This is a genomic window from Streptomyces sp. NPDC045899 (assembly GCF_056431485.1).
The window spans coordinates 28164-83836 of record NZ_JBWKKP010000024.1; the positions used below are offsets into that span (position 1 = coordinate 28164).

At 69.4% G+C, this 55673-nt stretch carries 56 protein-coding genes and 2 pseudogenes (1 of these 58 only partly in view); 28 read left to right on the forward strand and 30 right to left on the reverse strand.

Going from position 1 to position 55673, the window contains the following annotated elements; translation table 11 throughout:
- Window positions 1-120: 120 nt before the first annotated feature.
- Window positions 121-771 carry a DUF4232 domain-containing protein gene (locus AC07FT_RS28560; protein ID WP_479178777.1) on the reverse strand — a complete coding sequence of 217 codons (651 nt, stop codon included), beginning with the start codon at window positions 769-771 and terminating at the stop codon, window positions 121-123.
- A gap of 248 nt (window positions 772-1019) precedes the next feature.
- On the opposite strand from AC07FT_RS28560, the gene AC07FT_RS28565 reads away from it, so the two are divergent.
- Window positions 1020-1475 carry a VOC family protein gene (locus AC07FT_RS28565; protein WP_479178779.1) on the forward strand — a complete coding sequence of 152 codons (456 nt, stop codon included), beginning with the start codon at window positions 1020-1022 and terminating at the stop codon, window positions 1473-1475.
- Window positions 1476-1786: 311 nt separating this feature from the next.
- On the opposite strand, the gene AC07FT_RS28570 is transcribed toward AC07FT_RS28565, so the two are convergent.
- Window positions 1787-2353 (reverse strand): rhodanese-like domain-containing protein, encoded by a 567-nt coding sequence (locus tag AC07FT_RS28570; RefSeq protein ID WP_479178781.1) that lies wholly within the window; start codon window positions 2351-2353, stop codon window positions 1787-1789.
- A 77-nt stretch (window positions 2354-2430) separates the two neighbouring features.
- On the opposite strand from AC07FT_RS28570, the gene AC07FT_RS28575 reads away from it, so the two are divergent.
- A complete protein-coding gene (locus tag AC07FT_RS28575) occupies window positions 2431-2709 on the forward strand; it encodes a metal-sensitive transcriptional regulator (protein ID WP_479178782.1) in 279 nt (92 codons plus the stop codon).
- 6 nt (window positions 2710-2715) lie between these two features.
- On the opposite strand, the gene AC07FT_RS28580 is transcribed toward AC07FT_RS28575, so the two are convergent.
- The 3 genes from AC07FT_RS28580 to AC07FT_RS28590 are packed head-to-tail and all read right to left on the reverse strand — an operon-like array spanning window position 2716 to window position 5218.
- Complete coding sequence (locus AC07FT_RS28580; RefSeq protein WP_479178783.1) at window positions 2716-3462, reverse strand: sulfite exporter TauE/SafE family protein; 747 nt, start codon at window positions 3460-3462, stop codon at window positions 2716-2718.
- Complete coding sequence (locus AC07FT_RS28585) at window positions 3459-3818, reverse strand: rhodanese-like domain-containing protein (protein ID WP_479178784.1); 360 nt, start codon at window positions 3816-3818, stop codon at window positions 3459-3461. The genes AC07FT_RS28580 and AC07FT_RS28585 overlap by 4 nt, the downstream gene beginning before the upstream one ends.
- A gap of 35 nt (window positions 3819-3853) precedes the next feature.
- On the reverse strand, window positions 3854-5218 hold the full coding sequence (locus tag AC07FT_RS28590; protein WP_479178785.1) for a rhodanese-like domain-containing protein: 1365 nt from the start codon (window positions 5216-5218) through the stop codon (window positions 3854-3856).
- Here AC07FT_RS28590 and AC07FT_RS28595 point away from each other — a divergent pair.
- Window positions 5208-5696: a DUF302 domain-containing protein gene (locus AC07FT_RS28595; protein ID WP_479178786.1), complete on the forward strand. Its 489-nt coding sequence runs from the start codon at window positions 5208-5210 to the stop codon at window positions 5694-5696. The genes AC07FT_RS28590 and AC07FT_RS28595 overlap by 11 nt on opposite strands.
- 17 nt (window positions 5697-5713) lie before the next feature.
- Here the strand turns inward: AC07FT_RS28595 and AC07FT_RS28600 are convergent, their stop codons facing one another.
- Window positions 5714-6430, reverse strand: coding sequence for an NADPH-dependent F420 reductase (locus AC07FT_RS28600; RefSeq protein ID WP_479178788.1), 717 nt, complete (start codon window positions 6428-6430; stop codon window positions 5714-5716).
- A 64-nt stretch (window positions 6431-6494) separates the two neighbouring features.
- Between AC07FT_RS28600 and AC07FT_RS28605 the strand changes: the two genes are divergently transcribed.
- Together AC07FT_RS28605 and AC07FT_RS28610 are read left to right on the forward strand one after the other, a co-directional pair.
- Window positions 6495-6896: a winged helix-turn-helix transcriptional regulator gene (locus tag AC07FT_RS28605; protein ID WP_479178790.1), complete on the forward strand. Its 402-nt coding sequence runs from the start codon at window positions 6495-6497 to the stop codon at window positions 6894-6896.
- A 262-nt stretch (window positions 6897-7158) separates the two neighbouring features.
- Window positions 7159-8199, forward strand: coding sequence for a vWA domain-containing protein (locus tag AC07FT_RS28610; protein WP_479178792.1), 1041 nt, complete (start codon window positions 7159-7161; stop codon window positions 8197-8199).
- 341 nt (window positions 8200-8540) lie between these two features.
- Here AC07FT_RS28610 and AC07FT_RS28615 read toward each other — a convergent pair whose 3' ends face one another.
- The 3 genes from AC07FT_RS28615 to AC07FT_RS28625 all read right to left on the reverse strand — a co-directional run bounded on the left by AC07FT_RS28615 (window position 8541) and on the right by AC07FT_RS28625 (window position 10679).
- Window positions 8541-8999, reverse strand: a complete 459-nt coding sequence (locus tag AC07FT_RS28615; protein ID WP_479178794.1) for a hypothetical protein — start codon at window positions 8997-8999, stop codon at window positions 8541-8543.
- A gap of 428 nt (window positions 9000-9427) precedes the next feature.
- A complete protein-coding gene (locus tag AC07FT_RS28620; protein WP_479178795.1) occupies window positions 9428-10435 on the reverse strand; it encodes an NAD(P)H-dependent flavin oxidoreductase in 1008 nt (335 codons plus the stop codon).
- 46 nt (window positions 10436-10481) lie between these two features.
- Window positions 10482-10679, reverse strand: coding sequence for a hypothetical protein (locus AC07FT_RS28625; RefSeq protein WP_479178906.1), 198 nt, complete (start codon window positions 10677-10679; stop codon window positions 10482-10484).
- 497 nt (window positions 10680-11176) lie between these two features.
- On the opposite strand from AC07FT_RS28625, the pseudogene AC07FT_RS28630 reads away from it, so the two are divergent.
- Window positions 11177-11389: pseudogene (locus AC07FT_RS28630) on the forward strand (SAM-dependent methyltransferase); the annotation flags it as partial.
- Window positions 11390-11511: 122 nt separating this feature from the next.
- Here the strand turns inward: AC07FT_RS28630 and AC07FT_RS28635 are convergent.
- Window positions 11512-11970, reverse strand: a complete 459-nt coding sequence (locus AC07FT_RS28635; RefSeq protein ID WP_479178796.1) for an SMI1/KNR4 family protein — start codon at window positions 11968-11970, stop codon at window positions 11512-11514.
- Between the two features lie 458 nt (window positions 11971-12428).
- Between AC07FT_RS28635 and AC07FT_RS28640 the strand changes: the two genes are divergently transcribed.
- Together AC07FT_RS28640 and AC07FT_RS28645 are read left to right on the forward strand one after the other, a co-directional pair.
- Window positions 12429-13136 carry a HEAT repeat domain-containing protein gene (locus AC07FT_RS28640; RefSeq protein ID WP_479178798.1) on the forward strand — a complete coding sequence of 236 codons (708 nt, stop codon included), beginning with the start codon at window positions 12429-12431 and terminating at the stop codon, window positions 13134-13136.
- A gap of 7 nt (window positions 13137-13143) precedes the next feature.
- Window positions 13144-14148 carry a MerR family transcriptional regulator gene (locus AC07FT_RS28645; protein WP_479178800.1) on the forward strand — a complete coding sequence of 335 codons (1005 nt, stop codon included), beginning with the start codon at window positions 13144-13146 and terminating at the stop codon, window positions 14146-14148.
- A 173-nt stretch (window positions 14149-14321) separates the two neighbouring features.
- On the opposite strand, the gene AC07FT_RS28650 is transcribed toward AC07FT_RS28645, so the two are convergent.
- Window positions 14322-14984 carry a TetR/AcrR family transcriptional regulator gene (locus tag AC07FT_RS28650; protein WP_479178802.1) on the reverse strand — a complete coding sequence of 221 codons (663 nt, stop codon included), beginning with the start codon at window positions 14982-14984 and terminating at the stop codon, window positions 14322-14324.
- 90 nt (window positions 14985-15074) lie between these two features.
- Here AC07FT_RS28650 and AC07FT_RS28655 point away from each other — a divergent pair, with 90 nt between their 5' ends.
- Both AC07FT_RS28655 and AC07FT_RS28660 read left to right on the forward strand, forming a co-directional pair.
- Window positions 15075-16526 (forward strand): amidase, encoded by a 1452-nt coding sequence (locus AC07FT_RS28655; RefSeq protein ID WP_479178907.1) that lies wholly within the window; start codon window positions 15075-15077, stop codon window positions 16524-16526.
- A gap of 193 nt (window positions 16527-16719) precedes the next feature.
- The gene (locus AC07FT_RS28660) at window positions 16720-17223 is read left to right on the forward strand and encodes a hypothetical protein (protein WP_479178803.1); all 504 of its coding nucleotides are present in this window, start codon (window positions 16720-16722) and stop codon (window positions 17221-17223) included.
- 198 nt (window positions 17224-17421) lie between these two features.
- On the opposite strand, the gene AC07FT_RS28665 is transcribed toward AC07FT_RS28660, so the two are convergent.
- Complete coding sequence (locus AC07FT_RS28665; protein WP_479178805.1) at window positions 17422-17913, reverse strand: MarR family winged helix-turn-helix transcriptional regulator; 492 nt, start codon at window positions 17911-17913, stop codon at window positions 17422-17424.
- Window positions 17914-18025: 112 nt separating this feature from the next.
- Between AC07FT_RS28665 and AC07FT_RS28670 the strand changes: the two genes are divergently transcribed.
- Window positions 18026-19252 (forward strand): amidohydrolase family protein, encoded by a 1227-nt coding sequence (locus tag AC07FT_RS28670; protein WP_479178806.1) that lies wholly within the window; start codon window positions 18026-18028, stop codon window positions 19250-19252.
- Window positions 19253-19373: 121 nt separating this feature from the next.
- A pseudogene (locus AC07FT_RS28675) lies at window positions 19374-20356 on the forward strand (IS481 family transposase).
- Here AC07FT_RS28675 and AC07FT_RS28680 read toward each other — a convergent pair.
- The 5 genes from AC07FT_RS28680 to AC07FT_RS28700 all read right to left on the reverse strand — a co-directional run bounded on the left by AC07FT_RS28680 (window position 20274) and on the right by AC07FT_RS28700 (window position 23845).
- Window positions 20274-20771 carry an N-acetyltransferase family protein gene (locus AC07FT_RS28680; RefSeq protein ID WP_479178808.1) on the reverse strand — a complete coding sequence of 166 codons (498 nt, stop codon included), beginning with the start codon at window positions 20769-20771 and terminating at the stop codon, window positions 20274-20276. The pseudogene AC07FT_RS28675 and the gene AC07FT_RS28680 sit on opposite strands and share 83 nt — an antisense overlap.
- 4 nt (window positions 20772-20775) lie before the next feature.
- Window positions 20776-21588 carry a class I SAM-dependent methyltransferase gene (locus AC07FT_RS28685; RefSeq protein WP_479178810.1) on the reverse strand — a complete coding sequence of 271 codons (813 nt, stop codon included), beginning with the start codon at window positions 21586-21588 and terminating at the stop codon, window positions 20776-20778.
- Between the two features lie 222 nt (window positions 21589-21810).
- A complete protein-coding gene (locus AC07FT_RS28690) occupies window positions 21811-22359 on the reverse strand; it encodes a GNAT family N-acetyltransferase (RefSeq protein ID WP_479178811.1) in 549 nt (182 codons plus the stop codon).
- Between the two features lie 59 nt (window positions 22360-22418).
- Entirely contained in the window at window positions 22419-22940 is a 522-nt protein-coding gene (locus AC07FT_RS28695) for a YbaK/EbsC family protein (protein ID WP_479178813.1), read from the reverse strand.
- Window positions 22910-23845, reverse strand: a complete 936-nt coding sequence (locus AC07FT_RS28700; RefSeq protein ID WP_479178815.1) for a DMT family transporter — start codon at window positions 23843-23845, stop codon at window positions 22910-22912. Before AC07FT_RS28700 ends, AC07FT_RS28695 begins: the two co-directional genes overlap by 31 nt.
- An 80-nt stretch (window positions 23846-23925) precedes the next feature.
- Here AC07FT_RS28700 and AC07FT_RS28705 point away from each other — a divergent pair, with 80 nt between their 5' ends.
- Entirely contained in the window at window positions 23926-24831 is a 906-nt protein-coding gene (locus tag AC07FT_RS28705) for a LysR family transcriptional regulator (RefSeq protein ID WP_479178817.1), read from the forward strand.
- Window positions 24832-24876: 45 nt separating this feature from the next.
- Here AC07FT_RS28705 and AC07FT_RS28710 read toward each other — a convergent pair whose 3' ends face one another.
- The 3 genes from AC07FT_RS28710 to AC07FT_RS28720 all read right to left on the reverse strand — a co-directional run bounded on the left by AC07FT_RS28710 (window position 24877) and on the right by AC07FT_RS28720 (window position 27114).
- Window positions 24877-25419, reverse strand: coding sequence for a GNAT family N-acetyltransferase (locus AC07FT_RS28710; protein ID WP_479178818.1), 543 nt, complete (start codon window positions 25417-25419; stop codon window positions 24877-24879).
- A gap of 203 nt (window positions 25420-25622) precedes the next feature.
- A complete protein-coding gene (locus AC07FT_RS28715) occupies window positions 25623-26885 on the reverse strand; it encodes an MFS transporter (RefSeq protein ID WP_479178820.1) in 1263 nt (420 codons plus the stop codon).
- 40 nt (window positions 26886-26925) lie between these two features.
- Window positions 26926-27114, reverse strand: coding sequence for a hypothetical protein (locus AC07FT_RS28720; RefSeq protein WP_479178821.1), 189 nt, complete (start codon window positions 27112-27114; stop codon window positions 26926-26928).
- 467 nt (window positions 27115-27581) lie between these two features.
- Here AC07FT_RS28720 and AC07FT_RS28725 point away from each other — a divergent pair, with 467 nt between their 5' ends.
- Window positions 27582-28622, forward strand: coding sequence for a hypothetical protein (locus AC07FT_RS28725; protein ID WP_479178823.1), 1041 nt, complete (start codon window positions 27582-27584; stop codon window positions 28620-28622).
- A 152-nt stretch (window positions 28623-28774) separates the two neighbouring features.
- Here AC07FT_RS28725 and AC07FT_RS28730 read toward each other — a convergent pair whose 3' ends face one another.
- The 5 genes from AC07FT_RS28730 to AC07FT_RS28750 form a co-directional block, all read right to left on the reverse strand.
- Window positions 28775-29692, reverse strand: coding sequence for a haloalkane dehalogenase (locus AC07FT_RS28730; RefSeq protein WP_479178824.1), 918 nt, complete (start codon window positions 29690-29692; stop codon window positions 28775-28777).
- Between the two features lie 115 nt (window positions 29693-29807).
- A complete protein-coding gene (locus AC07FT_RS28735) occupies window positions 29808-30968 on the reverse strand; it encodes a glycosyltransferase (protein WP_479178825.1) in 1161 nt (386 codons plus the stop codon).
- Between the two features lie 203 nt (window positions 30969-31171).
- Window positions 31172-33004 (reverse strand): AMP-binding protein, encoded by a 1833-nt coding sequence (locus tag AC07FT_RS28740; protein ID WP_479178826.1) that lies wholly within the window; start codon window positions 33002-33004, stop codon window positions 31172-31174.
- A gap of 141 nt (window positions 33005-33145) precedes the next feature.
- Complete coding sequence (locus tag AC07FT_RS28745) at window positions 33146-33829, reverse strand: DUF4232 domain-containing protein (protein ID WP_479178827.1); 684 nt, start codon at window positions 33827-33829, stop codon at window positions 33146-33148.
- 194 nt (window positions 33830-34023) lie between these two features.
- Window positions 34024-34479 (reverse strand): N-acetyltransferase family protein, encoded by a 456-nt coding sequence (locus tag AC07FT_RS28750; protein WP_479178828.1) that lies wholly within the window; start codon window positions 34477-34479, stop codon window positions 34024-34026.
- Between the two features lie 518 nt (window positions 34480-34997).
- On the opposite strand from AC07FT_RS28750, the gene AC07FT_RS28755 reads away from it, so the two are divergent.
- The 13 genes from AC07FT_RS28755 (at window position 34998) to AC07FT_RS28815 (ending at window position 47696) form a co-directional block, all read left to right on the forward strand.
- A complete protein-coding gene (locus AC07FT_RS28755) occupies window positions 34998-35546 on the forward strand; it encodes a GNAT family N-acetyltransferase (protein ID WP_479178829.1) in 549 nt (182 codons plus the stop codon).
- Between the two features lie 272 nt (window positions 35547-35818).
- Entirely contained in the window at window positions 35819-36379 is a 561-nt protein-coding gene (locus tag AC07FT_RS28760) for a DinB family protein (RefSeq protein WP_479178830.1), read from the forward strand.
- 333 nt (window positions 36380-36712) lie between these two features.
- Entirely contained in the window at window positions 36713-37774 is a 1062-nt protein-coding gene (locus tag AC07FT_RS28765) for an alpha/beta hydrolase family protein (RefSeq protein ID WP_479178831.1), read from the forward strand.
- Between the two features lie 662 nt (window positions 37775-38436).
- Window positions 38437-38562: a hypothetical protein gene (locus AC07FT_RS28770; protein ID WP_302888615.1), complete on the forward strand. Its 126-nt coding sequence runs from the start codon at window positions 38437-38439 to the stop codon at window positions 38560-38562.
- A 276-nt stretch (window positions 38563-38838) separates the two neighbouring features.
- The gene (locus tag AC07FT_RS28775; protein WP_471203886.1) at window positions 38839-39621 is read left to right on the forward strand and encodes a SagB family peptide dehydrogenase; all 783 of its coding nucleotides are present in this window, start codon (window positions 38839-38841) and stop codon (window positions 39619-39621) included.
- 9 nt (window positions 39622-39630) lie between these two features.
- Window positions 39631-40719: a hypothetical protein gene (locus tag AC07FT_RS28780; RefSeq protein ID WP_471203888.1), complete on the forward strand. Its 1089-nt coding sequence runs from the start codon at window positions 39631-39633 to the stop codon at window positions 40717-40719.
- Window positions 40716-42080 (forward strand): YcaO-like family protein, encoded by a 1365-nt coding sequence (locus tag AC07FT_RS28785; RefSeq protein WP_479178832.1) that lies wholly within the window; start codon window positions 40716-40718, stop codon window positions 42078-42080. Before AC07FT_RS28780 ends, AC07FT_RS28785 begins: the two co-directional genes overlap by 4 nt.
- Window positions 42055-42732 (forward strand): lysostaphin resistance A-like protein, encoded by a 678-nt coding sequence (locus AC07FT_RS28790; RefSeq protein ID WP_479178834.1) that lies wholly within the window; start codon window positions 42055-42057, stop codon window positions 42730-42732. Before AC07FT_RS28785 ends, AC07FT_RS28790 begins: the two co-directional genes overlap by 26 nt.
- Window positions 42729-43490 carry a CPBP family glutamic-type intramembrane protease gene (locus AC07FT_RS28795; protein ID WP_479178835.1) on the forward strand — a complete coding sequence of 254 codons (762 nt, stop codon included), beginning with the start codon at window positions 42729-42731 and terminating at the stop codon, window positions 43488-43490. Before AC07FT_RS28790 ends, AC07FT_RS28795 begins: the two co-directional genes overlap by 4 nt.
- A complete protein-coding gene (locus AC07FT_RS28800) occupies window positions 43487-44530 on the forward strand; it encodes an ABC transporter ATP-binding protein (RefSeq protein WP_479178837.1) in 1044 nt (347 codons plus the stop codon). The genes AC07FT_RS28795 and AC07FT_RS28800 overlap by 4 nt, the downstream gene beginning before the upstream one ends.
- Before the next feature lie 3 nt (window positions 44531-44533).
- Entirely contained in the window at window positions 44534-45283 is a 750-nt protein-coding gene (locus AC07FT_RS28805) for an ABC transporter permease (protein WP_479178838.1), read from the forward strand.
- 3 nt (window positions 45284-45286) lie between these two features.
- Window positions 45287-46081 carry a class I SAM-dependent methyltransferase gene (locus tag AC07FT_RS28810; protein WP_479178840.1) on the forward strand — a complete coding sequence of 265 codons (795 nt, stop codon included), beginning with the start codon at window positions 45287-45289 and terminating at the stop codon, window positions 46079-46081.
- Between the two features lie 364 nt (window positions 46082-46445).
- Complete coding sequence (locus tag AC07FT_RS28815) at window positions 46446-47696, forward strand: Ig-like domain-containing protein (protein ID WP_479178841.1); 1251 nt, start codon at window positions 46446-46448, stop codon at window positions 47694-47696.
- 1417 nt (window positions 47697-49113) lie between these two features.
- Here the strand turns inward: AC07FT_RS28815 and AC07FT_RS28820 are convergent.
- Both AC07FT_RS28820 and AC07FT_RS28825 read right to left on the reverse strand, forming a co-directional pair.
- Complete coding sequence (locus AC07FT_RS28820; RefSeq protein WP_479178843.1) at window positions 49114-49524, reverse strand: hypothetical protein; 411 nt, start codon at window positions 49522-49524, stop codon at window positions 49114-49116.
- Window positions 49525-49536: 12 nt separating this feature from the next.
- Window positions 49537-49725, reverse strand: a complete 189-nt coding sequence (locus AC07FT_RS28825; protein WP_479178845.1) for a hypothetical protein — start codon at window positions 49723-49725, stop codon at window positions 49537-49539.
- 585 nt (window positions 49726-50310) lie between these two features.
- Between AC07FT_RS28825 and AC07FT_RS28830 the strand changes: the two genes are divergently transcribed.
- Window positions 50311-51216: a universal stress protein gene (locus tag AC07FT_RS28830; protein WP_479178846.1), complete on the forward strand. Its 906-nt coding sequence runs from the start codon at window positions 50311-50313 to the stop codon at window positions 51214-51216.
- Window positions 51217-51248: 32 nt separating this feature from the next.
- On the opposite strand, the gene AC07FT_RS28835 is transcribed toward AC07FT_RS28830, so the two are convergent.
- The 3 genes in view from AC07FT_RS28835 to AC07FT_RS28845 are tightly spaced (at most 32 nt apart) and all read right to left on the reverse strand, a layout consistent with a single transcriptional unit that may run on beyond the window.
- Window positions 51249-53963, reverse strand: coding sequence for a bifunctional acetate--CoA ligase family protein/GNAT family N-acetyltransferase (locus AC07FT_RS28835; RefSeq protein ID WP_479178848.1), 2715 nt, complete (start codon window positions 53961-53963; stop codon window positions 51249-51251).
- Window positions 53960-54838 (reverse strand): polyphosphate kinase 2, encoded by an 879-nt coding sequence (gene ppk2, locus AC07FT_RS28840; RefSeq protein ID WP_479178849.1) that lies wholly within the window; start codon window positions 54836-54838, stop codon window positions 53960-53962. The genes AC07FT_RS28835 and ppk2 overlap by 4 nt, the downstream gene beginning before the upstream one ends.
- A 32-nt stretch (window positions 54839-54870) precedes the next feature.
- A protein-coding gene (locus AC07FT_RS28845; RefSeq protein ID WP_479178850.1) for a universal stress protein crosses the window boundary here: on the reverse strand, window positions 54871-55673 show its 3' portion. 67 nt of this gene lie beyond the right edge of the window; 803 of the gene's 870 nt are visible here — the last part of the coding sequence; its start codon lies beyond the right edge, outside the window — the gene reads right to left on this strand; its stop codon occupies window positions 54871-54873.

A 55673-nucleotide genomic window follows, 5' to 3' on the forward strand; every position in this document is an offset into this window, starting at 1 on the left:
CCCCAACTGCCCCCCCCCACCCCCCCCCCCCCCACCCCCTCCCCCCCCCCCCCCCCCCCCCCCTCCCCTCCCCCCCCCCCCCCCCCCCCCCCCCCCCCCCCAGGGCCGTTCTCGCGGTGCTCAGTTGGCGATGCCGACGGGGTGGACCTTGATCTTGTCGTCGTACGGGCCGGCCAGCTTCAGCGCATCCGCGGGCCACTTCAGGGACACGCTGTGGGTCTCGTTCGGCGGCGTCACGATGATGTGGGTCGGGGACGCCAGGCTGTCGCCACTGAAGTCGACCTCGTACGAGATGCTGAAGGTGGCGGTGTCACCGGGCTTCAGATCGGTGACACGGGGCTGCTCACCACCGCGGTGGACCGGGGCGGACGTGCCATCGATGTCCTTCAGGTCGACGCCCGCGAATCCCGTAGCCGAGCAGGTCTTCTCACCCTTGTTGGTCATCTGAACGGTGACGTCACCCACCTTCTCGTCGGGCGAGCTGTCCACAGCCTCCATCATCAGATCGTCCGCACGGCAGAACTTGCCCTTCGCTCCGCCCTTCGCCGAACCATCTCCGGAACCCGACTCGTCGGCGCTGTCCGGCTGGGCATCGCTGCCCTGCGCCCCGGCAGAGGAGCCGGCGCTGCTGGCCCCGGCCTTAGGCTTCGAGGCGGTGTCGTCGTCATTGTTGCAGGCGGTCACAGAGAGCGCGGCAGCTGCGGTTAAGGCCGCGGCGGCAACGCGCACGGTGCGGCGACGGGCGGTGCGGATCGTGGTGCTGGAGCTCATATCGGATTCCCCCCAGGGAAAGCGGTGTCGGTCTGTCCTCGGAACAACACCCACTCTGGTCCGGGCCACTATCGCCACACTGCCGCCCCACTAACACCCCGCCAAGACCACTGCGCGTCCCTCTTCACATCAACGCTCGCCCCTGCGTCACACGGCACTACGTCTCCGCCTGACTACCTATTCGGGGCGGGCTCCTGGGGCCTGTTGCGAACGGATCGTCTGTCAGACCTGCCTGAGATGCTCCGAGCATGGAGATGACCGTACAGCTGACGATCGACTGCTCCGATCCGCAGAGGATGGTGACTTTCTGGGCCGAGGCCCTGGGCTACGTGCCTGAGCCTGCGCCGGGCGGACACCCCACGTGGCGTGCTTACTGGGCGGCGATGGGGGTGCCCGAGGCGGAGTTGCCGACCGGTGCCGGGGATATTCCGGAGTCGATCGTCGATCCCGCGGGACGCGGGCCGAGGGTGTGGTTCCAGCAGGTTCCGGAGCCGAAGGTCGCCAAGAACCGGTGGCACTTCGACCTGAAGGTCGGCGGGGGCCGTGACGTCCCACTCGACGTCCGTACCCAGCGGGTCAGGGCTACGGTGGAACGGCTGGTCAAAGCCGGTGCCACCGTGCTGCGGATCAAGGATGAGCCGGACATGGGGTTCTTCGCAGCCGCTATGCAGGATCCCGAGGGCAACGAATTCGACGTCGTCTGAGAGCTGTTGCGACGGTGCTGGTCACAGCCACTGGTTCGCGGTTGATCCCGCACTCGACCGCATGCCGCTGCCTGTGGTCGTCGTTGTCGAACTTCGGCGGACGCCCGCGGCTGGAGCCACGCCCCAGCCGGTTGCGGACCCGGTCGGCGAGCACCGGATGGTGGCTCAGGCCCTTGGCGCCTGCCTCGGCCTGGAGCCGGGTGAGAATCCGGGCCCAGGTGCCGTTCCCGCTGCCGGCCCCGGAACAGGTCAGAGACCCGCTCCCGCGGGCGGAGCTTGTCTGTTCCGGGCGATGGCTTCCGCGGTCCGCGCTACCGGCTGAGCGCGTCGAGGGTGGCGTGGAGGTCGGTGGTGCGGAGCTGGTTGTGGGGCAGTTTGGCGAGCAGGGCGGCCATGCCGCAGGTATCGGTGAGCGCGGAGAAGACCAGACCGCTGCCGATGGCCCCGGACAGCCAGCGGGCGGGGCGGTAGCGGGTGCCCAGGGCGAGGCCGGTGACGACGAGGGATCCGGCGGCGAGACGGACCTGGCGTTCCATGGGCCAGGCGGCCTTGGTGGTGTCGTCGCGGTGGACGGGGTGGCCGTGCTGGATCCAGGCGGTGGTGCCGCCGGCCAGGTTGGCGGAGGGTATGCCGGCGGCGGCGAGTTGTTCGCAGGCGGTGGTGGAGCGGTTGCCGGAGGCGCAGACCATCAGCAGCCGGCCGTGGGCGGCGGCGTTCTTGAGGGCGGGCAGGGCGGTCTCGAGGTGGTCCAGGGGGATGTTGTGAGCGCCGGGGAGGCGGCCGGAGGCGTATTCGCCGGGGGTGCGGACGTCGATGACGGTGTAGTGATGGAGTTCCTCGGCGGCCCGGGCCGGGTGGAGGACGGTGGCGGTGTTCACGGGGCGGAGGTTCCTTTTCTCGGTGGCGGTGTCGAGCGGGCTAGAATACCCATGGGGGTATCGATTCTGGAGGCAGTGTGGAGCTGGAGATGGCGGCCGATGAGCTGAAGAGTGTGCTCAATCGGCTGCGGCGGGCTCAAGGACAGATCGCCGGGATCATCAAGATGATCGAGGACGGCCGGGACTGTGAGGACGTGATCACGCAGCTTGCGGCGGTCTCCCGGGCGCTGGACCGGGCAGGGTTCGCGATCATCGCGACCGGTCTGCAGCACTGCCTGGCCGAGGGCGGGCAGACCCCCGCGGACCGGGAGCAGATGCGGGCGCGGCTGGAGAAGCTGTTCCTCTCCCTTGCGTGAGGGGGGTCATGTCAGGGCGTCGGCGAGCATGAAGGCGGCCACGGCCAGCAGCAGGATCGCGAACACCCGCTGAAGGCGCCGGCCGGAGACCTTGGCGGCGAGGCGTTTGCCGTCCCATGCGCCCAGGATCGCGGCTCCGGTGAACGGGCCGACGACCGCCCAGTCGAGGGTGACGGCGGCGCCGGAGCGGGTGGCCAGGGAGGCCAGGGAGTTCACCGTGATGACGAGCAGGCTGGTGCCGACGGCCACCTGCATCTCGAAGGCGAGGACGGTGACCAGGGCGGGGACGGCGAGGAAGCCGCCGCCCACGCCCAGCAGGCCGGTCAGGGCGCCCAGCCCGGCGCCGGTGCCCGCCGCTTTCCCCGCATGCGCGCGCCGGCCGGTGGTCTCGGCCTGGGCGGCGGGTCGCAGCATGCGGGTCGCGGCCAGGGCGGCGACGGTGGCGAAGGCCGCGGTGAGGACTGCCTGGGGCAGGCGGGCGGCCGCGGCCAGTGCGGCGGGCAGGATCCCCGCAGCGCCGAACGCCGTTCCGGCCCGCCAGCGCACATGGCCGGCGCGGGCGTGCGCGTACAGCGCGGTGGCCGAGGTGGCGGTGACGATGAGCAGGCTCGCGGTGGTGGCTGCCGCGGGGGTGAAGCCGAGCAGGTAGATCAAGGCGGGGACGGCCAGGACGCTGCCGCCTCCGCCGAGGGCGCCCAACGCCAGGCCGACGACGGCCCCGGCGGTCAGGGCCAGGATCAGGGCGACGCTCACGCTATTCGGCCGCCCTGTCCGTCCTCGCCGACGACCGGAAGCCCCGCGGCCGTCCAGGCGTTCATGCCGCCGGTGACGTCCACGGCGTCGATGCCGCGTGCGTCCAAGAGCTTGGCGGCCTGCTGCGAACGGTGTCCGGAACGGCAGACCGCCACCAGGGGCCGGCCCTGCGCGGTCTCGGGCAGGGCGGCTCCGGCCAGCAGGCGCGCCAGGGGCAGGTGCAGCGCACCGGGTGCGTGCCCCGCCCGCCACTCCAGGGGTTCTCGGACGTCCAGCAGGACGGCCGTCCCGTCGGCGGTGCGGGCGTGGGCCTGCTGCGGGGTGAGTCGCGTTCGACTGCGGCGGAAGAGGAACATCACATACCTTCGCGGTCTGCGTGAGGAGGCGGGGGTCAGGGGCGGGTGACGGTCAGGCCCGCGTCGGCGGCGGCGTCGAAGCCGTCGTCGACGGCGACGACCCGGCGTCCGCTCGCGTCCAGGAGGGATGCGGCGATGGCCGCGCGCATGCCGCCGGCGCAGTGCACCCACACGGTGCCGTCCGGGACCTCGCCGAGGCGGCCGCGCAGTTCGTGGACCGGGATGTGCACCGCGCCCGCGATATGGCCCTTGGCATGCTCGGAATCACGGCGCACGTCCAGCACGACCAGTTGCTCGCCCCGTTCGCGGGCGGCGGCCAGAGCGGCGAAGTCGGCACGGGGAAAGGAGGCGAGGGCCTGGCCCGGTTCCACCCAGTCGGCCGGGCCGCCGGTGGCGGCAGCGGCGGGGCGGTCGAGGCCGACCCGGACCAGCTCCCGCTGGGCGGCGGTGATCTGTGCGGGGGTCTCGGCGAGGAGGGTGACGGGCTTGCCCCAGGGGATCAGCCAGGCCAGGTAGGTGGCGAGCTTGCCCTCGCCCTCGAAGTTGAACGAACCGGCCACATGACCGTCGGCGAAGGCGACCCGGCTGCGCAGGTCCACCACCCACTCGCCCTCGGCCAGCCGCCTGGCGATCTGCCCGGCGTCGGCCGGCTCGGGCGGGGTGAGGTTCACGGGTGCGGGCCCGGCGGCGTTGGCCGGACCCATGTGCGCGTAGTAGGCGGGCACATCGTCCAGCCCGGCCAGTGTGCGGGCCACGAAGGTGTCCACGTCCAGCTTGAACGCGTCATTGCTCGCGCGCTCCTTGCCGATCGTGGTGGCGTCCCCCTCGGCCTGCGAGGACGAGCAGAAGCTGCCGAACCCGTGGGTGGGCAACACCGGTACCTCGTCGTCGAGTTCGTCGGCGAGCCGGTGGGCGGAAGCGTGCTGAGCACGCGCCAGCTGCTCGGTCAGCCACGGCTCCACCAGGTCCGGGCGGCCCACCGAGCCGATGAGCAGGGAGCCGCCGGTGAAGACCGCCACGCCACGGCCGTTCTCCTCCAGTACGTAGGAGGTGTGGTGCGGGGTGTGGCCGGGGGTGGCGATCGCGCGCAGCGTCAGGTGGCCGTCCACGTCCACCATGTCGCCGTCCGCGACCGGAGTGCGGGCGCAGGAGACCGCAGCGGCGGCCGGGACCAGGTAGCGGGCGCCGGTCAGGCGGGCCAGGTCCAGGCCGCCGGTGACGTAGTCGTTGTGCACATGCGTCTCGGCCACGTACGCGATCCGCACCCCGCGCAGGGCTGCCGCCGCGAGGACCCGGTCGATGTCGCGGGGCGGGTCGATCACCACCGTGGCGGCGGCGCCACCGGCCAGGTAGCTGCGGTTTCCCAGGCCCTCGGTCTCGATGGTGTCAATGAAGAACACGCGGTTGCTCCTTTCGACTGGCATTTACCCCCGGGGGTATATCTCGAGCCTAGCATGGGTACCCCCGGGGGTATTTTTGGCGCCCTGGAGCAGCCGCCCTCGCCCAGTCGACGCCGCCGGCACCGCGGTCCACCAGGCACCGGCCGCCCAAGCCGAACGCGCCATCGGCCTACTGCTGCCCTGCAACGTCGTCGTCCGACATGACGACCACACCCCGGTCCAGACGGGTGCGGGTGGAGCGCATGGTGACCGCTCCCGTAGCCGGACCGGACCACTCCGTCCGCGGGCCGCCGGACACACGCACAGCGGGGCCCGCACCCAGGCGGGTGCGGGCCCTGCTCACTCAGGCGGCCTGCCCGTCAACGAGAGCCCTTCCTCACACACCCTCATCGGACCGCTCCCGGCGATCAGGCTGCCCAGCGGTACGTCGGCCCCCACCGCTCTCCGCTCGCCGCGCCAGACCGCCGCACCTTCGTGATGGTGGCCGGGTGACGCTCAGGGCTCGTCATCGACGGCGCCGGGAGCCAGCGCCGGGGCGGGGAAGGCGTAACGGGCCTCGGCGCCCGACCACCACACACCGATGGCGAACACCGCGGCCGCCTCCAGCAGCGCGGCACGGTCCAGTCCACCGCAGGGCAGCGGGGTGCAGCCCATCGAGGTGATCAACTCTGTCGTCAGCGCGGTGGCGGACGGAGCATCGGTGCAGAAGGGCACGCTCAGCGGCACGGCCTCGAAGCCCGGTCGCGGCAGGGTCCAGATGCTCTCGTGCGGGATCCCGAAGACCTTGGCGACGTGGGCGTCCGGTGCGGCTGCCGCCAGGCGTACGGCGATGGAATCCGTGCCGCCTGCCGTGGTCAGGGCGGGGCCGTCGGCGCCAAGAGCCATCGGCACCGTGCAGTCCAGCACGGTCCGCCCGGACAGGGCCGGAGCCAGTTCCGCTGCCAGGGACGGCGCGATGTCCGCGGGTACGGCGACCAGTACTGCCTCGCCGTAGCGCGCCGCGTCGGCCAGACTGCCGTGGCCGGCGGCTCCGGCAGCGTCCGCCGCCTTGGCCGCGGCCGCGGTGTCCCGGCCACCGACCATGACCTCGTGCCCGGCCCGTACCCAGGCCCCGCCCAGCGCTCTGGCCATGGCTCCCGTACCGAGGATGCCGATACGCATCGTCCTGACCCCGCTCGCTTCGTTGAGGTCATTCGTGTCGTGGAATGTCATGCCGGGGACACTAGGTAGCCCGATACACACCGCTCGGTGCGCATCAGCACGGCAGGATGTCCCCATGACAGCGCCCGCAGAGCACAGAGAGCCCCATGAGACGCGCGATCTGGGCGGGGATCCCTTCGCGGCGGACTGCCAGGCACGGATCGCCTTCGAAGTGCTGGCCAACCGCTGGGACAGCGTGGTGGTCTACGTCCTCGGCGAACGGGGCCCGATGCGGCCACGCGCACTGCTGACCCGGATCGGCGGGATCAGCCCCAAAGTCCTCAACGAGGCATTGCGGCGACTGGAGTACAACGGCCTGGTGGAACGCCGCCGTTACGCCGAGGCCCCGCCCCGCGTCGACTACACACTCACCCAGGCCGGCACGGCCCTGCTCACCCCGATCCGTGCCCTGGGCGCATGGGCCGCGGACCACGCAGACGCGGTGTTGGCGGCCCAGGACCGTTTCCACCGCGCCTGATCCGTCCGTGTGCCGGAAGGCCATGATGACCAAGGCGGAGTCTTCGCGCGCTTGCGAACGCCGGACCACCAGGTCTCCGCGGCCTGGTGGTCTGTGGCTCTCGCGCACTGGGCGGAGCGGGGAGGCTGATACACATCCGCGCCGAGGGGGCTCAGTCGGACGGGTTCTCCCCCGGTCCGTCCGCTCCGGAAGTCAAGATCGATTGTCAGTGGTGGATGAGACGGTAGGAGCATCACGTTCGGAGATTGAGGGGGAAGCTGTCATGTCCGGAAACCAGAACTACATCAACCACGTTGCTCTTGTGCTGGATGCCAGTTCGTCGATGTCGCACCTGAGCCGCAAGGTCGTAGACGTGGCCGACCAGCAGATCGCCTACCTCGCCCGCCGGTCCAGGGAACTGGACCAGGAAACCCGTGTCACGGTGTACGTCTTCGCGGACAAGGTGGAGTGCGTCATCTACGACAAGGACGTCCTCCGGATGCCCTCGCTCAAGCAGCTGTACCGGGCCGGTGGAATGACAGCTCTGCTGGCGGCCGCGCTGAAGTCACAGCGGGAGCTGGCGCAGACAGCGCAACTGTACGGTGACCACAGCTTCCTGACCTTCGTCCTCACCGACGGGCAGGAGAACGCAAGCCATCGCTGCCCCGACGCTCCGTCCAGGGATCCGCGGGAACTGGTCGAGTCCGTGGCCGGGATGTTCAACGCACAGGAGGACAACTGGACCCTGGCCGTTCTCGTTCCGGACCAGATGGGCAAGCGCGAGGCCATGCAGTGCGGCTTCCCGAAGGACAACATCGCCATCTGGGACGCGACGAGCACACAAGGTCTGGAAGAAGCCGGGCACGTCATCCAGCAGGCCACCGAGAAGTTCATGGTGGGCCGCACCAAGGGCATCCGGGGCTCGCGGGCCGTGTTCTCCACCGGCGCGGAAGCGGTCAACCAGGACACCATCAAGGCAGCCGGCCTCGCCCCGGTGAACCCGTCGACGTACCAGCTGATCCCGGTGACGCGTGACGCGGCGATCCGGGACTGGGTCGTCGAATCCGGACACACCTACCGCACCGGCGGCGCGTACTACCAGCTGAGCAAGTCGGAGAAGGTCCAGGCACGCAAGCAGATCGCAGTGCTGGAGAAGAAGACGGACCGGGTGTACACGGGGCCCGAAGCCCGAGCTCTGCTCGGCCTGCCGGATGTCGAAGTCCGCGTCAAGCCCGACCACAACGACGACTTCACGATCTTCGTGCAGAGCACCAGCGTGAACCGCAAGCTCATACCGAACACACGGCTGCTGCTCATGCTCTGACGCTCTCTGACGCTGCGGAAGCCTCCCGGACCTCGGGGGGTGTCTCCCCGGCACCCGCCACGAGGGCGGGCGTGGGGCTACCTACCAATCCCCCCAGCACAGGCCTGCCCAGCCCGGTCGTGGACGGGCACCGCCACGCGTGGCTCTGTTCACAAGAACGGGCAGCACTTCGACACCGGTTCGGGAGGCGGCAAGCGGTCGCGGGCCGGCCGGAATGTTCACGAGTTCCGACAGCACCGAGGCTTGCTGGAGGGTCCCCGTGACCCTGACGCGGGCCCGGTAGAAGCCCGCGGGCCGGTCCGCCTCAACACCTATGGCGCTGCCGGGTGCGAACCAGCCGGCTACCCGCAGTTGTCCGGCCGGAGCGAGTGGACCTTCGCCTGCGTGAGCGTGGTGCGCCTGAGCACCTGAGCCCGGATGAGCCGGACCGTGGGCGGGATCGGCAGAGTGACGGGGGTGCGGCTCCACCGAAGCCACAGCGCCAGGTGGCCAAGCTCGGCGGCCTGGACGAGCTTCTCGAGGGACCACTCCTTCGTACCCCGATCCACCTCGATGCTGATCAGCCGTCCCTTACCCGAACGGTGCCGCAGTTGCAGGTCGAGGCGCCCGGTCCGGTTCTGCCGAGTGGCGGTGGGCAGCTCTACCTCCCGCTGGACTTCGTATCCCTGGTCGGTCGCCCAGTCGGCCACCGAGTCGGTGAAGAAGGCGGTCACCTCGGAGGTGGACAGGTCACTGAACTGCTGTCGATTGAGCCAGGCCCGCAGGGAGCGGGCGGCGGCGTCGAGCCCGGCTTCTGTCATGAGCGACAGTCTGCCCTGCGGGCCTGACAGCTCGTCACACTCCCCGCCGTCCCTCGCCCTGGCCGTCCGGCGGATGGGTACACGAGGTGCCTCCCGTTCTCCTGAACATCGACCACGGCTCGGATGGTGCGCCTCCCGAAGCGGTGAACATCTGCTGCCAGAACTCGTCAACAAAACTACTACGCGGTATCCGCGGCGGGGGCGGGCTCTGCTGGGCCCGCCCCGCTGCAGAGGCAGGGGGCTCACTCCTTCTGGGATTCCAGCGCCGCCAGCGTCTGCGGTTTCCCGAAGACTGATGCGATGTGATCGGCCACCGTGCCGGCGCCGACGGGCACTGCGAACTGCTGCCGATGGCGGCGTACTTGAGGATGAGACCTCGGGCGTCGGGGCCGGCCCCGGCCACCGTCGTAGCCCTCCCCGGCCGTGGCTCAGAACTCTCTCATCATGGAACGCTTCGCCTCGGCCACTGTCCGGGCGACGATCGTTGATGCCGGCAGCACCTCGTGGATGAGCCCGGCGGACTGCCCCGCGTACAGAGCCATCGAGTCCACATCGCCGGTCATGCCAACCAACGGTACCGCGTCCTGGTAGCGCAGATACTGGGCGCCTTCGGCGTCCGAGGCGACGATGTCCCCCTCACCCGACCGGGTTGAGAGCGGCGAGTCGGCTGCTTCCCAGGAGTTCAGTGTGCTGTTACGCAGGGACCGGTGTGGGGCGTTCGGCCAGCCGCCGTCGAAGCATCCGGTGTAGTACGCCTCTTCGGTAACGGCGTCGACGATACGGCGGTGGTAGGTGTCGTGGGTACGGGCCTCCGTGGCGGCGAGGAACCGTGTACCCATCCACGCGGCCTGAGCTCCAAGCGTCAGAACCGCCGCCAGGCCCCGACCGTCGGCGATCCCGCCTGCGGCAATCACAGGGAGCGGGTACACGGTATCGACCACTGCCGGCACCAGTGGGAGCGTTGCCGTGAGGCCACGCACATGCCCGCCGGCCTCCCACCCCTGCGCCACCACGGCATCGGCTCCCGCGTCGGCGGCGTGACGCGCCTCGTCCGCGGATCCGACGGCGTGCAGATGGACGGCGCCCGCAGCATGAATACGGTCGGTGCAGGTGGCCGGGTCGCCCCAGAAGGTGGAGATGACCGGTGCCCGGCGCTCCAAGCAGACTTCCAGCCTGTCGGCGATGGGGAAGTCGAGCACCAGGTTGACGCCGAAGGGGCGGTCGGTCAGCTCGCGGACCCGTTCGATGGTCGGGGCGATTTCCTCGACGGGAGTCCACGTGAGCGCAAGCATGCCGAGGCCGCCGGCGTTGGAGACGGCGGCGACCAGTTCAGGGGATACCGCGGAACCGATCGGTGCCTGGACGAGGGGTACGTCGATCCCGAGTCGGCGGCACAAGGGGGTGGTAAGCGAGGAACGGTGTGAGTGTGCGGGCATGCGTGGGCTCCTCATCGTTCGGTGCGGGGCGTCGGTGACCAAGCGGTCAAGTGGGTGTCGTCCTGGACAGCTGCATGCTCAGGTCGAGTACTGGGGCGCTGTGGGTCAGGGCTCCTGCGGAGATCTTGTTCGCTCCGGTCTCGGCCACCGGCCGCAGCAGTCCGGGAGTGATGCCTCCGGAGGCTTCCAGAATGGCTCCTCTGCCGGGGGCTTTCTCCTCCCGGGCCTTGATGACCCGTCCGATTTTCGGTGTCCGTCATGTCGTCGGCCGCAGACGTCGCGTACCAGTTCAACGAGCCCCGGCTCCCCAGCTCATGTCGCGGTGTGCTGGTACGACGGTTGAAACGGCGGGTTGACGGGCCGTGGGGCCTTGGATCCGAAGACGCGGGGCCGCATGTGTGCCTTCGATCACGAGGCACCCCGGGGGTGAGTCGGAAGAGGAAAGGTGGTGGGATGGACGAGGCCGGGCCCGTCGAGCCGTTACCCGTAGGGAAGTGGTGGGACGCCGTCCGCGTCGCGTCGCCCGCGGGGGAACGCGCGCTGGGCATGCTGGGCACCGACACCGGCGCCGTTATCCAGGACAGCTACGGCACCCTCTATTGGCTCGTCGCCATCGGCTCTGCCGCCAGCTGGCACCTCCACGGGAGCCGGGCCGTGACAACTGTGCAGCAGACCCAGCCCGTGACAGATCCGGAGTGGCGGGTGCCTGACGACTGCCGTGCGTGCCGGGCGGTACGCGCTCCCGTCCATGGCCCCGTCCGCACCCGCCCTGAGCTCGACGACTACGAGTGGGCATGCTGTGGGTCGATAGCCGCATGGGCCCTGGACCATCCTGATGATCCAGACAGTTCCCAAGTTCTCTCCACAGCCACTACCCGTCGCTCCGAATGGCTGCGTTCCTACCGGGACAGCTTTGGCTTCCTCTGCCTGGTCTTGCGCCAGACCTCCGGCTGATCTGGACCGACCCCACTGCTCCGGCCTGGCCGTGATCCCACGCCTCGGCGGGATCACAGCACCACATGCAACCTAGCGAGCGACCAGAGTCCGTCGTCATGCTGAGGCGTCGGAAACCGTGCCTACAGGAGCCCCGGTTCGGCGTGGGCGACGAACCGAGTCAGGCGTTGCTCCAGCAGCTCACAAAACTGCCGCATGTCATCGGCCACCCTGTCGAGTTCGGGTTCGTCCAATGATGCCGTTCGTGTCCGGTAGACCAACCCGCCAGGAACAACGACATATGACAGACCGCCGCCATTGGAGCCGATGACCAGGCCGCTGGCTCTCTGGTCCGGTTCGACATCTACAGCGCCGTACTCCTTGAGCCTCAGAAGGACATCACGTGCCGGGTCGATGAAGTAGCCGTTGCCGACATCCGCCCAGGTGACCTCGGCGATGCTCTCGTAGAAAGTAACCAGGTCAGCAGGGACGAGTCTCACTCGGGCAAGGAGGCGAGCCGCAACCTGATCGTCGTGGTCAGCTGGCCGTACATCATTCGCGCCCGGGGGAAATCCGTGCCGCCGCTGGAACTCGTCTGTCATCTCCTTCAGGGCTTCTGAGACTCTGCTCGCCCACGAGGCAAGCCAAGTCGGCGACACTGAACGTCACTCATGAGGCTGGATCATGGCATGAACCACAGACATCCACGAGGGATCAGCAGCGCAGAGTTCAGTTGCCGGCGCAGGGATGAGCAAGCGTCAGGCCGACCGGAATGCTCCGATGAGCCCTGCCGACACGGTGGCAATTTCGCCTTCGGAGGCCCTGCCACCGGGGGCACTGAGCGGGCCACGACGACCAAGGTCACCTCGCCCTATGGGAACCAACCCTCAGGTGGGACCGACTGCATCCGCGACTGACCCGGCGGGCGGTGCGCCTCGACCACGACGGACCGCCGCCCATCCTCGGGGCACCACCTTCCGCCTGGTCACCGGTGGGGGGTGGGCTGCTGATCTGCCGAGGGTGACCCCTCGCAGCGAGGTCCTTGTTTGACCTTGACACGGTGACAAGGCTTTCACTGCTCGTCGAGGAGGTGGTCTCGGTGACGGTCACGCGAGAGGACCCGGATGCGACGCGAGTGCTCCAGGGGTTGGAGGACAGCCGTTCGTCCCTGCGGCTGCGAGCCGCACTGGCGGCCGGCACGACGCCGGATCCCGGCTTCGTCGACAAGCTGATCGAGCGATGCGCGGTCGAGCCCGAGTTCTTCGTCCGCGACATGCTGACCTGGGCGCTCACCCGCCACCCGGTGTCCGTGACGCTCCCCGCGCTGATCCGCGAAGTCTGCTCGGAGCGTGCGCAGGCACGGAGCCAGGCGCTGCACACACTGTCCAAGATCGGGGACCGGCGGGCATGGCCGGCGATCTCGTGGGCGCTGTTGTCCGACGCCGACGACGAGGTGGCGCGGAGTGCGTGGCGGACCGCGGTGGTGCTGGTGCCGGAAGGTGAGGAGTCCGCGCTGGCCGGGGCGCTGGCGAGGCAGCTCGGACGCGGCGGGCGCGAGACGCAGTTGAGTCTCAGCCGGGCCCTGGTCGAGCTGGGGGAAGTGATCGTGCCGGCTCTGCGTACCGCGACGGCGGATCCTGACCCGCGCGTACGCACACACGCGCTCGCCACGAAACGGCTGCTGCGCGAGCCGGACACCGGATTCGAGTTCGCGATCGAGGAGGCGAAGCGCTTCGTGGCCCTCGGCGGGACCGGCCAGGAGGGATGATGGGGACGTGTTGATCGGCGAGGTGGCGCGACGGTCCGGGGTCAGTGCCCGCATGCTCCGGCATTACGAGTCGCTCGGTCTGGTGCGCCCCTCGGGTCGTACGGGCTCCGGATACCGGGAGTACTCCGGGGAGGACATCCGGCGGATCTTCCATATCGAGAGCCTGCGGTCCCTGGGGCTGTCGCTGCGCGAGATCGGGCACGCACTGGACGATCCCGGCTTCACGCCCTCAGCGCTCGTCGGCGACCTCATCGCTCAGACACGCGAACGCATCGCGGCCGAGACCGAGCTGCTCACGCGGCTGCGCCGGATCGACGCCGCTGCCCCTGAAGGCTGGGAGGACGTCCTCCAGGTCGTTGCGCTGCTCCAGGCACTGGAGTCCAAGAGTGCCGGCACACGCCAGCGCGCGGCCCTTTCGTCGGTCGACGAGGTTCCGGTGCCGGTGGAGGCCCTGGTCCAGGCGGTGCTGAACGAGACGGAACCGAACGTTGCCGGAGCCCTTCGATGGGCGCTGGCGCGATCGGGCGACGACGGTCCGGCACTGCTGGCGGAGGGCCTTGCCTCACCGGTGGCCGTGGTGCGGGAACGTGCCGTGCGGTCCCTGGCCGAGTTGCCCGGCGGTGAGGCCACCGCACATCTGCGGCGCGCCCTCGCACACCCCGACGTCGTGGTCCGCGGGTACGCGGCTCTTGCGCTCGGGCCACGTGGAGTGGCCGATACGGTCCCGATCCTCATCGACATGATCGTGGATGGGAGGAACGACACCGATGCGGCCGATGCGCTGAGCGTGCTGGCCGGTGACACCGCGGGAGCGGAGCGGATCGCGACCGAGCTCGTCGACCGCCTCGCCCACGACACCACCCGAGCGCCCGCTCGCGGACGGCTGACCCAGGCGCTGGCCGCCGTCCCGGGGACGACGGCGTCACGTGCCCTCAGGGAGCTGTCGCACGACGAGGACCGTGCCGTTGCGCTCACCGCGACCTACCTTCTTCGGCTACGCGGCACACGGTGACGGATCGTGCGGTCCGGAGCCCCTCTGCCGACGGGGTGGCCGGAGGCCGGCAACGCGATCCGGCCGCGGTGAAGCCCGGCACACATCGCTGCGTGTTCGACGGCGCTGCTCGGGCGGCAGCGTCAGATCCACTGCCCATCGCGTCACATGGTCGGACACTCGGGGAGCCGGCCTCAGCCGCGTGACGCCGTCCTCTGGGCAGCATCGGGCAGCACGATGGCCTCGACCGCTCTCATGAGGCGATCTCCCGCCTGATCGATGCTCCCGTTCTGAGCGCTGATCTGCGCGCCCTCGAGGAGGAAGGTGATCGCGGCGCAGGTCTGCTCGGGGTCCGGCAGACCGGCCCGTGCGCACATGGCGGTGAGTCTGCGCGCCTGCCCGGTCTTGTGGCTCTGGATCAATTGGCGCGCCGGGTGCGCCGGGTCGGGCAGCTCGGCTATCGAGTTGATGAAGGGACAGCCCCGGTGTGTGATCGCCGGAAGTCCGTCGGCGATGAACTGAGCCAGGCCGAGCAGTTGAGCGCGGGCGTCGCCGGGGTGCTCTTCTTCCACCTTGTCGAAGGCTGCCGTGTAGTCATGGGTGACGATGCGCAGCCACTCGACGATCAGGGCGTCCTTGGACTCGAAGTGCCGGTAGATCGCCATCTTGGTGGTCTTGGCCCGATCGGCGATCGCCTGGAGGCCGACTCGCCCGATGCCCTCTTTGAGGAAGAGCTCCTCGGCGGCGTCGAGGATGCGCTCCCGCGGGGGCAGCGTCGCCACCCTCGTCGGCCTTCTCGAGGTGGCTGTCACGGGGTTCCCCTCCGCTGTGCGATCGGCGTTGTCGCCCTGTCCCATCACTGCTACGGTACCAAACCATCCCTGGTGATACCGATCGGTATCACGTAAGGCTATGCCGTATCGCCATGGCATGAGGAGAGCGTGACAGTGAAACTTTCCGAGTACGTGAGCTTCGACGCGGTGGGGCTCGCCGACCTGGTCGCCCGCGGCGAGGTGACACCCGCCGAGCTGGAGGCCGCGGCACATGAGGCGGTGCGCGTGGTCAATCCGCGGATCAACGCCGTGGCGGAGACATGGCCCTCGGATGAGACAGCGCAGAACGAAAGAGGACCACTGGCAGGGGTGCCCTTCCTGATCAAGGACCTGGGCGTCTCGATGGCGGGCAAGCGCATGGAGCTGGGCAGCCGCCTCGCAGCCGGCCACATCGCGGAGGCCGACTCGTCCCTGATGCGACGGTTCAGGCAGGCCGGACTGGTGACGCTCGGACGTACCACCACACCGGAGATGGCCTACAGCATCACGACCGAACCGGTGCTCTACGGGGCCACGCACAACCCCTGGGACATCGAACGGAGTGCGGGCGGTTCGAGCGGAGGGGCAGGTGCCGCCGTCGCCGCCGGGATCGTCCCCGTCGCGCACGCCACCGACGCCGCGGGATCGATCCGCATCCCGGCCGCCTACAACGGGCTGTTCGGCCTGAAGCCCACCCGGGGGCGGATATCCATGGGACCCGACGTGGACGAGATCTTCAACGGGCTCGCCGTGCAGGGCAGCGTCAGCCGCACCGTGCGCGACAGTGCTGTCCTCCTCGACCGGATGAGGGGGCCGGAACCGGGCGACCCCTACTTCGCCGCCCAGCCCGAGCGGCCGTACGCCGAGGAGGTCGCCCGGCATCCGGGCGCGCTGCGGATCGGCGTCCTCACCCAGCCCTGGGGAGGCCGCCGTACCACCGCGCCCGTGGCCGACGCCGTCGCCACCACCAGGCGACTGCTGGAGTCACTCGGTCACCACGTGCACGAAGCGGACCTCGACCTGGGAGTCGGCTGGGACGAGTTCATCCTCGGCAACGCCGTCCTGTGGACCGCGAACCTCACCGCGTGGATGGATGACCTGGCGGCCGCCTTCGGCCGTCCCGTCGACGCCACCACGGTGGAGAACGTCATCCTCGCCAGCTACCGCTACGGGCAGCAGGTCACCGGCGCACAGTTCGTCAACGCACTGACGATGCGCAACCGCGTGGCCCGAAGCGTGGCACGGTACTTCGCCGCGTACGACATACTCCTCACCCCGACCCTGCCCGAGCTGCCCGTGCCCCTGGGAACCTATGCCGAAGGAGCCGACGAGCTGGACGGCCTCGGATGGCTGACCCGCCTGCTCGACCGCTCCCCCTTCACCGCGGGTTTCAATGTCGCCGGCACGCCCGCCATGTCGGTGCCCCTGGCGTCCGACACCGCCACAGGCCTCCCCATCGGCCTGCAGTTCGCCGCCGGTTACGGAAGCGAGGACGTCCTCTTCCGCCTCGCAGGACAGCTCGAACAAGCCAGCCCCTGGAACCAGCGGACCCCCGCGGTATGGGCGGGCCACGGCGACAACACCTGACGAAGGACGTCGCCCCCGCAGAGGTGTGCCAACTTACGGCCGAACCACCAGCCACCACACCGGCCCGCCTCCCGGCGCAGCTGAAGCTCCCGGGCTTCAGCGCACCGATTGCCAAAAACGGAGGAACTCGCTGGCGACAGCGCCGCCGGATGTGCAAGCCTCCTCATCCCAGATGCCGACCGAGAAGACTTCGATGACCCGCGACGACGCCCTCGATCGGCTCAGAAACATCGCGCGTGAGAGGGCATTCGATGGGCACGTCGGATCTGACAGGCTCATTCAGGCGGGTTTGGACGCGCTGATTGCCGGAGTTGAGAGCCCGTCCCTCGCCATGCTGGCCGGCCTCCTTCGGGGCGAAGAGCCCGAAGCGTCAGCGCTCTTCGACCAGGTGCTGGAGGAGCTGGGACTGCTGTTCCACCCACCTGACGACCCCGAGGCCGCGAAGTGGGCGATGGCCCGCTGGATCGCCGTCCAGATCGCCGACGGATCCCTGAATCCTGCCGTCGGCACGTACCGCATCTGGGCAGATATCGCCTATGACCTCGGCTACCCCGACGAGTTGGAACCACTGGTGCACTGCGCGCACAACCTGGACGTCTGGGAGGAGACCTGGGGCGTCTCATGGGAAGAGCTCAGCAGAGAAGCGATCGACGCGGCGAAAGCGTTCTTGAACGAGCGGTCAACACCAAAGAAGTGACAGCTTGCTTCCGTCAACAGAAGTCCTGTCCTATCGAAGTTGGTCGTCTGCATGGCGCTGACCTGCGTGGACTAGGTGTATCGCCCACGAGCGTTGTTGACAATGCTCAGGGGTTCGCTTCGTCCGGTTTTCGGGAGCTTGCCCGAGGGTGATGTTGCGGCGTGACGCGAGTCCTGCCCTACATCGCTGCGGGGTGGTTCAGTCGTGTGCGCGGGCACTCGTGTCATCGTCGCTGCGGTGGGCCTGCCGGGCGGACCAGGCGCTGGCGTCCTGGCTGTAGCGGATGAGGAACTGGGCGAACTGCATGCGCTCGGTCGGCTCCCATGCAGCGGTGATGTGCTCAAAGATCTCGCGCTGCTCGGAGGCGAAGCGGCGGCGCTCGGTTTGGCCGGCCTGAGTGAGTTCAAGGACGGTGCGGCGGCCGTCTGCCTGGGATGCGGATCGCCGCAGCAGTCCGTCGGCGATGCAGGCGGCAATGGTGCGGCTCGCGACGGGCTGGGTGACGCCCATCTCGGCGGCGATGCCGCCGACCGTCATCTCGCCGGGCGCGTCCGCGACCACGTTCAGGACGAGGTTGCGGGTCAGATCCCTGCGTCCGCCCGAGGTGCGCCGCCGCAGCCGCGACAGGGCAGGTCCGACCTGATCGAAGAGGCCCTTGCCGGTCTCCCGGGGCGTTGACGAGCTGCTCATGCCGCCCATCCTAGGGAGTTTTGGTCGACATACATAACCATTCCACTACGCATGTACATAGCTTTAGGTATACATTGGGATGGAGGGTCGTACTCCAGGATCGAGGTAAGTCATGTCCGTGACCGCTATTGCTGGTGCCCGGGTCTTCGACGGCGAGAAGCCGCTGGGGGTGACCACCGTGCTCGTCGAGGGCGGGCACATCGCCCGCATCGGCGGCGACGCCCCAGCAGGGGCCGAGATCGTCGACGGCAGCGGCGCCACGCTGGTCCCCGGCCTGATCGACGCGCACGTCCACACCAGCCGGGACGCGCTGGCGTTGGCGCTGCGGTTCGGTGTGACGACCGAGTTGGAGATGCAGGGCACCAACACGCGGGCCAACCGGGCCCACATCAGCGAGGACGATGCCGTCGCTGACGTGCGTTCCTCCGGTTTCGGTATCACCCCTCCGGGCGGCCACCCCAGTGAGCTGTTCCCCGAGGGTTTCCGTCCCGGCCCTCCTCCCGGCGCCAAGCCTGCAGGAGAGCCGCCGTTGATGCCGTTCTCCACCACCCCCGAAGAAGCCGTTGCATTCATCCCGCAATTGATCGAACGCGGCTCGGACTACATCAAGTTCATGGTCGACGACGGCAGCGTCGAAGGGCATCCGGGCCTGCCCATGCTTGACCAGGCCACCTTGAACGCCGGCGTGGCTGAGGCCAAGAAGCACGGCATGCTCACCATCGCCCACGCCCTGACCGTGGACGCCACCCGTATGGCCATCGAGGCGGGTATCGACGGCTTGGCCCACCTTTTCATGGACCAGCCCCACACCGACGAGATCATCAACCTGGTCAAGACCGCTGGAGTGTTCGTCGTGCCCTGCGTCGTCCTGAACGCCTCCATGATGGGCATCACCGGCAGCGACCTCGCCGACGATCCGCGCGTCGCCACCCGCCTCGATGCGGACTGGGACAAGGCCCTGCGCTCCGCCTTCGGCCACTACCCCCAAGGCAAGATCGAAGACGTTCTGGCCACCGTCAAGGCCCTCGCCGACGCAGGCGTGGACCTGCTGGCCGGCACCGACGTCTCCCTGCCCCTGCCCTTCCTGGGCGGGCTCGCCCACGGCGCCAGCGTCCACCACGAACTGCAGTACCTGGTTCAAGCCGGCCTCACCCCCGCCCAGGCCCTGCGCGCAGCCACCGCCACCACTGCCCGCCGCTTCGGCCTCGAAGACCGCGGCCGCATCGCCGAGGGTATGCGCGCCGACCTCCTCCTCATCGACGGCGACCCCACCAGCACCATCTCCGACACCCTCAACACACGCGCCATCTGGCGCCGCGGCACCCGACTCGCGGCCTGACCCCGCCGCCCACCGCACAGCGCCATAGGCCGCCGACCACCGGGTCGGCGGCCTCACGTGCCTGCGCTCCCCGCCTGAGCCCAGACGGCTGATCAAGATCCGCACCACAGCAGAGGTCTTCGTGTCCCACCCCAACGCCCGACTGACCGTCCACGGCAGACGACTTCTGATCGACCGGGTCCGATCCGGTCGCCCCGTCGCGCACGTAGCCGACGAAATGGGCATCTCCCGCGCCACGGCCTACACGTGGGTACGTCGCTGGCGCACCAAGGGCGACACCGGCCTGTTCGACCGCACGAGTCGGCCCCGGACTACCCCGCACCGCACTGCCTCAGACGTCGAGAAACAGGTCTGCGCGCTGCGGCGCGAGCGAAAGCTCGGCCCCGCACGGATCGGTCCGATCCTGGGCATACCCGCCTCCACAGTCCATCGCGTGCTCACCCGCCACGGACTGAACCGACTGCGCTGGATGGACCGGCCCACCGGCCAGGTAATTCGCCGGTACGAACGCGCACGCCCCGGCGAGCTGATCCACGTCGGTATCAAGAGACGACCGACGCGCGCAAGGGCGGCAGCCCCGTCATCGGATACAGCTTCGTCCACACAGCCATCGACGACCACTCCCGGCTCGCCTACAGCGAGGTCCTGGCCAACGAGCGCAAGGAGACCGCAGCCGCGTTCGGGCGACGCGCGAACGCCTTCTTCTCCGAACACGGCATCACCGTCGAACGCGTCCTAACCGACAACGGCTCCTGTTACCGATCCAAGCTGTTCGGCCAGACCTTGAGCGTCGCTGGCATCGTCCACAAACGCACCCGACCGTACCGCCCGCAGACGAACGGCAAGGTCGAACGCCTGAACCGCACGCTGCTCGACGAATGGGCGTACGTGCACCCGTACTCCAGCAACGCCGAGCGCACCGCAGCTCTCGTGGAGTTCCTCCACACCTACAACCATCACCGCTGCCACACTGCACTCGGCGGCCACCCGCCCATCAGTCGAATCAACAATGCCACGGGCGTCAACACGCTCGCTCGTATTCGACCTGGTCAAGGGGGTTCCCATCGCCGAAGTCAAAGGTACGGGCGGTTCCGCACTCGGTGAAGCCACACTTGCTGTAGAAGCGACGGGATTGTGGGGTGTCACGCAGTGTCCACAGGTGAACCCGGGCGAAACCGTCGTCGCTCAGGGAGCGCAGCGTCCCGGTCATCAATGCGGCGGCGACCCCGCTGCCCCAGCTGTCGGGGTGACTGTAGAAGGTGAGGATCTCGGCGAGACCCGGCCGAGCCGAGGACGGACGGTAGGCGGACATTGCCAGAGGACGGCTCTCGTCTTCGGCCAGCAGGATCGTCGCCGCTCCCTCCGCGAGCCTCTGGTGCCATCGCATCCGCCTGCTCCGGACCGCACGCGCGGCGAACTCCGCATCGAAGAAGGGGGCGTAGGCCGCCTCCCAGGCTGCGGCGTGGATCTCACCGAGGACATCCCCGTCGCGGGTGTCGGCGCGACGAACATTGAACATCCGGTCACTCTATCCGGGACACGTTCGGCGTGTCCCAGGGGCGGCGGGCCCATGCGGAAATGGTGATTTGTGGAATGTCGATGAAGGCAGGGTCCTTCAGGAGGTCCGAGAACGCGGTCAGGTCCGCTGCGGTGATGAGCCCGTCGGCGATGAGGTCCGGGGCTGCCTGGGTGATGAGGGGAAGCCAGCGGTCCTTCTCGAGTCCGCCGCCCATACGGCCGAGGTTTCCGGAATAGGACACTGCGCTCAGCCCACAGCGGGCGAGGTGGGCGGGAAGGCCACGTGCCCACGTCATGTCGGCCCCGTGCTCACGGTACTTGCGCTGATAAGCGTCCAGGAGCCGCTGGACGAGGGGGAAGGGCGAGGTCTCGGCCGGAAGGTGATAGGGCTCTTCGACGACGAGCCAGCCGCCGGGCGACAGCCAGCCCGCGGCCCGCCTGATCAGCTCGTCCCGCCTGGGCAGATGGCAGAACAGGTAGCGGGCGTGGATGAGGTCGAAGCTGCCCGGCGCGTAGTCCTCCTCGCAGATGTCGGCTTTCTCGACGTGGAGATTCGCGGCTCGGCCGGCGTCCAGGTAGCGGGTGTCGATGTCCGCGGCGACGACGCGGCCGTCCGGGCAACGGTCGGCAAGCCAGTAGGCGATGGACCCGGCACCTGCGCCCAGTTCCAGGCAGTTCCAGGATGGTTCGATGCGGAGGTCTTCGATGAGGCCGATGGTGAAGGCGTCCACCTTGCGCTGGATGGACTCCAGACGAGCCCGCTCGCCCGCCGTGTCCTCTCCCATCCGGGCAGAGATGGAAGGCGCGTTGGTGTTCATGACGGCATCCCTCTTCTGTCGTGGTGTGGGGGACGGACGGCGAGCGTCAGCATGCCTGCCGTTCCACGGACCGCCAGTCTGGATCTTGTACGGCATGGTGTCCACGAGCCGGCCGCGGGGGCAGAGTTCGGCCGTCGACAGTGAAGCGCAGCCATCCGCGGCACGCGCGGATCGCACCCGAGCAACCCTCTGCCATGTCCGTCGGCAGCGGTGCCGTGCGACTCAGACCTCGGGAAGGGACGGATCGGGCGCCCAGGGGTTCGGGGCGGTGATGGCCCAGCGTTCGTGGTCCCGCCAGTCCCCGTCGATGTAGAGATAAGCGGGGGAAACCCCTTCGTAGCGGAAGCCCAGCCGCTGGACCAAGGCCAGAGACGCCTTGTTCCCCGGCTGAATGCTGGCCTCCAGCCGGTGGAGCCGCAGGTCGGTGAAGGCGTGCTGCAAGGTCACGGCGAGCCCCTCGGTCATGTACCCGTGTCCGGCCGACGGACTGAAGGCCGCGTAACCGAGGGACGCACCCTGGTAACGGCCCCGGATGATCGAGTTGATGTTGACCATGCCGGCGGCTGCGCCGGTCTCCCGGACACGGACCAGGAAGCCCAGGTTGGTGCCGTCGTCGAAGCGACGCATCCAGGCCTGGAACTCCTCCGCGGTCGCCGGCAGCTGCATCCACGGCAGGTGCAGCTCGGAGCTGGCCCGCACCAGGGTGCAGAACTCGTCCTGGTCGGAGGGGGTGAGCGGGCGCAGTTCGACCCGCGACGGCATCTTGAGCATGGGCCAACGGTAGAACCTGTGAGGGTGGGTCACCAGAGTGATCCACTACCGGGGTGTGATCAGGTGCTCACCCCTTCTTGGACGTCGCCAACCCTCGGATGGGCGATGGGTTCTATGCGTGGCTGGGCGAGTGCGGCGTAGTCGGCGCCCGAGATGGCCACTGAGCGGTCGAGGCGAGCGGCGTTGAAGTAGAGCTGTGGTCGGGCAATGACCTCGGGATCGGCAACGAGCTGCAGATCGGGGTCGAAGGCGAAGGGAAGCACCGTGCCGGGGACGGCATGGGCCAGTCGTTCGGCGGTGGCAGCGTCGCTGAATCCGACGTAGCGGGCGTTGAACAGCGAGCGAACGGCATCCAGGTCGACACGCCGGTCTCCCGGCACCACCGCCAGCACGTGGCGGGTGATCCGTCGGTCGGTCTTGACCCTGAGGATGATGCACTTCGCCGCATGCGAGGCCGGGTGCCCGCGCAGCGCGCTGACCGAGTCCGTGGTGCCCTCCGCTTCGTGGTCGATGAGCCGGTACGGCGTCCGAGTGGTGTCGAGCAGGGTGATCAGGCGCTGGTAGGTGTCATGACCGGGCACGCTTCATCCTCTTTCGCGGTCTTCGCTGCGGTGGTGCGGTGGGTTCGTTCGAGGGCCTGACCCCAGTAGGTTCCGGCGACCATGAGCACGGCGCCGAGGGTGGCCCAGGGGGTGAGCCGTTCGCCGCCGAGGCTCACCCCGGTGGCAACGGCCCATATCGGTTCGGTCCCCAGCAGAAGGCTGGCCCGGGTTGCGGAGGTGCCCTGCACTGCCCAGGTCTGGGCGAGGAAGGCGAAGACGCTGCAGAACAGGGCGAGATAGATCAGCTGGGTCCAGGTGGTGGCGGTGCTGTGGGCCAGCTCAGGCAGGTGGGTGATGGCGGGCGGCAGGAACAGGATCGAGCCGACGACGGTCTGGGCGGTCGTCAGACGCAGTGGGTCCATGGAGCGGCCCGCCGTGAGCCGTCCGACGAGCACGACGTGGCCGGCCCGGACGGCGGCGGCGACGAGAATCAGCACGTCTCCGAGTCGCGGTGCATGCAGCCCGGTGCTCGAGGTGAGCAGAGCGACGGCCAGGACGCACAGCCCGGCGGCGAGGAAGAACGTCCCCGGCAGCCGACGGCTGCCGGTACGGTCCAGCACCGGCGTCAGCACGATGGTCAGGCTGATGATCAGCCCGGCGTTGGCGGCGCTGGTGTGCGCCACCCCGTAGGTCTCCAGCACGAGCACCGCCGCCTGCGTGACTCCCAGCAGCGACCCGACACGGACCTCGGCTCGGGTCCAGCGGCGCGTCTGACGGCGGGAGGCGACCAGGGCCGCGCACGCGAGTGCGGAGATCCCGTATCGGGCGAACAGCACCACCATGACCGGGAGCGCGACGGTGGCCGTTTTGGCCGCGAGGTAGCTGGATCCCCAGACCAACGCGACCAGCAGAAGTACCGCATCGGTACGGCGGGCGACAGGCATGCCCCCACGCTGCACCCTCGGAACGTTGAAGGCCATCACCAATTTCTAAATCCAACCTGTAGCGAGACTACAATGTCAGGATGGATGAAAGGCAGCTCCGGATCCTGCGTGAACTGGGAGATCTGGGCAGCGTCAGTGCGGTCGCCGAGGCACTGCACGTGACGCCGTCCGCGATTTCACAGCAGCTTCGGCTGTTGCAGCGCTCGATCCCCGTCCCGCTCACCGAACGCGCCGGACGCCGGGTGGTGCTGACCGACGCCGGGCAGGCCCTGGCCGCGGCCGCCATCGAGGTGGAGACCGCCCTGGCACGGGCACGCCACACCATCACCGACTTCGCCGACCAACCCGACGGCGTCGTATCGGTGGCCGCCTTCCACAGCGCCGCCTCCGCGTTCTTCCCGCTCCTGCTACGCGGCCTCAGCGGCCCGGGCCGGCCCCACCCCGCGCTCGTCGACGAAGACGTCGCCCAGGACCGGTTCCCCGCCCTGACCCGCGACTACGATCTCGTGCTCGCTCATCGCCTCGACCACGCTCCACCCTGGCCGCGCACCGTGGCTTCGGCCACGCTGCTGCGTGAGCCCCTTGACGTGGCCCTGTCGGCCGGCCACCCGCTGGCCTCCAAGCCACTGCTTTCACCGCGGGACGTGGCGGACCAGCCGTGGATCACGGTCCATGACGGCTTCCCGCTGATGGCCACCATCGAGGCCATCGCCAGCGTCGCCAACCGCCGACTCGAGATCGTCCACCGGATCAACGAATTCGCGGTGGTCGCCGAGGCCGTAGCCGCTGGCGGCGGCATCGCGCTGATGCCCCGCTGGACTGCCCGCGCGCACCCCGACGTCGTGCTCAGGCCGCTGAGCGGAGTACACGCCCGACGCCACATCGACGTACTCCACCGGCCCGAGCGCACCGCCCGGAGCGCCGTCCGAACGGTCCTCACCGAGTTGCGCCACGCCGCCACACAGATCCAGGGCCGAGACGCCTGACCGCGCCAACCACACGGCCCGGCAGCCGGTGGAGTGTTGCCGCCGTCAACGAGTGGTTGTGACGTAGTGGTCCGACGACAACTCGAACACCCGCACTCGCCGACCGTAGGTGGGATTGACGGTCTCACGGACCGGATGCATCCCCAGTTTGGTCATGATCCGCTCGGACGCGTCGTTGCCCACTTGGGCGATGCTGACGATCCGCTCCAGCCCACGCTCTTCGAAGCCGAACCGCAGAGCAGCTCGCGCGGCCTCGGTGGCCAGGCCCTGCCCCCAGTGTGAACGTCCCAGCCGCCAGCCGACCTCGACCGCCGGCAGTACCTCCGGCAAGTAGCCGGGAACCGAGAGGCCGGTGAACCCGGCCAGCTCACCAGTGGACCGGATCTCCACGGCGAACAGGCCGAAGCCCTGTGATTCCCACTCGCTCTCCCATGCCCGGACCCCGCTGCGGGTCTGCTGTTCGTCACGGACACTGCCGTCACGAATCCACCGCATGACCTCGGGGTCGGCATTGACGGCAGCCATGGGCGCAACGTCTTCCTCGCGCCAGCGACGCAGGACCAATCGGGGAGTCTCAAGCGTGACCATCCCATCATTCTGGATCACCCATGGCTCTCACACGGGCTGAGTCAGGGAGTGTTCCGCTGGGCACATGCCATCCGTTGTCTGCCGACCCGCCTGCTCATGGTCACGAACTTGGCGTGAGCAGCGCTGGTGACTCGCCTCGCACATCAACGTCGGTGAACGGTCCAGCCGATGTCAGGCGCGAGGTGCGGGGTGCGTGGGGGTGTTCACCGGCGGTAGGCGGTGGTGGCGACAGCGGGCAGGAGGGCGAGGGAGAGGATGCCGCCGGTAAGGGCGAGGACGGGGTAGCTGGTGGCGGCGACCATGACACCGGAGGCCATACCGCCGGTGGCGCCGGCGATGGCGATGGCGACATCGACCACGCCCTGGGTCTTGGCGCGGGTGGCGAGCGGGACGGTGTCCGAGATGATCGCGGTGCCGGAGACGAGGCCGAAGTTCCAGCCCAGCCCCAGTAGGGCCAGCGCGAGCGCGAGGGGTACGAGCGAGTCGCCGGGTGCGGTGGCGGCGAGGATGCCAGCGGCCAGGAAGGTGATGCCCGTGGCGGCGACGATCTTCATATGGCCGTAGCGGTCGACGAGCCAGCCGGTGAGTGGTGAGGGCAGATACATGGCGCCGATGTGGATGGCGATGACGAGGCCGGAGGCAGCTGTCCCGTGGCCGTGTTCGTGCATGTGGACCGGTGTCATCGTCATGATCGCAGCCATGACGAGCTGGCTGATAACCATGACGAGCGCACCGAAGACGACGACCTTGCGCCCTTCCCGGATATCCGCGGCGTCTGCGGTGGTCGCGTCGGCGACCCTGGTGTCCTTCGGCATGGCGAGGCTGCGAGCCAGGAGCAGCGGGTCGGGCCGCAGCCAGACGGCGAGGACAAGGGCGGCCAGGGCATAGGCGATGCCGGAAAGGATGAAGAGTCCGGCGAGGTTGGGCACGCCGAGGGATTCGGCGAGATGGCCGGTGGGGGCAGCGAGGTTGGGTCCTGCGACGCCGCCGAGGGTGGTGGCGACCAGGACGGTTGAGACGGCGCGGGCGCGGTGGTCGGGGCCGGCGAGGTCGGCTCCGGCGTATCGGGCCTGGAGGTTGGTGGCGGTACCGGCGCCGTAGACGAAAAGGGCGGTGAACAGCAGGACGGGGTTGTCCAGGATGACGGCCGCGATGACGCCTGCCGAACCGATGGCGCCGGTGAGGTAGCCGACGGCGAGGCCGTGGCGTCGGCCACGGGATTGGGAGATACGGCCGACGGCGATGGCGGCGAGAGCGGAGCCGGCGGTGAACAGGGCGCTGGGCAGCCCCGCGAGGCTGGTGGAGCCGAGCATGTCCTGGGCGAGGAGGGCGCCGACGGTGGCGCCGGCGGCGAGGCCCGCACCGCTGAGGATCTGAGAGGCGATCAGGACGCGCAGGATGCGGGGCTGGGCCTGGGCGGGGTCGGATATGGAGTCCGTCGTGTCGCCGGGAGCGATGCTGGTCATATCTCTTTCCGGAGCGTCGGTGAATGGCGTTGGCTTGGGGCTACCGCCGCGGCGCCGGGTGGACGACGCTTCGGGCCGGTGCACGGAGTGTGGGCTGTTCGCCCGCGTCGCCGCGGGCGACGTCATCGCGCCGGGTGTACGGCCGGTGGAAGAGTGCTTCGCCGCGCACATCCCCGGCAGGCTCTCCCTCGTCGCAGCCGTCCTCGGCCTCATCCACCGCCGTCGCCATCCTCACCCCCGCCTCCGGGCTGCTCGCTGCCCGCCCTGGTCCAGGCGGCACACTTGGTGCCCTCGGCCCGTCCGGACCGCGCAGCGGATGACTCTCCGAACCCGCGCTGCACCACAGAGCTTAATGCGTGTCACCACGCATTAAGGATGCGGGGGTGGCGATGCTCCGCGGGATACGACGGAATCGATCCGTACCAGGCGCCCGACCAGCCGGGATGACGACGGTGACGGAGACGGTCACGCGAAGAGGAGCGATCGACCTTTCGCGCACCTGCATCCCAGCGGATCCCAACACCGTTCGCGGTTTCCGCCAGGGACACCCCGATGCGCACCGAGAGCCACACGCGGCCGCGCACGGGCGGCCGTTGTTGAGTAGCACATACTGTTTCGCCGGGAAATCGGTCGACCACAAGATGGGCCACGGCACATATGACCAGGTGCCAGCGGACTCAATTCAGGGGAACATATATGGATCGCCGGAGATTCCTCGCGACCGGCGCCGGTGCTCTTGGTGCCGCCGCCATCGGTCAAGGCCTCGCACTTGGCAGCGCGACGCCCGCCGCCGCCGACGACGGCCGACTGGCCGACTGGTTTCAGAAGCGTGTGACGGAGCGGGAAGGATCCCCCTGGACGGACGAAGCCCAGGGCATCACCTCTGACGGCAAGAACGGATACAGGTGGGTTACCACCAACGCGGACGCCGACCTCGGCTACAAGGGCATCTGGCGCCTGAACGGGGAATACAAACCGGACAAGTCGCTGATCTGGAACGAGTCCTGGTGGCCTGACGGCAATACGAATCACCACATCGGCGCTCCTCAGCACGACCTGTACCACGGCAACATCTGGGTCCCTATCGAGCACGGTCCGCAGCCGCGAGTCTGGTGCGTCCCCGAAAGCCTTGGCTCCAAGGGAAGCATCTACAATTTGGGCCATCCCAGCGACAGTTGGCATCAGAATACGTTCGCCTGGTGCTCACCTGACCAAACGCGTTCCTCCGCCCCCATCCGCACCTCTCAGGGTGGCGGTGGCCTGCTCTACACATCACAGAGCAGCGATAACATCATCTACGGCTACAAGATGATTCCCGGCGATGTCCTGCACGCTCCCTACATGAAGATCGCCCGGACATCCCGGCTTCCGCACACCATTGACGGCATTGCCGGCGGGTTTGTGATGGAAGGTCGGCTCTACCTGTCCATCGAGCCCGAGGACGGTTCATGCGAGGTCCGCTGCTACCGGTTCGGTCGCCGCAACACGCAGGGTGTTGAAGACCTGGAACCGATGACGTACGAGGGCACTTACGTCGTTCCGGACACGGGTGACGGAGTGTTCGGCAACCCGCACGAGGCCGAGGGACTGTGCTACGACCCCAAGTGGTGGGGAACGGGCGATACGACCCAGGTCAGTGTGCTGATCCTCGACCAGTACGCGACAGCGGACGATTCGATCTCGATCCGTCACCTGGATATGCCGCACGAGGTCAAACCCGGGCCCGTCATCTTTTGATCCGCCACGGCGGCGGCTGTCCGGTCCAGACATCGTGACGTCAGGCCGGACGGCCGCCGGGTGCCGATGCCGTCGACGCGGAAGAACGCGCCGGGACGACGGCCGGGAACCGGGGTGGCGCCGCCTCTCGTGTGCACGGCGGCGCCCGGACATCAGCTTGCGGCGATGAAGCGGTTCACGATCTCCGCGAACTCGGCACCCCGGTCTTCCTGGAGAAAGTGTCCGCCGTCCTTCACCACGGCATGCTCCTGGCCCGCGCAGCCGGGTACGAGCTTGAGGAAGACCCGGTCGGCTCCGCGGGTGATCGGGTCCTGGTCGCTGAAGGAACAGAGAAAGGGCTTGGCGAAGCTCCGAAGGGTCTGCCACGCCCGGCGGTTGGGCTCGGCCGCGGGATCGTCCGGGGACACGGGTACCAGCAGCGGGAACTGCCGTGCCCCCTCCTTGAACGTCTCATCGGGGAAGGGCGCGTCGTAGGCGGCGATGACCTCGGGAGCGAGCGCGGTCGTGCAGCCGCCGTTGACGATGTCGCCCGCGCGGAACTCCGGGGTCTTCTGGCTGAATTCACGCCATGCGCGGAAGGCGTCGCCCGGATCTCGGTCCCCGGTGGGCAGGAATGTGTTCGCCACGACCACACGCGCGAAGCGGTCGGGTGCCTCAGCCACCAGGCGCAGACCGATGAGTCCGCCCCAGTCCTGGCACACCAGGGTGATGCCACGTAGGTCCAGCCGGTCGAACAGAGCCTCGCGCATCCAGTCCACGTGGCGCTGGTAGGTGTAGTCCGAGCGCTGGGCCGGCTTGTCCGACCTGCCGAAACCGACGAGGTCGGGCGCGACGCACCGGTGCCCCTCCGCGGAGAGGACCGGAATCATGTGCCGGTAGAGGTAGGACCAGGAAGGCTCCCCGTGCAGCAGCAACACGGTCTCGCCCGAGGAACCGTCGCCGTCGTCGACGTAGTGCACCCGCAGCGCCTCATCGCTGCCGTCGCCCGCCGCCACGTCCGCATAATGGGGCGCGAAGGGGTAGTCCGGAAGGTCGTCGAACCGCTCATCAGGCGTACGAAGACTATTCATGGGACGACTCTAGGGGCGTGTACGGCCTATGGAAGGTGGCCAATCAGCCTTCCGGAACGTATCCCTCCCCGCGCTGCGCCACACCGTTACGCAGGCCCGTACCCAGGGTCGTCGGTCAGACCAGGTCACCACCCCTCCGCAGTTCCATGAGGTCGAGAGGTGGCAGTCGGGACAGTTCGGCGTCCGCGGTGCGCATGGCGGCGGCGTGCTGCGGGGTATCGAGGACGGCCGTGATGGCGTCGGCGATCTCGGCGCGCGTCGCCCTGAGGTCCAGCGCACGCCCCAGGCCGCGCCGGGCGAACGCGGCGGCATTGTGGGGCTGGTCGGCGAGAACGCCCATGACCAGCACGGGCGTTGCGCCCTGCACCGCGTCGAGCAGGGATGCCCGGCCGCCGTGCGTGACGAACAGATCGGCGTGGCGCAGGAGCCCGGGTTGCGGGACATGCTCGACGACCTTGATGCGGGGGCCGGTGCTCGGCAGCTGCTCCGCGAGCTTGCCCGCGGACACGATCGCGTCGCAGTCGATGGCGGCGAGCGCCGCCATGATCTCCTGGTATGCGCTCCCCACGACGGTACCCAGACCGGTCATTGCGGTGGTCAAGGTCCCGAGGCTCACGTAGACGAGCGGACGGGAGGAGGAGGGCGAGCGCTCCAGCCACCCGGGGAGGGCGGTGCGGAACTCCGCGACGGTGCGTCGGACCGCGCACGCCGAGGGTGGCGGAACCGGGTAGAACCACTCGACCGGCGCGGGGGTGACCATACGAGGGAGCACGGGCGTGTCCTGCTCGTACTGTTTGCAGAGGGGGAGCAGTGCGGGCGCGATGTCGGTGTCCCAGAGGTCCAGGAGCACCGGTCCGAGGCCGTTGTCCGCTGCGAGCAGGGGCAGCCCCAGGACCTTGGCCGCGAGGTGCGCACCGAGGTCGCTGCATTCGGCGATCACCAGATCGGGCCGTGCCCGTGTCCACTCGCTGAGCAGGTCACGGACCTTCGCCTCGGCTTGTTCCGGCCAGAGGTCACCGAAGACGTACCGGTTGAAGCGTGCGTTCCCCCAGCCCGTCCAGATCTCGCTCGCCGTCTGCTGAACGAAGGGATCACACGTCCAGTTCGTTCCGGCGCTGTGGAACTCCACCCCGCGCCGCCGCGCTTCGCGGCGGAGCATGACGGGGGCATGGAGCGTGACGTGGTGGCCCTGCTCAAGGGCCGGGCGGATGACGAAGTCCAGCGCGGAGACATGGGAGGGTATCGGCTCGGCGGTAACGGCTATGCGTAAGGCCACGGACACTCCAAAGTGCTCGTCGATGTATGGCGTGGTGATGGGATTGCGTCGCAAGGGGACGGTGCCGTGCGGCGGTCGCCGGACAGGGCGTGGCGGTGTGCGGCGAGGCCGCACTCGAGGGCCTCACCGATGCGCGTCGCACCATGGCGACCGGACGTCGGCGGCGTCGGTATCGGTATCGGCGCGGGACGGGCCGGAGGCCCTCAGACCGGTCCGGCCTCCAGCCACTGGTGGATGGCGAGTGCGGTGGTACGGGCGTGTTCCTCCAGCATGGTGAAGTGGTTTCCGGGCACGGTGACCTCGGTGTGCGGCAGGCTCCAGTCCGGGGCGGGTTCGGCACCGGGCAGTGGGTCCCGGGCTCGTACGAACAGGGTGGGACAGGCGAGCGACGCAGGTTTCCAGCCGCTGAAGAGCTCGAAGTATCCGGCCATGGCGGTGAGCCGGTCGGGGCTGGCCGAGGCGAACTCCGCCGCCCGGCGCAGCATGTCCGACGTCATCGCGGAGAGCGCCTGTTCCCGGTCACCGTGACCGGGAGGATCGGTGTCCACCAGGACGACGGCCGCCGGTGCTGCGCCCTCGGACTCCAGACGCTCGGCCACCGCATGGGCCACCCAGCCACCGGCCGACCGCCCCAGCAGTAGGAGTGGGCCTTCGGCCGCGGCCGCAGCCGAGCGGACGGCCATGGCCTGGGCGGTGACGAGAGCGTCCAGTGTGGCGGGCAGAGCCTCCCGGGGCTCGAACCCCGGGTGCCGCACCGCGGATACCGGCCGCAGCCCGCGCAGCCCGGCACCCAGACGCGCGTACTCCTGCGGTCCGGACACTGCGCTGAGCGCGGGGAGGCAGACCAGCCGGGCTCCCCTGCCGCCCGCCGTGAGCAGAACGGGTTCATGCGTCGCAACCGGCGCCCCGGTCCTGTCGAACACCGGGCGCAGGCGCGCGGCGATGGTGAGGAGCGCCACCTCGCCCGGCGCCGCCATCGTGACCGGGCCCGCCTCCGTGCTGCCGTAATGCTCCAGATAGGGGACGCGGCAGATCGCCTCGAAGGACTCGCGGAAACCGGGCCCCGCCGCGGCCCCCGCGCTGACGCAACCCCGCAGCGCGGGGGCGCCCAGACCGGCGCCGTCCCCGCCTCGCTCCTCGTCCCGGACCGCGTCGAGCAGCGCCGAATATGTGGTTTGGACCCCACCGAGCAAGGTGAACGGATCCTCCACACCTCGCAGTTCGCCGAGCACACCGGAAACCGAGAACCGGGGCAGCAGCATCGCGCTCGCCCCCACCGCGGTCACCCCGAGGAAGCACACCACCTGGCTCATCGCGTGATGGAGGGGCAACGGCCACAGCACGCGGTCCCGTTCGGACGGACCCAGGACACCGACGAGGCCCGTCGCGACCGGCGAGAGGCGGTTGCGCTGGGTGGACAGGACGCCCTTGGGCGTGCCGGAGGAGCCCGAGGTGTAGAGCAGCCAGGCCACTTCGTCCAGTGCGAGATCGTCCCGGGCCGGCGTCCGCGGCTCCGTAGCCGCCAACTCCTCGTATCGCAGAACGCGGCCCGAGATCATCGGGGGCCGGCTCCCGATCGCGCCTGCCGCGCCCGCGCCCACCTCGTCCGCCCGCTCCTCGACGTCGCCGCCCTCGGCCACGACCACGGTCAGCTCAGGCCGGAGAGACAGCGTTCGCCGTCGTGTCGCACAGGCGCCGTCGGTGATGAGCTCCCGTGCCCCGCTGTCCTCGAGCAGGCGGGTCAGCTCCTCGTCCGAGCTCCCGGGATCCACAGGCACACCCACGCCGCCGGCGCGGGTGACGGCGAGCAGGCTCTCGACCGTCTCGACACGGTTGCCGAGCAGTACGGCCACTCGGTCACCGCGCGCCAGGCCGAGTCCCATCAGGTGACCGGCCAGCCGTGCGGTCCTCCGTTCCAGCTCCCGGTAGGTCACATGTCTCACCGGGTCCTGAAAACAGACCTTGTCCCCGAAGCGGCGGGCGTGGTCGCCGAGCAGTTCCGGCAGCGGTTTGACGATGTCGGCGTACGTACCCACTGCCTGACCTCCAAGAGCGACCCGTCGGGCCCGAAGGGAACGGCCCCCGCCGGGTGGCGGGGGCCGTCGACCGGCGGGGCAGCCGCAGGGGGGGTCGGTTGCCGACGCCGGGGGTGGGGGGTGGGGAAGGCTATGTGTGCGTCACCAGTCGATGGCGTCGGAGCTGTCGCTCTGCCAGAAGGTGACCTGCGCACTGTCGTCGATGTAGACCGAGCCGCCCGGCAGCGAGACGGAGGTGGCGGCATCCGAGCCCTTGAGATACACGCTCAGCTCGGTGACCTTGGTGCCGTTGGTGCCGGAACCGTCGGCGCTGGAGGTGAGGATGCCCGCGTAGCCGGACTTGCCCGGCGCGAGGGTGACGAGGGCCTGCGGCTTGGTCTCCTCCGCGACCGGCGTGGCTGCCTGGGCATCGTCGAACCGCAGCGAGGGCCAGTCGACGAGGCTGCAGGTGGTACCGGAGTTGTTGGTCGCCTTCAGCAGCATGTGGTTGACCGGACGCGACACCTTGGAGACGGTCATCGACATCGTGTCCGGGTCGCACGTGGTGATCTTGGAGCTGGAGCCGCCCGCCGCACCACCGCTCTTGCCGTCACCGCTCTTGCCACCCGCGTCCTGGGCGCCACCGCCCGCGGACGCGTCCTGCTCATCGCCACTCTGGGAGTCGGAGCCCGTGGAGGCGGCGGCCGAGTTCCCGGCGGAGTCGGAGCGCTTTCCTGCGTCCGCGTCGTCGTTGTTGCACGCGGCCAGGGTGAGGGTTGCGGCGATCAGCGTGGCGCTGGCGACGGCGGTGCGGACGGTACGGGCGTTGATCGTGGCGCTCGACATCAGAAGTTCCCTGTGGGTCAAGTGGTCGTCTTGCGGTACGTCTCAAGACTGTGCCGACCCGCTGGCGTACGGCTGCTGTTCCAGTGCCAGATCGCTAACGTCTCACTAACGCGACGATCCACGCTGGTCGGTCTCGCTCGGACCGTGCGTCGGAGCGGAGCGGCATGAGCGTCATCACCGCGTCTCCACCACGGTCAGTTCAGGGGGCGTTCGTAGACGAGGAACCCCTCGTGGCGGGCCACCCGGTCGTAGAGAGCCCGGGCCGTCGCATTGTCCGCGTGCGTCTGCCAGTAGAGCTTCTCGGCCCCGGCCCTCCTGGCCGCCGTGGCCGTCGCGTCGATCAGTGCCCTGCCCACTCCCCTGCCGCGCGCGGCAGGAGTGGTGAAGAGGTCCTCCAGATAGCAGCTGGCCCGCGCGGACCACGTCGAGGGATGCAGAACGTAATGACAGATGCCCACCAGCGCCTCGTCGGCCCACGCTCCCAGCCCGCCCATCGGCTCCGCGGGGTCGGCGAACCGGGACCACGTCAGATCAGTGACCTCCGATGGCAGAACCTGCTCGTAGAAGTCCAGGTACGCCCGCCACAGCGGCTCCCACGCCTCCCTGTCGACCGAGGCCAGGGGGCGCACCTCCACCCCGAAGTTCGACATGCCCCTACCTCTCCCTCGCTCGTCATCGCAGTACATGAGGGTGCGACGAAATCAGCATCCCCAGCACTCGCGATCCACGATATCCGCAAGACTTTGTGAGCGGAAGTGCGGAATCGCTCCGGATGCCCATGCCGCGATCACCGTCATACGGCGTGGCGCGCCCGTCTCCCGCCGCGCGACCGCCCCGCGCTGTGTCGGCCCCATGCCGCGACCGCCCCTCGCAGTCGGCCCTGCTGGCCGTGGGCGCGAGCTCCCCGATCGACGACAGTGCCTCCTCTCCTCAATGGCACCGCGGGCGACACCGACTCAACCAGCAAGGTGACGGCGCCTGGAAGGCTGCGCCGATAATTCGGTTGCTTTCCGACGCGACCGCGCCCAGGATGTCCGCGGCCGCATGCGCCACCCGAGTGGAGCATGGGCTAGGGAAATCCCTCGGAATGAACCAGCGCACTCCCCCGTGGCTTACGATCCGTCGACGGATCCGCATGTCACGGTGAACACCGGACAGGAATCAGCACGTGAGCCGTACAGGCACCTTGATCGAAACTCCGCGCCTACGTCTGCGCGCGTTTCGAGACGATGACGTCGATGCATTCTGTGAATATCGGTCGCACCCTGATGTGGCTCGCTATCAGGGCTGGTCGGCTCCTGTGTCACGCGAAGCGGGGGCGTCAGACATCAGAGAATACGGAGGGACTGCCCCCTCCGCACCCGGATGGTTCATGTATGCCATCGAGACCAAAGCGAGCGGCCTGCTCATCGGGGAAATCGGCGTCCACCTCCATCAGAACGAGATGCAGGCGGATATTGGCTTCACCCTGGCTCCCGCACATCAAGGCATTGGACTTGCCACAGAGGCGACGACGGCTGCTGTCGACCATTATCTTGCACATGGCTTGCGCCGCATCTCCGCGGACTGCGACGCGCGGAACATCCGGTCCGCGGCCTTGCTCGAGCGAGTCGGGTTCCGGTTCGAGGGTCTTCGTAAATCGAACCGTTACGCCAAAGGCGAATGGGTCGACGAGCTGTTCTTCGGCATGGTCTCCGAAGACCGAAAGGCCACGTAAAGCCCCAGACCGCCGAACACCTCGGTTTCTGGGACCACTTGAGCGAGCTCGGGCAGGTCACGAAGGTTGACGAAGTCGATCTCGTCAGCGAGGTCCTCACCGACGCGGGCCACGACGCGCCACCCGTTTCTGACCCGGTGCCCTCACTGCACCCAACCTCCCCGCACAGCCGTGGACTCGGGCGGTGACCGTCACCGCGTTCCCGTGCCATCACGACGTCACAGGCAAGAACCCGGTGGCCAGCGAGGCCGCCACAGACAACCATGCGACGTATGAGCGATGAAACCGCGCGATGGACCCAGGCGACCGTCTACCCCGACATGTGGGCCGACCCGGACAACGACCCACGCCACAGCCAAGAGCCCAGCCCTGAGGGTGAACTCGCAACGCTTCAGGACTTCCTGGCGGGGTATCGCCTGACCCTGCGCATGAAGTGTGAGGGCCTGGACGCGGAGCAACTCGCCCGGCGCTCCGTTCCGCCGTCGACGATGTCACTGCTCGGACTGATCCGGCACCTCGTCGAGGTGGAACGGGACTGGCACAACTGGATCAGCACAGGAGACCCGCTGCCGAAGCTCTACGGCGAGCGTGACGCGGACTTCCACGGAGCTGTCGGTGAACAGGCCGCGGTCGATTCCGCGTTTGCCGATCTCGAGCACGCACAGGCCACGACCGACGCCGCGGTGGCCGAACACCCGGACCTGAGCGAACGGGTGGGGAAGGACAAGATCGCCATCCGCGAGCTGATGGTGCACAGGATCGAGGAGTACGCCCGCCATTGCGGCCACGCCGACCTGCTGCGCGAGTGCATCGACGGGCGGGTTGGCCAGTGACGATGGCCAGGGTCCGCACCCCGTCACCACTCCATCCATGATCGGACGCCTTCTTCGCCCACACCACCTCACCTAAACTGACCCTGGTGGCGACGACTCAGCCAGAGTCGCGCCCGCCACAGCCACTGCAGAAGCCGACACCCCACAGCTGTGATTGCCGGCCGTCGGACGGAGTATCTGAAGGACGGGCGCCGAGCGACCGACAAGGGCCCCGCTCCCGCCTCCTCCGCGAGGTCCGCGAGGTCCGCGAGGAAGCGGGCTCCGCCGACGGCCGCACTCACCGACCAGGGACCAGACATGTCATACGACCCGTTCGCACGCGGCGGCGCTCCCGTGGGTGTCCGCACCCTGGAGCTTCAAGACGAGACACGCGAGAACCGCCCCCTCACCATCGAGATCTGGTACCCGGCCGATGCCCGACACCTCGGTCAGGATTTCGCTGCCGCCACCGCCGACCACTTCACTCCCGCGCTCGGCCTGCCCGAGGCCGTACAGCACGCGGTTCGCGACGCCGCCCCCGCGCGCGGCAGCTTCCCCCTGCTGCTCACCTCACACGCCGCGGCATCCCACCGGCGGGACGGCGCCTACGCCGCGACCCATCTGGCAAGCCATGGCTACATCATCGCTGCACCGGACCACAGCGGTGACACCCAGGACGACCTGGCCCGCGACGCGCTGGCAGCAGACAGCGGCGTCCCGCCCCGCCGGCTGCCGGACGAGGAGATCTGCGCTCAGCGACCGCTGGACGCGGTGTTCACCCTCGACCATCTGCTCTCAGGTGCCAACCCTGAGCTCACGGCGCTGATCGATCCCGAGCGGATCGGCATGTACGGGGTCTCCCTCGGCGGCTGGACCACACTCACCACCAACGCCCTCGACAAACGGCTGAAGACCTCACTGGTCGCCGCCCCGAGCTACGGCACCCACGGACCCTTCCCCCAAACGGCGATGCAGACCTCCCGGCTCCGCCTCGACTGGGGGCGGCACGTCCCCACCTTGGTGATCGCCGGCGAGTGCGATTCGCTGATTGTCCTGTCCGACCTGCGGGAACTCTACGACAAACTCCAACCGCCCAAGCGATTCGCGGTGTTGTCCCGGGCCAGCCACTTCCACTGGGCCGAGAACGGCGAAGAGCTGTACGAGCGGGTCCGCCCGATGTGGGAGAGCGGCCTCATCACGAACGCCGGTGCCGACCTTGCCGCGCTGGCCTCCATTCCGTTCTCCGACCTCTGCCCGAACTGGCACGCCACCGAGACCCTCAAGGCCCTGTGCCTGGCCCACATGGACACGCACCTGAAGGGCAGCGCCGCAGCCCGGGCCTATCTCGACGAGGACCTGCACCGGTCGTTCGCCGATCGCGGCATCGGCCTGGATGCGGTGTCCACCGCGCAGTGAGCCGCCTTCTCGCACACGGCAGCCGCCGGGTCGGCCACGTCGCCCGAGGAAGACGAGGTTCAGCCCGTCCGAGGAGAGCGGTGCCCCCTCCGTCCTGACATGGAATGATGACTCGACCAACCTTGTCATCGACCAGACTCCGTCTGCGGCGAATTGGCCCCTCGACCCCAGTGGCGACGGATGATGCCTCAGGCTCTTCACGGCGCACGCTCATCTGACCGCCTCCGCTCCGGCCGCGCGCCCGACCGGGGGCGGTCCACGCGCTCCTGGGGCGAGGACGTGGGATCAGGCGGCGGGTCTCACGCGCCGGGTGTGACGTAACCCGGGATGTCGGGCACTCAGGTACCGCCCCCGCGTCCGGGCAGTGTCCACGAGCGAGCGGCTCTCCGCCACCAGGGTTTCACCAGTTTTCGTTCGCGCCTCAAAGAGTGATGTATCGCAAAGGGGCCGTTCACGGACGCGCCGGACATGCGGGCTGCCCGGAAGGGCCACGGAAGACGTCTGCCCCGTCCGCAATTCCATTACGAAGGCGAACACTTCAGGAACAGGACTAGGGAATTTCCTCCTTCCCGCCTGTTCCCGGTATGCACCCTGACTGCTAATCTCCGAACCGGTCAGTAATAGGGCATCACTCTTCCCCATCCGAACGGAGGTGAAGCAACATGCTGAGTTTCTCCAGCCAGGTCGGCAGCACCGCCACCGGTGGCGCGTTCGTCCAGGTCGCTCCGGGTGCCAGCACCACATGCGGCGGTGGCAACTGCTCCTGCACGTCCTGCTGTAGCTGGTAGGGCAAACCGTCGGGCGGGGCAGCCTCGGCGGTTCCGCCCGACTCATCCGCGGGACACACGTCACCGCATATCAATCTCGATACCACTCCTTGAGTGAAGGGCCCGAGGATGTCGCTCAAAGACTCCCAAGAAGCCGTCTCCGAATACCTGGACCAACAAAGCCATTTAGCGACGACGGGAGCATTCGGGCAGCAGCACACCTCGGTCTCCGTTTACAGCCAGAGCACGGTGGTGCGAGCGCCGGAGGCAGTGGTGCGGGGCCGGTGGAGCCCGGCCGTGGAGGGGTTCGTCGGTGAGGAGCTTCTGCTCAACCACCGCCGGAGCGGCCGTGATCTGGGCATGCAGCTGGGCGTCTCGCGCTACTACGCCCATGATGCCGTGCTCTCCAGCGCGCACAGCGATCTGCGGGAGCGGGAGGACCGCGCCCTCGCGTTGCCGGGGCCCCGTCGGCTGAAGGGCGGACTCACCTCGGTCGTGGAAGGCCGGCGCAGTGGTCGCCAGTTCTCGGGGCGGTCGGCGTCGCTCGACGAGCTGGCCACCGTGCTCTGGCACGGACAGGGCGTCACGGGCAGCCTGCCGGTCCCGAACGCCCAGGACGGCGATGCCGCGGTGTCGCTGCGCACCGTACCGTCCGGCGGCGGCCTCTACCCGGTCCGGCTCATGGTCCTCGCGCAGAACGTCAAGGGGCTGGAGCCGGGGGCGTACGAGTACCAGCCGCAGAGCCACACCCTGTACCCCCTGCACCGGACCCCCGGCCCGGTCGACCTGTCCGCGCAGCTGTTCACGGCGGACGTGGAGCTGGACAAGGTGGCCTTCGCGCTCGTGTACGTCTACGACCTCTACGTCAATTCGCAGAAATACGGCGACAGCGGGGTCGTCTTCGCCCTGATCGAGGTCGGCGGGATCTCCCAGAACATCCATCTGGCCCGCACCGCGCTCGGCCTGATCGCCTGCGACCAGGGCGGATACAACAAGCAGAGCCTTGAGAAGACGCTGGGGTTCGACGGTACGTCACGCCATGTCGTCCACTTCACGCTCATGGGACACGGAGAGGTCTGAGAACCCGCAATGACCGTTGCAGCTTCCGAGCCGGGAATCGTCCTGGCAACTTCCGTGCGGCTCCTGGCCGTCGAGCCGGGCGTCATCCGACTCCGCTGGGGGATATGGAACTTCTCCGAGGTGACCGTCGATCTGCGCGCGGAGTCCCCGGGGGTCCGTGCTGCCATGACCGCGCTCTTCGACAAGCTGGCCGCGGGCGAAACGGCCGACGGGACCTTCGACGGCGTCACCGGTCTCTCCCCCGTCGAGCGCGCGAACCTGCGGCTGGCGGTGACCGAGCTGCGGCAGGCGGGCTTCCTCGCCCACGACCGACCCTCCGAACACGGCGCCGAGATGGCGCGGGCGCTGCTCGGGAACCTGGATCTCTTCGGTGCCGCCGAGTCGTCCAGGGCCACGGTCGCCTTCGTGGCCGACTCCCCCAGTGCCACCGCCTATGTGTCCCGTCAGACCGAATCCCTCGGCAATCCGGTGGAGCTGCTGCCCGCCGAGTTCCTGGCCGAGCTGGGCGACGCCGATCTCACCTCCGGGATGGGGGGCCTGGCGGCGGCGGACACGCTCAAGCGGCTGAGCGGGTACGTCGAGCACTGCGACTCGCTCATCGTCTCCATCAGCCAGGCCTCGATCCTGACCCTGCGCAATCTCAACCGCCTCGCCTGTCACCTGGAGAAGCCGGTTCTGGTGGGGCTGATCGACGGCCCGTTCGCCACGGTGGTCGGGGCCGAGAGCCCGCGCACCGGCTGTCTGGAGTGTTTCGAGCAGCGCTCACTCGCCCGTCTGGAAGACCACATCGGCTACCACGCGTTCGTCGGGGCCAACGTGCCCAAGGCCAACAGCGGGCCGAGCGGAGTCGAGTGGCTGCTGTGCGCGTTCCTGGTCAACGAGGCCGTCCTGTTGCGCTCGCTGGGCACCTCCCGCTTCCTCGGCCGTGCGCTGAGCATCTACCTGCCGACGTACGAGATGCAGGCCCAAGACGTCCTGCGCATCGGCACCTGCCCGGCCTGCGGACATGTCTCGCGGGACATCGTCGAAGAGATCAACTTCAGCAGCCGGGTCGTCATCGACCGCCATGTCCGCAACGCGCTCGGGGGAACGCGATGAGCCCCATCACGACCCGCGGCTACCCGGGGATGACCACCGCGCTCGACCGGTACGCGCGGATCGGTGGCAACCAGGGCGGGATCCTTCCCGGCATGCTGGTCTCCCCCGCCGCGGTCGCGGGCGAACCGAACCTGCGGTCGGCGACCGCGGCGATGCCCCAGTACCACCGGCTGGCGCTGCAGGACCCCCATATGCAGATGCAGTACCACCTCGCCGGCTACGGGTCGACCAACGAGGAGGCGGTGACCCGGCTGACCGGCGAATCGGTCGAGCGGTACGCCGCGATGATGGCGATGCCGCTCTTCCAGCACCGCATCGAGTACGCCTCCTACCGTTCGCTCTCCTCGCGCCACCGCTGCATGCCGTTGGAACTGCTCGGCATCTTCGAAGCGGCGCAACAGGAGCGCATCGCGGGCATGATGCACCGCTACTCGCCCGAGCTGCCGAAGGAGGACGATGTCATCGCGTGGATCGCCTGCCCGTCGCTCACCCGGCCGGGCGAGGAGGTCTATCTGCCGGCGCAGCTGGTCTTCCTGGGCTTCCGCAGCAACGCCGAGTACGGGGACAAGCTGTTCACCCCGTCCTTCTCCACGGGCACCGCCGCGCATGTCTCGCTGGACAAGGCGCTGCTCAGCGCACTGATCGAGGCCGTGCAGATCGACGCGTTCATCCTCAACTGGTACACGGAGGCCAAGGCCCCCGTCATCGAGCCGGACGCGGACGGGCGCGAGCTGCTCACGGCCGCCGGACTGGAGCCGGACGGGCCGTACGAGGTCCGGGCCACGTACCTGACCAGGCCCGAGCTGTCGCTGCCCAATGTGGGCGTCACCCTGGTACGGCGCGACCGGGAGCTGCCGTACATCGCGTTCGGGCTGCAGGCCGATCCGGATCCGCGCCAGGCACTGCTGCGCGGCGCGGCCGAGGCGACTGCCATCCTCGCCATCGGCATGTTCAGCACCGTCTTCGACCTCCCCCATGTGCACTTCGCGCAGAAGAGCTCCGCGTTCACGGACCTCGACTCCAACGTGCTGTACTTCGCCGCCCCGCACGACGCCGAGCGCAAACTCGCCGCCGTCGAGAGCCGTACGGCCGGACGCATGGACCTCGGCTCGGTGAACCCCTACGCCCCCGACGACGAGTCCGCCATCCGCACACTGCTGACCGAGCTCTCCGCGATCAGCGAATGGTCGGGCTATCTGGACATCACCCCGCCGGCGCTGGCGGACACCCCATGGAAGGTGGTCCGGGTGCTCATCCCGGAGCTGCTCAGCATGTGCCTTCCCGGCTTCCCCGCGAGCGGCCATCCCCGGATGCGCAGCTACGGGGGTGTGACGCATGTGGTCCCCCACCCGCTCCCTTGAGGGCCTGGTGCTGGTGGCGACGGTGGCGCCCGCCGAACTGGTCCGCATCGCGGGATCGTTCCGCACCGGCCCGGATGATGCCCGGAATCGCGAGCGGACCGCGACGGTCGGCGTTCCCCTGGCGTATCTGGTCGTCACGGGGCTGGCCGTCGCCGTCGTGGCGTCCGGGCACCTCATACCGGATCGCCTCGGCGCATGGCGTACCGGTCCGCTCTGGCTCCTGATCGCACTCGGGGCCGGGGTCGCCCTGGTCGGGGCCGAGTTCGCGCTCGGGGCCGCGCCGAAGCTGCTGCGCGGGAAGCGGAGCCTGCGCCTCTCCGTCCGGGCAGGCGCTCCCGCGGGGCCCGGCTACCTGGCCTCCATCCTGCTCACCGCGGTGGCCGAGGAACTGCTCTACCGGGGACTGTGGATCGGCGCTCTCGAAGAATGGCTGGGCCTGCCCACATGGGCGGCGATCTGCTGCGCGGCGGTCGGCTACGCACTCGGACACCTCTTCTTCGGCGGCCTCATCATGGTCCAGAAGGCGCTGTCCGGTGCGGTGTTCGGGGTCCTGCTGGTCGCTTCGGGCAGTCTGCTCGTACCGGTGCTCAGCCACCTCGGGCAGAACCTGACGGTCCACACCCTGGCGGCACGTCAGGTGGTGGACCGGTGAACGCGGTCACCTACGCATGCGTGTGCGTCGCGACGATCGGTGGCTGGCTGGCGCTCTACCGGCTGCCGTTCGGGGATCCGGCACGTCGACGACGGATGGGGCTGTGGCTCGCGGACCGGACGGGGCTGCGTCCGGACGCGGCCTTCGCGCTCTTCGGGACCGTGCTCTACCTGCTGCTGGGTGTCGTGGCACTGGTGCTGCTCATGGCCTTCGCCGGACTCTCGTTCCAGCGGCTCGTCGGCCGGCCCTCGGCCGACGCGCTGCTCGCCCTGCTGCTCGCGGTGTGCGGGACATCGAGTCTGAACATCCTGTGCGTCTCGCTGCTGTACCGGGCGAACCCACGGGTGGACGTGCCGGGGGAGATCACCCGGGTGCAGTGGATCTCCTCGATCCTGGCCCTGCCCCGGCACCTGCACTGGGTGGTCCCCGCCGTGGCCGCGCTGGTCGAGGAGCTGGTGTTCCGGGGCGCCGTCCTGCTGGGGCTCGGTGCGACCGGTGGCGGCTTCGTGTTCGCGGCGGCCTTCAGCACCGTGCTGTTCGCGGTCGGCCAGGTCGTCCTGGTCTCCACCTGGGTCCAGGCCTATGTGCTGGGGATGTCCAGCCTCGCCCTCGGCACGACCGGCAGCCTGCTGACCGCCGCCACCGAGAGCATCCTGCCCGCACTGGCCCTGCACATGTCCTTCGCCGGCTTCTACACCAACCTGAGCGCCACCTCCCGTGCGCGCGCCTCGTCAGCACCCAGGAGGCTGAGCCTGTGATACCGAAGAACTCCGATACGTCGGTACCCCGGCCGGCGGCGGCCGCGGAGGACGGCCCGGTGGTGCGGGTCGAACACCTGAGCGTCGCCTACGGTTCCCTCGTCGCCGTTCGCGATGTGTCCTTCCAGGTGGGCCCCGGGGAGATCCTCGGTCTTGTCGGACCGAACGGGGCGGGCAAGACCTCGATCGCCGAGTCGGTCGGCGGTCTGCGCGGGCCCGTCCGCGACGGCTCGATCTCCGTCTGCGGCCTGGATCCGCACCGCGACCGACAGACCGCCAGCCACCTCATCGGCATGCAGTTGCAGGAGTCGCAGTTCCCCAGCCGCGCCCGGGTCGGTGAACTGTGCGACCTCTATGAAGCCCTCTACTCCGCCCCGGGAGCCGCGGCACGGCTGCTGGACACGTTCGGCCTCACCGACCGACGGCGCAGCCTCATCGCCGAACTCTCCGGAGGTATGCGTCAACGCCTCGCGCTGGCGCTGGCGCAGGTCGGCGATGTGCGCCTGGTGATCCTCGACGAACTGACCACCGGCCTCGACCCGGAGCAGCGCCGCGGAACCTGGCGCGCCGTGCTCGATCTGGCCGCTCGCGGTGTCGCGGTGCTGCTCACCTCGCATTCGATGGAGGAGGTGGAGGCGTTGTGCGGCCGGGTCGGGGTACTGCGCGGCGGCGAACTGGTCGCCCTGGACAGCCCGGCACGGCTGGCCTCGGCGCACGGCGGACCGGCCACCGTCTCGGTCGATGTCGACGCGGCTCCCGGCATCGAGCGACAGTTCGAGGAACTCGGACTGGCCCGGCTGACCACCGGGACGGACCGGCGCGTCGCGTACGCGGCGAGCTTCCCCACGGACTACGACCGTGTCCTCCAGCGGCTGGTGGCGGCCGATCTGCCGCCCTCCGCGGTGAGCCACCGCGCGCCGAGTTTCGAAGACGCCTACCTCAGGCTGGTCGGCATCGGCACCGACACCGCCGGCAACGACCTTGCCGAAAACGAGAAGGACTCCGGCAAGAAGGACTCCAGCGAGAAGGGCGGCGACTGACCCATGCAACTGCTCTGGCAGGTCGTCAGGTTCGAATCACGGCGCATGATGCGGAATTTCGCTCCGGTCTTCTTCGCACTCGCCTTTCCGGTGCTGATGCTGTGCATGTTCGGCGGTATCTACGGCAACGACCCCTCCAGCCGGCTCGACGGACGGGGCACGGTGGACATGTCGGTGCCCGCCTACCTGGTCCTGGTGATCGCGGTCACCGGGCTGATGAGCTTTCCGCTCGGGCTGGCCGAGTACCGGGACCGCAAGGTGCTCAAGCGCTTCCGCGCGACCCCCCTGGGCCCCTCGGCCCTGCTGATCGCCCAAGGGCTGGTGAACATCGCGCTCAGCCTGCTGGGCGCCGTACTGCTGGTCGCGACCGGCTGGCTCTTCTTCGATCTGCACATGCCGGACTCGGCGGGCGCGGCGGTGGCGACCGTTGGTTCGCTGGTTCTGGTGACGCTGGTGATGTACGCGATAGGCGGGGTCGTCGCGGCGGTCGCGCCCTCGGAACGCGCGGCGACGGCCGTGGCGAATCTGCTCTACTTCCCGATGATCTTCCTCTCCGGGGCGACCATCCCGCTCCAGATCTTCCCCTCCACGATGAAGGCGATCAGCGATGCCATACCGGCCACCTACGCCGTGAAGCTCCTTCAGCACGCATGGCTGGACAGCTCGACGAACGTCGCCCTCGATGTCGGCGTACTGGTGGGTCTGCTGGCGCTCACCGCCGCGGCCGCCGTACGGCTCTTCCGCTGGGAGTAGCCCGTGTCCGCAGGCCACGTACCCACCACCGCCTTCCTGACCGCCACCGGCCGGGCCCGGGCGACGGCCGATCCGGACAGCGCGCTCGACGATCCGTTCGCGGCCCGGTTCGCCGACCTCTGCCCCGCCACCATCCGCGGAGTCACCCGGCACACCGCCGGGACGTCGGTCGTGGTGGCACGCACGATGCTCATCGACCGCATGCTGTCCGAGGTGTTCACACGGGAGGAAGTGGACGTCTGCGTCAACCTGGGCGCGGGCTTCGACGCACGGCCCTACCGCATGGACTGGCCGAATCGCTGCCGGGTGATCGAGGTGGACTCCGCTCCGGTACTCGACCTCAAGGACCGGCTGCTGCCGTCGGCCGACGCGAAGGTCCCCGTCACGCGGCTGCGCGCCGACCTGCGCGACACCGACCGGCTCGCCGGTCTGCTGCTGCCACGCACCAGCGGGCGGCGCTGTGTGATCCTCGCGGAGGGACTGCTGACCTATCTTCCGGAGGACGCCGTGCGGGCACTCGCCACTTCACTGGCGTGCCCGGGGGCGGGCGCGAGCTGGATCTGCGATGTCCTCTCCGCTTCCTCCGCCCGCAGTCTCACCCAGGCCTCGCGGGCCGCCGGGACACCGCTGGAGATGCACGGCCTCACCGACCTGTCCGTCTTCGACACCGCGGGGTGGCAGTGTGAGCAGTTGGAACTGCTCCCCTCCGCACGGCTGACGGCCACGGCGCCCACCGCGAGCCGGATGCTGCCCGACAGTGTGCTGCGGCTGCGCCACGGCGAGGACATCGTGTCCTGAAGCTCCGGCAACCGGGTCATCCGTGCTGACGTCCTGGTGCAGAGGGTCCGGCGCAGCACTGCGGGGGTGAGGTCGTCGAGGGGGAGGCACTCGGCCGGACCGCCGTTCGGGTCGGCCGACGGCGCGGCGTCGGGGCGCGCTTCCGAGCCGGTGGTGACGATGTGTGGCAGCGGGCCCGATCCGGCCCCGCCCCGTCGAACTGTATCCCGGCGCCAGGCGGCGCCCTCTGCAGGAGGCACGCCGAGAGCCAGGGGTGCGGCAGCAATGAGGAGACCTGCACATGATCGCTTCACACGGCTCTGTCATCACGCGTCCTACCCGCCCGGCCCTTCGCGCCATGACGGCGGGAACACTCGTGGCGGGCATGTCCCTGGCCCTCGTGCCGCTCCTGGCCGGTCCCGCCGCCGCCCAGAGCTGCGCCCAGACCGGCAACCAGGTGGTGTGCACCTTCAATTTCACCGGTGCGGCCGAGACGTTCATCGTCCCCAGCGGAGTGACCCAATTGCACGCGGACGTCAGGGGAGCTTCCGGCGGCGCGGGAGCCAGCGATGTCAATCCCGGAGGCACCGGCGGCGCCGGTGCCGAGGTCACCGGGACCCTGACCGTCACCCCCGGCCAGACACTGCAGGTCAACGTCGGAGGGGTGGGCGGTGACGCGGTGGAGACCACCCCCGGCACAGCAGGCTTCAACGGCGGCGGCGGTGGCGGGACCTCGGACAGCAGCAGCGGTGGCGGCGCCGGAGGTGCCTCGGACATCCGCTCCGGAGCCTTCGACCTGTCCTCGCGGCTGGTCACGGCCGCCGGTGGCGGCGGCGGAGGGGGCACCGAGGAGCTGCCCGGTGGTCCCGGCGGTGCTGGCGGCCAGTCAGGGGCGAACGGGACCCCCGGCACCGGCGCCACCGACACCACCGGTGGCCAGGGTGGCGGCGGAGCGACTCCCACCACCCCGGGCGCGGGCGGCAACGGAGGCGTCGGCGTCCACTTCAACGGCGACAACGGCCAGCCTGGTGTGCTCGGCACCGGCGGAACCGGCGGCGGCGCGTCGATCAGTGCCGGCGGTGGTGGGGGCGGCGGCGTGTACGGAGGTGGCGGTGGCGGCGGTGGCGCCACCACCGACGTGACGTTCTCAGGTGGCGGCGGCGGTGGTGGCGGGTCGAGCGCCGGACCGGCCGGAAGCACCTTCACCACCGGTGCGAACACCGGAAACGGCCGCGTCACCCTCACCTACACCCTGCCTTCCCCGCCCTCCCCCGTCATCACGCACCTCAAATCCCACCCGAACCCTTCCAAGAAGGGACAGCGGGTCCATGTGGCTGACCTCGTCTGCCCGGCCACCAACCAACCAGGTCTCCCCCGGCCGACCGGCACCGTCCGTTTCACCGTCGACGGAACCCCCGTCGGCACAGGCGTTCTGAAGCCCGCGCGACACCACTGCAGCATCGCCACCCGCACCCTCGAACACCTGACCATCGGTGCCCACACCATCACCGCGACCTACTCCGGCGATGCCAACTACTCCTCCGACATCGACAACCCCGAAAGGCTCACCCACATCGTCAAGCGGTGCCGCCACCACGGGCACGCCCCGATCCACGGCAACCACGGATGCGCATGACCGCGGACGTCCACGAACGGGCCGGCCGACAGCACAGGGAGCACGCCCGTGACTGATCGTTCCCACAGCCACCACGCATACCTCGCCCCAGCCGCTTAGACCCGGCCGGGCCACCCTCACTTCCCACAACCGGCCCCGCGCCGCCGGAGATCGGCGGCGCGGCCGGCCCCAGCCCGAAGGCTCGGTGTCGGGAGGAGCGGATCGAGATACACACAACCGTTTCCCTATGCGCTCCGCGTCGCCGATCATCCCGGAGTGAGAACGACGACCGGTGCAAGCGAGTGGGAGACACGGCTCGGCTGGGCGTGTGGACTGACTGCGCACGATCCTGCTGTCCGGTCGGCGGCGCTCGACCGTGTCGTCGGCGCGCAGAAGGAGGTCGACGATGCCGTTGACCGCCTGAACGCGGTCTACCGGCGGAGGCCGCGGATCGGACGGGCGCGCGGGAATGACGAGAGGGTCGCGAGTCAGTCACTGCCCCATGCGCTGTGGGATGGTCCGGCCGGCCATGTCGTCGCCCTGGCCCGGACTGCCCTTCGCGTTGCTCGCTCTATCTGGAGTGGGAGGCGAGGCATCCGCGGGAGCTCATCGATCTGACGGAGATCGTCGTCCGGAGGGCCCACCGCTGCAAGGACCGCGAGAACATACGTGTGGCACGGGCCGTCGACAGCGACGAGCTGCGCAGGAGACTCGCCACGGCTGCCCGCTCGGACAACCCGAGCTGAACATCGTCAGGGTGATGTGCTCCGCGGTGGCGAGCATCCGCGCCGCCGCGACCGGCAGCACTACGGGGTGGTGAGACGCCGGGGAGGCAGAGTGTTACTCCTCGGGGGAGACCGTGACGGAGACATCGCCGCCACCTGTGCCGAGCGCACGGTGGGCCGCAACGTCGTGCCCGCGAACGCCGCCCCCATGGTGGCGGGGGCGACGATCGGGACATCGGTTTCCGCGGGCACGATCGGTCCGTACCCGGGTGTCGGGCGCGCCCGACACCGCCTGCTACCCGACCACGGGACAGGACGCACCAAGCCGGTTACGCCCGTCTTCTCCGTCGACATGCCCCGAGGCCACATATGGCGCGGAGGGCGGAATACCCCCCGGGGTCAGCCGGTGCAACCGGGGACGCTGCCGGTCGGGGCGCAGTTGTTGGGGGTGTTGGCGGTGACCGAACTGCCCACCAAGCTCACCGTGCTGTCGTTGAAGATTCCGCCACCGTCGCCGGCGGTGTTGCGGGTGATGTTCGTGGTGCGCAGGGTCGCGGTGTCGCCGTTGTAGATTCCGCCGCCCTGGGATTCGGGGTCGGTCGCGGTGTTGTCGGTGATCCGGGTGTTGGTGGTGGTCAGGGAACCTCCGTTGTAGATCCCGGCTCCGGCACTGCCGCTGTCGGTGGCGGTGTTGTGGTCCAGGGTGACGTTGGTCAGGGTGGCGGTGCCAGCGTTGCGGAGTCCCCCGCCGAAGGTTGCGGCGTTCTGGCTGAGGACGGCCGGTGTTGTTGCTGATGGGTGATCGTGCCCTCGGTGCTCTCGATACCGCCGGCGCCGCTGTCGGCGCCCTTGTTTCCGGTGACGGTGGAGTTGACCAGCCGCAGGGTCCCACCGTCGTTGAGCCAGATCCCGCCCCCGGCCGTGTCCGACGTCGTCACATCACCATTGCGCACCGTGACTCCGGTGAGGGTCAGGTTGCCGTCCGGGGGGTCGATCTCGAAGATGCGGAACTCAGGGGTGCCGGGGGCCGTGGAGCGCTGGATGGTGCTGTTGACCCCTGTGATGGAGATCGCCTCCGTGATGACGGGCAGTCCGTTGGGGCTTCCAGAGGCGGAGTTGTTCACGGCCGTGAGGGTCTAGGTGCAGTTCGCCGCCAGGGTCAGGGAGTCGCCACCGGCGGTGTTGGCGTTGGTGATGGCAGTGATCAACGCGGAGGTGCTGCAGGGCACGTACGTCGCCGCGTGTGCGGTACCCGGGACGCCGGTCAGACCGGCGGCGGCGAGGACAGCGGCGCCGAGAGATCGCAGGGCAGGGGTGAATCGCATGGCGCCCCTCGGATGATGACGATGGAACGGGCCCTGACCCAAAGCCTGCGCAGCGACCGGGACAGAGCCGGGTGCTGCGTGAGCCGATTCACGGGTGTGGCCCATTGATCCACCTCAGTAGTCCACCCGAGCAAGCGGCTGCTCAAGGGGGCGACTGGGAAACCACCCCCGTGGCCCATTAGGCCCATGACCGCATATACCGATCAGCACACAGCACCGAGCGCCAGGCCGGTGCCGCGTATGGCATCGAGGATCGCGAAAATGGACACGGTCGGATCCTCCCTGGCCGGAGGCCGCACGTCGGCCGATGTGCACCGGGCTGCCGGGACGGCACCGAACGCCGGCCGTGATCGCCCCCCCGGAGTCACCCTGGGCGCCTGAGTCATCACCGAATGTGATGCCGGGATCGGTCCGACAGCCTCGCGGCTCGCGTCGCCAACCGGTACGGACTCTCCGGCAAAACCCCTTCCCCGCGAGGAGTACGCCCCACGGCAGCAGTTCCAGCGGCCGAGGCCCGACCGGCCCCGATGCCCATCCCGCCGGTCCAAGAAGTTCGTGCGAGTCTGGTAGGAGGGGGCGGCAAACGTGCCGACCACAGGAGAGGCGGTGGAGACCGTGTCGTTTCCGCTGATTGTGGGGGTTGATGGATCAGACCCCAGCCTGCAGGCCCTGGACTGGGCGGTGGACGAGGCCGCGCGCCACGGGGTGCCGCTGCGGCTGATCTACGCGTCTCGGTGGGAACATTACGAAGGGCTCTTGCCCGCCTTCGGAGCGGGTCGCTCCTCGGGGGAGATCGTGGCGGAGAACATCGCCGCCACGTGCGCCGAGCGCGCGGTGGCACGCAACCCGGATGTGAAGGTGTCTGCCGACGTACTCGCCGAGGACACGGTGACGGCGCTGCTCGCGGCGAGCCAGGAGGCGTTCGCGGTGGTCACCGGTTCGCGGGGCAGGGGTGAGCTCGCGGACGTACTGCTCGGATCGGTGAGCCTGGCGGTCGCCGGCCGTGCCGCGGCCCCCGTGATCGTGGTACGTGGGACGCACGACAGCCTGCGCGGGGAATTCGGGCGCGTGGTCCTCGCCGTCGGTGACGTCGCCGAAGGATCCGAGGCCATCGGGTTCGCCTTCCGTGAGGCCCAGGCGCGGGACGCCGAGCTGCACGCGGTGCGCACCTGGTGCAAACCGGCACAGGCGCACGACGGACCGTTGCGCTCTCACTCGGCTGCGAGTCTGCTCTACGAGGAACAGGCCGCGACCGTGCTCGGCGAGGTCCTGGACGGCGCGGAGGACCGGCGCCCGGGGGCCGTATGCCGTCGCGAGGTAATCGAGGGACCCGCGCACCGGGTGCTGGTGGATCTGTCGGAGCGAGCCGATCTGCTGGTCCTCGGTGCTCTGCGCCGTTGCGACCGTTCGGGTCTGCAACTCGGCCGGGTCAGCCACACCGTGCTGCACCGTGCCGCGTGCCCGGTGGCCATCGTGCCCCAGCGGGTGTGACCGGAACCCTTCCCCCGGAGCCTCCCCGATGCTCATGCCGCCCCCCACCGGCGGGCAGCGCGCAAGCGCCGCAGATAGGGGTCCCACGGGTGGCGCGGGAGGATGTGCAGTCGTACGTCCAGAGCCATGACACCGTCGGCCCGGGCCACCACCGGGTTGAGGTCGGCCTCGACGAGCTGCGGGAGGTCACAGGCCATCCGGGACAATCTCAGCAGCAACTGTTCCAGCCCTTCCAGGTCCACCGGCTCGCCTCCCCGGTAGCCGAACAGCAGGGGGGCGCACCGGGGCGCGGTGAGAAGACTGTGGACGTCGCGATCGGTGAGCGGGGCGAGCCGCGCCGCGTGGTCGGCGAGGAGCTCGGTGGCGGTGCCGCCGAGGCCGAAGAGCACCAGGGGGCCGAACACCTCGTCCTGGACGACCCCCGCGAACAGTTCGACCCCGCGGCGAGCCATGGGCTGCAGGAGGGTGCCGCTGATCCGGTCCCCGAAACGCGCCGACAGTTCCCGGTAGGCGCTGCGCACCTGGTCGGGGCCTTCCAGGTCCAAGCGCAGTGCTCCCTGATCGCTCTTGTGGACCAGGCCGGGCCAGTACGCCTTGAGCGCCACTCGGCCGCCTTCCCTCCCGGCGAGATGGCGTGCTGCGTCGACGGCGGTGTTCTCGTCCGTCGCCCAGGCCCAGGGCACTTGGGGAATGCGATAGCGGTCCAGCAGCGCCGCACAGGTGCGGGGGCCCGGCCAGCCCCCGCCGGGCTGCCGGGTGAGGAAGTCCTCCACGATGGCGGTGGCTCCGACCGGGTCGGCACCCGACAGTTGCGGGATCGTGCCCGGGGGTTCGGCGCGCCAGCGCGCGTAGTGGGCGGCATGGGCCAGGGCGCGTGCGGCCGACCGGGGTTCCGCGTAGGCGGGGATGAGGTGGCGGTCACCGCTCGGAAGGAGCCGTACGGGCGCTTCCTGATCGAGCAGGACCGCGGCGACCGGCCGCGGCCAACGCCCCGACCCGCCGGTGAGGGCCAGCAGCGGGTCGTCCGGGCTACCGGTGGTCAGCGCGGTGGGGACGAGCACGAGCAGCACGGCTCCCACGGCCGCGTGAGCCGCCAGCAGGTCCAGGCAGCGCCGCAACGGGTCGGCCGTGACCGCGGCCGTGGTGTCCACGGGGTTGGCGGTGGCTGCGCCCGGCGGCAGTGTGGCCCGGAGCGTGGCGGCGAGGTCGGGTGTCAGGGGCGGCACCGTCAGCCCGGCATCGACGCAGGCGTCCGCGGCCAGCACTCCCGCCCCTCCCGCGTTGCTCACCACCGCGACGCCGGTCCCCGTGGGCAGCGGCTGGTCGTACAACAGCGCGGTGGTGTCGATGAGTTCGGCGATGCCCTGGGTGGCGATGATGCCCGCCTGGGTGAACAGGGCGTGACGGGTCATGGTGGGGGTGGCAGCGGCGGCGGTGTGTGACGCCGCGGCGCGCCGTCCGGCCTCGGAGCGTCCGGCGTCCACGGTGAGAACGGGCATGGCCCGGGCGACTCGGCGGGCGGTGCGGGAGAAGGCCCGCGGATTGCCGAAGGACTCCAGGTGCAGTACGGCGAAGCGGGTAGCGGGGTCGGACTCCCACCACTGGAGCATGTCGTTTCCGCTGACGTCGTACTTGTCGCCGAGGGAGACGAAACTGGACACGCCGACACCGAGACGGCCGTAGCGTTCGAGCAGGGCGATGCCGACGCCGCCGGACTGTACCGCCACCCCGGCGGAACCGGGCAGCGGCGGATGAGCGGCGAAGGTGGCGTTCAGCCGGGTGTCCTGGGAGGTGTTGGCGATCCCCAGGCAATTGGGGCCCACGAGCCTCATCCCGTGGCGGCGGCAGGAGGTGAACAGCGCCTCGGCCTGCCCGCCGTCCAGGCCCGCTGTCAATACCACCAGAGCCCGGACACCCGCCGCGCCGCACTCCTCCGCGACGTCGGGGAGCGCGGCCGGCGGCACGGCGAGCACGACGAGGTCGGGTACGCGTGGCAGGGCCGCCACGGACGGGGATGCCGGAGTGCCGTCGATGACGTTGGTGTGGGGGTTGACCGCGTACAGCGCGCCGGGGAACCCGCCGGACCGCAGGTTCGCCAGAACCGAGCGTCCCACCGACCCGGGCCGCCGGCCCGCTCCGGCGACCGCCACCGAACGGGGCCGCAGCAGGGGGCTCAGGCTGGCCACCGCGGCAGTCCGCCCCCGTCGGTCCACCGCCGCCAGATAGTGCTCGTCCTCCTCCAGGTGCACGGTGCACTCGACGTCCGTTCCCTCGAAGTGGCGGGAGGTGCGCAGACCCAGGTCGGAGAAGACTTTCAAGACCTCGCGGTTCTCGGCGAGTGCCTCAGCCGTGAAAGCCGTGACTCCGTCGGTCCGCGCCGCGTGGACCAGATGTTCCAGCAGCAGCGTGCCGATGCCCTGTCCATGGTGTCCCTCGGCTACTGCCAGAGCGATTTCGGCGGTCACCGGTGCTCCGGGATGCCCGGGGAGCGTGGTGTACTCGGCCACGCCGACCACCCGTTCGCCGGTGACGGCCAGGAGCGCGCGGTACCCGCGGTGTTCAGGGGCGCAGATGCGTTCCGCCGCGTCCTGCGTGTAACGCGGGTTGACGGCGAAGAACCTCAGTCGCTGATCCTCTGCGGACATCTCCCGGTGCATGCGCAGGACTTCGTCCCGGTCCCGCGGCCGCGCGGCACGTATCTCGACGGTGCTTCCGTCGGCCAGCAGCGCGTGGACCGTGGCGGTCACGGGTCAGGGTCCTTCCCCGCGGTGTCCTCCCCCGCTGCCGCAGGATCCGGGGACACGAGCGTTGCGGTGTGGTCGGGTACGTAGGTCTGCAGGTGTCTGGGCGGGCGTTGGTAGCCGGTGTGTGCCGGGCGGGGTGGCAGGCTGAGGTCCGGCAGCCGGACTTCGTGGTACGGCACGGTCGACAGCAGGTGAGCGATCATGTTCATCCGGGCCGCACGTTTGTCGTCGGCGTCGACGACGAACCAGGGTGACGCCGCCGTGTCGGTGCGCGCGAACATCTCGTCCTTGGCCTGCGAGTACGCCTCCCAGCGGGTGATCGATTCCAGGTCCATCCCGGAGATCTTCCAGCGCCGTGTGGGATCGGAGAGCCGTCGTCGGAACCGCTGGTCCTGGATGGCGTCACTCACCGAGAACCAGTACTTGCGCAGCAGGATCCCGTCCTCGATCAGCATGCGCTCGAAGACCGGGCACTGGCGGAGGAAGCGCTGGTACTCCTCGTCGGTGCAGAACCCCATGACGCGCTCCACACCGGCCCGGTTGTACCAACTGCGGTCGAAGAGCACGATCTCCCCCGCCGCGGGCAGCTGACTCACATAGCGCTGGAAGTACCACTGGGTGCGTTCGCGATCGGTGGGAACCGGTAGCGCGACGGTCCGTACCACGCGCGGGTTGAGACGTGCGGTGACCCGCTTGATCGCACCGCCCTTCCCGGCGGCGTCACGCCCTTCGAAAACCACCACGAGACGTCGGCGTTCGACCCGCACCCACTCCTGGAGTTTTACCAACTCGACCTGGAGGCGGCGGAGTTCCCTCTCGTAGCGGCCACGGGGCACCCGTTCCGGCCCGCCGTCGTCCCGTGGTGCGCTCCCCTGCATGGATCCTCCCTTCCGGGCCGCCCGGCCGGGCCTCATTCATACGGGACGACGGCCACCGGGCAGTCGGCGTGGTGGAGGAGTGCATGGGCGACATGGCCGAGGCGTGGTCCCACGACAGGGCGGTGCGCGGGCCGGCCGACCACGACCAGCGCCGCCCGCGAGGCAGCTGCCAGCAGTACTTCCGCCGCGTGGCCGCGTGCGACCTCCTCGGTCACCGGGACACCCGGGTACTTCTCGCGCCACAGGGCGACGGCCTCCGCGAGCCGTTCCCGCTCCGCCGCCTCCCCACGCGAGCTCTCCTCCGCCTGCTCTTCGGCCCGCGGCTTGTGGGGGAAGACCGGCGGCGGAGCGCAGGCCCGCACCGCACGTACCCCGGTGCCGTGCGCCTTCGCGGTGGCGAACGCGAACTCGATCGGTACGGCCGACCCCGGGGGGTCCTGGATACCCACGAGGATGCCGCCCTCGCCCGGTTCGGTCTGCAGCGCGGCATCCTTGTGCACCATGACCACGGGGCGATGGGAGAGCGTGAGCACCCGCAGGCCCACGGACCCGAGCAGGAAGCCGCCCACGGCACCGCGGCCGTGTGCCCCCAGTACCAGAAGTCCCGTGGCAGCGCTCTCGGCCACCAAGGCATCCACCGGGGTGTGGGCAAGGAGCTCGGTGGTCACCTGGACTTTCGGGTACCGGTCACGCACCTGCTTCTGTGTCCAGTCCAGCAGTTCCTGCGCCCAGAGCCTGCGGGCCTCCGGGGCCTGTGCGGTACGGGCGGTCTGCGGCGGCAGCATCCAGGCATGGACCAGCCGCAGCGGGGCGCCCCGCCGAAGTGCTTCCTCCG

Bases quoted from the DNA above. Each gene is read 5' to 3' on its own strand.
- AC07FT_RS28730 (WP_479178824.1), bottom strand. From the start codon at position 29,692: ATGAATAGTCTTCGTACGCCTGATGAGCGGTTCGACGACCTTCCGGAC.
- AC07FT_RS28715 (WP_479178820.1), bottom strand. From the start codon at position 26,885: ATGACCAGCATCGCTCCCGGCGACACGACGGACTCCATATCCGACCCC.
- AC07FT_RS28585 (WP_479178784.1), bottom strand. From the start codon at position 3,818: ATGTTCCTCTTCCGCCGCAGTCGAACGCGACTCACCCCGCAGCAGGCC.
- AC07FT_RS28725 (WP_479178823.1), top strand. From the start codon at position 27,582: ATGGATCGCCGGAGATTCCTCGCGACCGGCGCCGGTGCTCTTGGTGCC.
- AC07FT_RS28660 (WP_479178803.1), top strand. From the start codon at position 16,720: ATGACCCGCGACGACGCCCTCGATCGGCTCAGAAACATCGCGCGTGAG.
- AC07FT_RS28690 (WP_479178811.1), bottom strand. From the start codon at position 22,359: ATGCTCAAGATGCCGTCGCGGGTCGAACTGCGCCCGCTCACCCCCTCC.
- AC07FT_RS28805 (WP_479178838.1), top strand. From the start codon at position 44,534: ATGCAACTGCTCTGGCAGGTCGTCAGGTTCGAATCACGGCGCATGATG.
- AC07FT_RS28605 (WP_479178790.1), top strand. From the start codon at position 6,495: ATGACAGCGCCCGCAGAGCACAGAGAGCCCCATGAGACGCGCGATCTG.
- ppk2 (WP_479178849.1), bottom strand. From the start codon at position 54,838: ATGCAGGGGAGCGCACCACGGGACGACGGCGGGCCGGAACGGGTGCCC.
- AC07FT_RS28670 (WP_479178806.1), top strand. From the start codon at position 18,026: ATGTCCGTGACCGCTATTGCTGGTGCCCGGGTCTTCGACGGCGAGAAG.
- AC07FT_RS28635 (WP_479178796.1), bottom strand. From the start codon at position 11,970: ATGACAGACGAGTTCCAGCGGCGGCACGGATTTCCCCCGGGCGCGAAT.
- AC07FT_RS28615 (WP_479178794.1), bottom strand. From the start codon at position 8,999: ATGACAGAAGCCGGGCTCGACGCCGCCGCCCGCTCCCTGCGGGCCTGG.
- AC07FT_RS28760 (WP_479178830.1), top strand. From the start codon at position 35,819: ATGAGCGATGAAACCGCGCGATGGACCCAGGCGACCGTCTACCCCGAC.
- AC07FT_RS28770 (WP_302888615.1), top strand. From the start codon at position 38,437: ATGCTGAGTTTCTCCAGCCAGGTCGGCAGCACCGCCACCGGTGGCGCG.
- AC07FT_RS28595 (WP_479178786.1), top strand. From the start codon at position 5,208: ATGAAGAACACGCGGTTGCTCCTTTCGACTGGCATTTACCCCCGGGGG.
- AC07FT_RS28710 (WP_479178818.1), bottom strand. From the start codon at position 25,419: ATGGTCACGCTTGAGACTCCCCGATTGGTCCTGCGTCGCTGGCGCGAG.
- AC07FT_RS28565 (WP_479178779.1), top strand. From the start codon at position 1,020: ATGGAGATGACCGTACAGCTGACGATCGACTGCTCCGATCCGCAGAGG.
- AC07FT_RS28705 (WP_479178817.1), top strand. From the start codon at position 23,926: ATGGATGAAAGGCAGCTCCGGATCCTGCGTGAACTGGGAGATCTGGGC.
- AC07FT_RS28720 (WP_479178821.1), bottom strand. From the start codon at position 27,114: ATGGCGACGGCGGTGGATGAGGCCGAGGACGGCTGCGACGAGGGAGAG.
- AC07FT_RS28815 (WP_479178841.1), top strand. From the start codon at position 46,446: ATGTCCCTGGCCCTCGTGCCGCTCCTGGCCGGTCCCGCCGCCGCCCAG.
- AC07FT_RS28825 (WP_479178845.1), bottom strand. From the start codon at position 49,725: ATGCGATTCACCCCTGCCCTGCGATCTCTCGGCGCCGCTGTCCTCGCC.
- AC07FT_RS28600 (WP_479178788.1), bottom strand. From the start codon at position 6,430: ATGACATTCCACGACACGAATGACCTCAACGAAGCGAGCGGGGTCAGG.
- AC07FT_RS28750 (WP_479178828.1), bottom strand. From the start codon at position 34,479: ATGTCGAACTTCGGGGTGGAGGTGCGCCCCCTGGCCTCGGTCGACAGG.
- AC07FT_RS28620 (WP_479178795.1), bottom strand. From the start codon at position 10,435: ATGCCCGCACACTCACACCGTTCCTCGCTTACCACCCCCTTGTGCCGC.
- AC07FT_RS28665 (WP_479178805.1), bottom strand. From the start codon at position 17,913: ATGAGCAGCTCGTCAACGCCCCGGGAGACCGGCAAGGGCCTCTTCGAT.
- AC07FT_RS28785 (WP_479178832.1), top strand. From the start codon at position 40,716: ATGAGCCCCATCACGACCCGCGGCTACCCGGGGATGACCACCGCGCTC.
- AC07FT_RS28610 (WP_479178792.1), top strand. From the start codon at position 7,159: ATGTCCGGAAACCAGAACTACATCAACCACGTTGCTCTTGTGCTGGAT.
- AC07FT_RS28745 (WP_479178827.1), bottom strand. From the start codon at position 33,829: ATGTCGAGCGCCACGATCAACGCCCGTACCGTCCGCACCGCCGTCGCC.
- AC07FT_RS28685 (WP_479178810.1), bottom strand. From the start codon at position 21,588: ATGAACACCAACGCGCCTTCCATCTCTGCCCGGATGGGAGAGGACACG.
- AC07FT_RS28680 (WP_479178808.1), bottom strand. From the start codon at position 20,771: ATGTTCAATGTTCGTCGCGCCGACACCCGCGACGGGGATGTCCTCGGT.
- AC07FT_RS28560 (WP_479178777.1), bottom strand. From the start codon at position 771: ATGAGCTCCAGCACCACGATCCGCACCGCCCGTCGCCGCACCGTGCGC.
- AC07FT_RS28790 (WP_479178834.1), top strand. From the start codon at position 42,055: ATGTGGTCCCCCACCCGCTCCCTTGAGGGCCTGGTGCTGGTGGCGACG.
- AC07FT_RS28700 (WP_479178815.1), bottom strand. From the start codon at position 23,845: ATGCCTGTCGCCCGCCGTACCGATGCGGTACTTCTGCTGGTCGCGTTG.
- AC07FT_RS28780 (WP_471203888.1), top strand. From the start codon at position 39,631: ATGACCGTTGCAGCTTCCGAGCCGGGAATCGTCCTGGCAACTTCCGTG.
- AC07FT_RS28650 (WP_479178802.1), bottom strand. From the start codon at position 14,984: ATGGGACAGGGCGACAACGCCGATCGCACAGCGGAGGGGAACCCCGTG.